We start from the raw sequence: 56,511 nt of genomic DNA on the forward strand, positions 1-56,511 counted from the left end.
CATCACCCTGGGTTTCTTCACCAACGTGACCAACCCCAAGGGCATCGTGTTCATGGTGGCCGTGCTGCCTCAGTTCATCGACCCCACGCGCGCGCTCTGGCTTCAGTTGCTGATTCTGCTGGTGACCGCGGTCGGCATTGATCTGGTGGTCATGCACGGCTACGCCTTCATGGCTTCGCGTGCCCAGCGTTGGCTCGCTTCAGCACGTGCGCGGCGCGCGCAGAACCGTGTGTTTGGTGGCGTGCTGTTGGCCATGGGGGCCAGTTTGTTGATGGTGAAAAGGGCTGCATAGGGACTCCCCCCTGCGCCGCTGCGCGGCTTCCCCCCTCTCTGGCGCGCCTTGGGCGCTTGGAGGGGGGACAGCATCTTGGGCCGGCAGAGCCGTCCCTTGCTGCCCCTGGATGGATGCACCTCGCTCCGGAGGATTCGGCACTCCCCCCTGCGCCGCTGACGCGGCTTCCCCCCTCTCTGGCGCGCCTTCGGCGCTTGGAGGGGAGACGGCATCTCGGGCCGGCAAAGCCGTCCCTTGCTGCCCCCGGATGGGAGTCCCGTCGCGCCGGAGAGGCGACGGCCTTGCACCAGCTGTGCTGCACAGGGCGTGCCATGTGATTAACATCGTGAACCATGTCAGACACAACCGCTCCTGAATCTTCCCCCGTCCTGAACTGGCCAGCGCCCGTGCGACGCGTGATCGACACGTTGGCCCTTCTGGGGCACCCTCACAACCCCGTCATGCTTGACGACGCCGCGCGCACCGCACAGCAGGCGGCCGATGCGCTGGGTGTGGCGCTGGGTCAGATTGCCAAGAGCATCATCTTCCGCCGCAAGGCCGACGACGTGGCCGTGCTCGTGGTCACCTCTGGCGATCTGCGCGTGGATGAAAAAAAGGTGCAGGCCCTGGTGTGCGCCGATGGGGGCAAGCTCAGTCGTGCCGATGCCGAGTTCGTGAAGGCCCGCACGGGCTTTTCCATTGGTGGTGTGTCGCCGGTGGCGCATGCCTTGCCGCCCGTCGCGCTGATTGACAAAGAGCTGTTCCGATTCGACACCGTTTGGGCCGCTGCCGGGCATCCGCATGCGGTGTTCCGCCTGAGTCCGGATGAGCTGGTGGTCTTGACCGGTGCACCGGTGTGCGACGTGACCGTTGTGGCCACCCAGGAGCTTCCGCATGGATGAGCCAGCAGTCAACTTGCGTGCAGCCCGTGCAAGGCATGGCGCCCTGGGTGTGCCTTCACCTTGTCTTTCGGTCTGCCGAATGGACGTTACCCGTGCGGTCTGTGAAGGTTGCTGGCGCAACATTCAAGAAATCGCCGCCTGGAGCCGCATGGCCGATGCTGACAAGCTTGTTGTGTGGGAACGCATCGAAGCGCGCCAACGCGACGCAATGGCCTTGACACCACCTGGGCCGCTCCCATGAACGACCCACAGCCTTCAACCACCAACGCGATGCCTGCAGGGCCACCACGGCTGCACGACATCGCCCTCTATTTCGACCCCATTTCGCCCTACGCCTACCTGGCGTTCGAGCGCCTGCCCGAAGCACTCATGGGCCTGAGCGTGCGCGTGCGCTACAAGCCTGTGTTGTTCGCTGGCCTGCTCAAGGCACACGGCCAACGCGGCCCAGCCGAAATCGCGCCCAAACGAGACTGGACCTACCGCCATGTGGGCTGGCTCGCACAGCATCATGGCGTTCCATTGGACTTGCCGGCCGCTCACCCTTTCAACCCGCTGGCACTGCTGCGCCTGGCCCTGGCTTGCACCACGGACGATGCGCCAGGCGAGTGCAACCGCTATGTGGCCGAACAGGTGTTCCGCCATGTCTGGCACGGCGGCCAGGACCCCAACGAACCTGCACGCCTGGCCGCGCTGGAAGAACTGTTGCAAGACCACATGATGCAGCGTCAGAAGCCCTGGCTCGTACCCGACAGTGAAGCCATCAAACAGCGCCTGCGCACCAACACCGAAGACGCCCTCGCGCTCGGCCTGTTTGGTGTGCCTTCCATGGTGGTCAAGGGTCGCATCTTCTGGGGCTTGGATGGCTTGCCCATGCTGCGTGACTTTCTGGACGGTGGCGCGTGGTTTGAAAGTGGCGCCTGGGAAGCGGCTGCCGCGCTGCCAGTGGGTGTGCAGCGGGTTCAAGGGAATCAGGATCCCACCAAGGGGTAACGCTGGCTTGGTTCATGGCTTGCCGGCATTGATCAGTGCCTTGCACCCTTCAACCCGTTTCAATAGCCTGTCACGGCGTCCGGCTTTCCCAACTTTCAGCGGCGAGCCATGGCTGGCGAATTCACCTCAGGCGATGCGTGTGCCTGCGCTGGAATGGCCTGCTCACGCTCCCGACCTTGCTCATGCGCCAGCGCATGCGCGCGCTCCAGGTGCTGCTGCGGTTTCTCGCGCTGCGCTTCCTGCACGCTGAATTCGCTCATCGGTGCGCTCTCTTGCAGCACCGCCACACTGGCGCCGTCACGGCTCAATAAAAAGGTTTGCACCTGACCCCGGTGTGCGAATTGCTGCGCATGGCTCACCGCTGCCGCATTGACCCGCTCGATCTGCTCCGCGCTGTGACCGTGATCGCGCAACAGCGGGCCGAGCTGGTTCTGTGCCATCTGATGATGGCGTTGCTGCAGCGCGGTGAGCTCCGGTGCCTGTGTGATCGAGGTTTGCTCCTGCGTCTGGATCCGGTGGCGCGACAGGTCCGGAACATCGGTCACTTCCGGCAGCTCCATCCCGCGCTCGCGCATCACCTCGCGTGAACTGAGCAACTCCGCAGTGGCTCTGCGAAACCTTCCCATGCCGGCTTCAATCGCTTGCTCCCGTTGCTGAGGATCGACCTGAGATTCGTGGGTATCTGTCTTGCTGCCCGAGCTGACCGCCTGGCCAGTGGCAAGCGCATAGACGCTGTGCATGCTCTGCGCCAGCTGTTCGGCTTCCTGCCGGTGGCACTGTTGCAACTGGTGGTTGTTCAGCGCGCGGTGGTTCTGCACCGCCGGTGCCATCCGGGCCAGGGCCACAGCCTCTGCATCCAGCGTGAAGGGTTGCATCTGCCCGCTGGCGCGGTCCAGCGTCCAGCCTTTGCCGCTGGTGGTGTCGGTGATGCTCACCAGGCGCTCGACCCCATGGGTGCGTTCGTGGACCTGTTCACCCACCACCTGCCAGCGGGCCTGGTCCACCGACTTCGTGATGCGCGTCTCCGTGTTGTCCCCACTTTGAAGGTGCGTGGTGTGCAGCAGTTGCCCCGGTTGGGGCGACCGAGCCCATTCGGTGGTGGCGTTGGGTGATGTGCGGGTGGGTGTGCCCCAGGGCTGGCCGTCGGGACCGAGGCTGTTGGTGTCCTCGGTTTCGCTGCGACGGAACTGTTCGCGCAGAGCCGTGCGGTGCTGCTCAGCCAGTTCGGCGTTGTGCCGCTCGGCCTGCTCGGGAAAGCCGGCGGCGTCCAGGTAGCTGCGGGTGAGTTCGTTGACCTTGGCGCCACTCACCACTTCGATGTAACGGGCGGGCAGGGTCGGGTTGTCGTGCATGCCGAACCAGCTGTACTTGCCTTCCACGTTCACCAATGCGTAGCGGTCGCCCTCGGCGGTGGTGACGGTCGGCTCCAGCTTGAGGTGGTTGGGCAGTGTCAGGGGCGGGCCGAGTTTGTCGGGGGTGGGGCCGCCGGTGAGTATTTCGGCGAGGGATTCGGCGGCTTCGGCGCCGGCGGTGGCGCCAAGAACGCCACCCGCCACAGCAAACGCCTTTGCACCTGCAACTCCCCCCGCTATTGCTCCGAGTGGCGCAAGTGCCTTTGCACCAGCATATGCGCCCGCGATTCCTCCACCGATAGTGGCGCTTGCCGTGACGGTCTCTGCACCATTGCCTTGAATAAGGTGCTGACCAGCAACATAGGTACCTTCCAGCCTGCCAAGGGCCTTGGCGCCATAGGCGATGTACTTGCCAGAGGGCAGGTTCGATTGGCGACCCGCCTCCACTGCACCGGGCAGCAGCGTAGATACGGTACTGGACACAGGATTGTGCGTAGCCGTCCGAATACGCGGAGCAGCGGTAGTCCAGATGGCAGTGTTGGCCTCGACTGAACCTGCAGCGCCAATTGGCGACAAGGCGTCATTGTGAAAGTCGAAGACCCGATCAATGTGGACCTGGTTGGTCGAATTGGACATTCAACGTTCCCCCGCAGCGTGGAGCTGAATGTGTCGAGGAATCTCTCCACTCAACCATCCGATGATCAAATTCATGATCCCACTAGCAGCCATAACAGGAGCAGCGACGTAGGCGATGTTCCCTAGGTACCCCATGCCAAAGCGATTGCTGAGAATGAAGCGCAACACGCCATTGCCGGTATTGGTCATCCACCCCATATTGGCAGTAGCAAAAAGGATGGCACCTAGCACCAGAGCCAGAAATACCGCCTTGCGGAAGGGGAGGCTCCAGAACGGGTAGGTTCTCTGCCTACCTTCCCATCCCATGAGGCAGCACAACACGAACAGGCCAGGGCTCATCGCCCACAGCACCGAGTAGTAAAAGCGGTTGAGTTCGGGACGAATGCCCAAACTCGTGATCAGTTCGATCTGCGGTACCCGAGCCGCCATGAAGTCGGTGAACGCAACAGCCCATGGGTAGGTCTGGAGAACATCTGCCGGTATGAGAAGCGCGATCACGCCCATGATTGCAACGTAAGCGCCCGCTGCCTTTTCATAGGGGGTCTTGAAGACAGGCTCTTTACCCATTGCCTTGCCCTCGGCTTTGACTGTTTTCTGGATGCTCACCATCCACCTCCTTGAGTACTTTCAAAGTACTTTTGTTTGAAAATCGCGATATTGCCACAAGTCATGCCGGGCTCATGGAACCACGGATCCCAAGGATGGAGGGGCAGAGATGCTAAGTGGCAACCGCTTCAGCGGCGGCAAAAAACTACAGAACAAATACCAACTGCTCGGAGAAATAAGCACTTCATCCGGAGCAAAGTGCCCCATTCCAGAGACACCGAGAAACCGGCTCTGCCGGGCCTCTGGTGTCGCACCCTTCGAGGGGGTGACGCGCCGCAGGCGCGGCGCGGGGGTGGGCCTATTTTTTAGACAGCGTCCATCACAGCCCGCAAGAACTGCTGGGTGCGAGCTTCCTGCGGGTTCTCGAAGAACGCCTTTGCCGGCCCTTGTTCGGCGATACGGCCCTGGTCGAAAAAGCACACGCGGTCGGCGAATTCGCGGGCAAAGCCCATCTGGTGTGTGACCATGAGCATGGTCAGGTTGTGTTCGCTGCCCAGGGCGCGGATCACGCTGAGCACCTCGCCACACAGTTCGGGGTCGAGGGCCGATGTCACTTCGTCAAACAGCATCACCTTGGGGCGCATGGCCAGGGCACGTGCAATCGCCACGCGCTGCTGTTGTCCACCGGAGAGCTGTGCCGGGTAGTGGTCGAGCTTGTCGCCCAGCCCCACCATGTTCAGCAGTTCGCCAGCGCGTTCGCGCGCTTCGTCGGCACTCAGGCCCAGCACGGTGACCGGAGCTTCCATGCAGTTCTTCAGCGCCGTCATGTGCGGGAACAAGTTGAAGTGCTGAAACACCATGCCGATGTGCCCACGCATACGGCGCAAGTGTTGCGCGTTCGCGCGAACCAGCTTGCCGCCCTTCATCATGTGCGTCAGTGGTTCGCCGTCGACGCGGATCACGCCGTCGTCGATACTCTCCAGCGTCATCAACATGCGCAGCACTGTGGTTTTGCCAGAGCCCGATGGACCGATGATGGCGACTTTCTCATTCGCCGCCACCGAGAGCTCGAGCCGGTCCAGCACGGTCAGGTCGCCATAGCGCTTGGTCACGGCATTAAAATGCACCATGGGTGCCGCGTCCGCTGACGCGTCAGGCGAGTACAGCTCGATCGATGTGGTGGCTGTGCTCATGTGCGTCTCCCTGCGCGTTGTGTGAGTCGCTGTTCCACCCGGCGAATCAGCGCCGCCGACACCAGGCTGAAAACCAGAAAGAACAGGCCCACCAAAGTGATGGGCTCGGTGTATTGAAAGCTCTCTGACCCGAGGATCTTGGCGGTCTGCATCAGCTCCAGCACGGCAATGACGGACAGCAGCGGCGTTTCCTTGAACAGCGCCACCAGGTAGTTGCCCAGGGCTGGCACGACCGGCGGAATGGCCTGCGGCAGGATCACGTTCTTGAAGGTGGTCAGGGGCGAGAGGTTGAGCGCCATCGATGCTTCCCACTGCCCCTTGGGCACGTTCTCCAGGCCGGCGCGGTACACCTCCGAACAGTAGGCGCCGTAGTGCAGACCCAGCGCCAGCACACCGGCCGGCATGGCGTCGAGCGTGACCCCGAATTCAGGCATCACGTAGTAGAGAAAAAAGATCTGGATCAGCAGCGGCGTGGAGCGCACAAATTCCACCACCCCCGCCACCGCCAGCCGCAGCCACGCCGGTCCTGCCATGCGACCCACGGCAAACACCAGCCCCAGCACAAGCGCCAACACAAAGCCCATCAGCGTGGCCTGCAGCGTCACCACCGACGCCTCGGCAAGGATCGGCAGCACCTCCCAGGCGTACGCCCAGTCCCAGATTTGTGTGTTCATGTCTTGAGCTTTCGCTCCAGCGCCCGCGTGCCCACCGTGATCAGCACCGACAACGCCAGGTACATCAGAAGCACCAGACTGAACACCTCCACCGTGCGCAAGGTGTTCTGGTTCACTTGCTGCGCCTTGAAAGTGAGGTCGGACAGCGTGATCAGCGACACCAGCGAGGTGGCCTTGAGCAGTTCGATCAGCAGGTTGCCCCAGGGCGGGATCATGGCCACGAAGGCCTGCGGTAACACGATGCGGCGCAGCGCTTGGGTGTGGGTCATGTTCAGCGCCTGTGCCGCCTCCCACTGGCCTTTTGCCACGGACCCGATGGCCCCACGCACCACCTCGGCGCCGTAGGCCCCCACGTTGAGCCCAAGCGCCACGATACCCACCGTCATGGGACTGAGCGTGATGCCGAAATGCGGCAGTACGAAGAACAGCCAGAACAACTGCACCAGCGCCGACGTACCGCGAAAGGTCTCGATGTAGGCCACAGCCAGCCAGCGCAAGGGCCGCGGCGCATACAACTTGGCCAGCCCAGCCAGCAAAGCCATCGCCATCGCCAGCAGCGAGCCACCGAGCGCCACCAGCACGGTGATGCGGACGCCGCGCAGCAACTCAGGCAACAGCTCACCCGCCGCAGTAAAGCTGGCCACGTGCAGCCCCGCCGCAAACGCGACGATGGCGGTGATCAGAAGCAGAGGTGTTGACTTGAGCATTTCAAAGATGAGGCATTTCCGTTGAGGAAGCATGCGAACTGCAAACCAGCACAAAGGAAATCAACACAGCTTCCGGAGCGAGTCACCCCAAGTCCAGGGCTCCCGTGGAACCGGCTTCGCCGGGCCACTGGGTGCGTCCCCCCTCCAAGCGCCGAAGGCGCGCAAGGGAGGGGGGAAGCCGCGTCAGCGGCGCAGGGGGGTGTACCGAACTCAGCGCAGGGGGGAGTCAGAATTACTCACCAGAGCAATGCTGCTCAGCCGTCTTCTCTGGCAGGGTCGATTCGTCAAAACCGAACTGCTTCACCATGGCAAGGTGATCCGGCGTGCCGATGAATTTGGCCAGTTCGGTGTTCACCGCATCGCGCAGGGCGGTGTCCTGCTGGCGGAAGCCGAACGAGCCTTCGCCCTTGTAGATTTTCCCGTTGTGGGTGAAGGTGAACGGCTTGGCGCGCTCAATGCCGTCGTCCTTTCCGGCCAGGTCCAGAGCTGTCAACGAAGTGAAGGCGGCAGCCGAAGCCCGACCGGACTTCACGTTGGCCACCGCCGCAGCGAAGTCGGGCACGATCACTTCCTGGTCGCGCTTCAAGCCGGCCAGCCGGCCGTGCTCGATCTCTGCCGTACCTGCCACGAACGCGACCTTGGCGCCTTTGTCCACCGCGTCCTGGTAGGTGCTGATGCCGTCCGGGTTGCCGGTCCTGACCACCAGGGCCTCACCGATGCCATAGGTGGGGTTGGCAAAGATGATCTGCTGGCAGCGTTGCGGCGTGATGTACATCGACGCCACGATGGCATCAAACCGGCCGGCACGCAGACCCGGGATCAATGCACCCCACTCGGTCAGCACGCCGTCCACCTCGTTTACGCCAAGCTGCTTCATGACGTGGCGAAACACGGTGGGCGACTCGCCGGTGAGCTGGCCAGACGCGGTGGCGTAAGAGTACGGTGCTTCATTGGCAAAGCCGACGCGGATGAAGCCTTGTTCGCGCAACTTTTCCAGCGTGGTCTGCGCGCTGGCCAGACCAGTTGTGAGCAGCGCAGTGGCGCCGAGCAGTGCAAGGAGCGTGCGGCGGATGTGCAAGCGTGTGGACATGGGTTCTCCTTGTGGTCAACGGGCGCCGGGCAGACCGGCGGACGTGAAGTCGAGGCGCTCGGCAATGAAGTTCGGGCGTGGCGCCAGACCACAGAACGGATCCACCGGGGTGTTGTGCACGCTGTTGTAGACCACGAATACATTGCTGCGTGGCAGAGGCGTGATGTTCGAATTCGAACCGTGCATGATGTTGCACTCGAAGAACGTCACAGAGCCGGCCAGGCCGGTGGGCGCAGTGATGCCGAAGTCGTTCACCAGCTGAGTCAGGCTCTCGTCGTCGGGCACGCCCACTTCCTGGCTTTTCAACGATTTCTTGTAGTGGTTGTCGGGCGTTTCGCCCACGCACGACACGAAGCGCTGGTGCGAACCCGGAATGATCATCAGCGGGCCGTTGTGCGGCGTGTTGGGTGTGAGGCTGATGGAGCAACTGACCATACGCATCGCCGGCACGCCGTCTTCCACGTGCCAGGTTTCAAAGTCGGAGTGCCAGTAGAACTCCTTGCCCCGGAAGCCACCCTTGTAGTTGATGCGCGACTGGTGGATGTACACGTCGCTGCCGAGCAACTGGCGCGCAATGGCCACCACCTTGGGGTGGTGGCACAGGCGGCGCATCACCTCGCTGCTCTGGTGCACCGCGAAGATGGACCGCAGCTCGCGGCTGCCCGGCTCGATCACGGCCTCGTCGGTGTCTTTCAGGGCTTCATCGCTGCGCAGGCGCTGCAATTCCGCCAGGCATTCGCTGATGTCTGCATCGCTGAGCAGTTCATCGAACGTGAGGTGGCCGTTGTCTTCGTAGAAGTGCAATTGGTGGTCGCTCAGCGGGCCGTCGTCGGCCTTGCCATGCACCACCGGATCCTTGCGCGGCGTGACCTGCGCCGTCGGGGCGACGCGAGAAGGGTAGCGGTCCTCCCGGACCGGGGTGGCTTGTGAGGCGTTGCTCATAGGGGGTCCTCCATTTTTGTGCGCTTACTCGGCCAGCGCGTAGGCGCCGGTGGCGTCGTGCACTTCGCGGCCGGTCAGCGGCGGGTTGAACACGCAGACCATGCGCATGTGCGTGCCCTTGTTGGCACGCAGGATGTGACGGTCGTGGTTGTTGAGGGCGTAGATGGTGCCCACACGGATGTCGTGCGTCTGGCCGGTGGCCAGGTCGGTGATCTCGCCCGCGCCTTCGATGCAGTAAACCGTTTCCAGGTGGTTGCGGTACTCCATCTCCAGCACGGCGCCGGGCTTGATGACGGTGTCGTTGACCGAATAGCCCATACCGGCGTCCTTGTAAATCAGGCGGCGGCTGGTCCAGCCTTCGGTGTCGACATCGGCCGGTGTGCCCAGAATTTCATCAAGGTGTTTGACGATCATGTGTGTTTCCTTTGTTCTTGTGACTCTGATGAAAGGGGTTCAGGCTGCCTTGCGCAGGTCCTGGCTCATGACCGCGCGAATGCTGGTCTCAATGGTGTCGAGGCCGTGCAGCAACTCGTCTTCCTTGATGGTCAGGCTGGGCAGCAGTTTGAGCACCTGATCGTCGATGCCGGCGGTCTCGATGATCAGGCCGCGTCCGAAGCAGTCCTTCGAGATGCGTGAAGCCAGACCCGCGTCGGCGAATTCCACCCCCTGGATCAGGCCCCTGCCGCGCACGGTGGCTTCAACACCTTGTTTGTGCAGCATCTGGGCCAGGCGCTCCTGCACGATGCCGCTCTTTTTAGCCACGGCTTCCTGCAGCAGGCTGTTGCGCCAATAGCTCAAAGCAGCGGTGCCCGTGACAAACGCCGGGCAGTGGCCGCGGAAAGTGCCGTTGTGCTCTCCGGGCGCCCACTGGTCCATCTCGGGCTTGATCAGCACCAGTGCCAGCGGCAGGCCGTAGCCGGAAAGCGACTTCGACAGCGTGACGATGTCGGGCACGATGCCGGCCTCTTCGAAGCTGAAAAAGTGGCCGGTGCGCCCGCAGCCGACCTGGATGTCGTCAACGATGAGCACGATGCCGTGGCGCTGCGTGATCTCGCGCAGGCGTCGGAGCCAGGCCACGCTGGCCACATTCACGCCGCCTTCGGCCTGCACCGTTTCCAGGATCACGGCGGCAGGAATGTCCATACCGCTGCCGTTGTCAACCAGCATGGATTCGAAATAGTCGAGCGTGTCGGTGTCGGCGCCCATGTAGCCATCGAACGGCATGGAGGCCGCGTTGCCCAGGGGGACGCCGGCACCGGCACGCTTGAAGCCGTTGCCGGTGACCGACAGGGCACCCAGGGTCATGCCGTGAAACGCGTTGGTGAAACCCACCACCTGCTCACGACCGGTGACCTTGCGCGCCAGTTTGAGGGCGGCTTCCACGGCATTGGTGCCGGTGGGGCCCGGGAACTGAAACTTGTAGGAGAGCCCGCGCGGTTGCAGGATCACTTCGTGGAAGTTCTTGATGAACGCTTCCTTGGCTTCGCTGAACATGTCGAGCGTGTGCGTGATGCCGTCGCGCATCAGATAGGCCATCAGGGCCTGTTTGATCTTGTCTGGGTTGTGGCCGTAGTTCAGCACGCCAGCACCACTGAAGAAGTCAAGGTAGCGGCGGCCCTGGTTGTCGGTCATCCAGGCGCCCTTGGCGGACGCAAACATGGCGGGGAAGTTGCGGCAGTAGCCACGTACTTCGGATTCGTGTTCTTCAATGATGTTCATGGGAGTCCTTTCGTCGTTGCAAAACAGAATGTGCCGCGGTGTCGTGCGGCACAAGCCGCCTGTAGGCACACAGAAAAATCAGTCGCTGCGCGCAGGCGCGCCGCGCGCAAGCGGGCCGATGCGATACAGCGGTTCCGCAGGGTGGTCGTGCGCAAAGAGGTCGGCAGTGAAGTGCGGCCGCACTTCGCAACCGGTTTCAAGCTCGCGGGCCAGGCGTTTGAACAAGGCTTGCGAGGCGGTGTTGTCGTCGGCCACCGTGGCGGTGACCCACTGACAGTGGGTGTTGGCTGGCAAGGCCAGCCAGGCCATGAGCAGCCTGAGACCAAGGCCTTTTCCCTGGTGTTCGGGTAAAAGGCCCACCTGCCACACGAAGGCCGTATGGGGTTCGCGCGGCGGCTGATAGCCGATCACCATCCCCACCGCTTCGCCTTCGTGCTCCGCGATCAGGCATGTATCGCCGAAATCCGTGGCAAGCAGCAGGTAGAAATACTGGGAATTCAGCTCCAGCGTGCCGGCGCCTTGAACCAGTCGCCACAGGGTGGCGCCATCGGCCGGGCGCGCAGATCGGAAAACGAGGGGAAAGGAAGGGGTAAGTGTGGTCGAGCCTGAAACGGTCATGCCATGGGTTGTTTGTGGTGAAGACACGTTGTGACGGTGCACACGCGCGGCTTCTGGCGAACCTGATTCGCTTGTCGCCCTGAAGGCAGCAACGCGGACCGGTCGGCCCCGGGTAAGGGACCTACAAAAGAACTCAAGCGACCTTTTGGCCGTTGAACGAAACAGACGTTTGCCGTGCCCGCGAAACGGGCAAAGTGATCTGTGGACCCAGGGCAGTGTTCGCTGCCTGGTCCTTTTTCAGTCTAAACCGATACGTAGCGAGATGCAACCCACGGTGTGCAATTGCGCTCAGTGGTGAGCACCCGAAAGCGGCTCAATGGCTTGTGTTTAAAGGCCTTGCGCGGCATGACCGCCGATCGATTTTTTTTCTTCACGAAGGTTTCTTGCCGCGCATTCCACCCGTGCCATGAAGGACCGAAGCACCCGTGCAGCGTCTTTGTTCAACAGATGGCCATCATGTCTGGAAGGCATTTTCGATATTGAGAAGCTCGCCCGTTCGTGCCGCCTCGTAGCCTTTGAGCGCGGCCACCTTGGCGCGGAAGGCCGGCGACTGCAGCACCGAGAGAACGGGTCGGAATTCCTTGCGTTGCAACGCATCAACGGGCATGGCAAAGAAGTAGCGTTCCTTGAGCAGGGGAATGAAATGCAGGCCAAAGCGGTGGGCAGCCGTCTGCACACCGATGCCCACATCGGCCATGCCGCTGGCCACAAAGGCCGCCACCGCTGCATGGGTGAATTCGGTGTTGTCATAGCCGGCCACACGGTGCGATGCAATGCCCTGTTGTTGAAGCAGCAGATCCGTGAGCATGCGCGTGCCGGAGCCCTCCGGGCGGTTCACGAAGCGCAGACCCGGTCGGGACAGGTCTGCCAGCCCGCGCAGTTTGAGCGGGTTGCCCGTGGCGACGAACAGGCCTTGCGTACGGACTGCGAGGTGGAGCAGGCGGTGCTTGTCGGGCTTCAGCCAGCGCAGGTAGCGCCGAGCAGCCGCCGGTTCAAACGGACCCAGGGGCACGTGAAACCCGGCCAGTTCGCAGTCGCCCTGCGCCAGGGCAGCCACCGCCTCCAGGCTGTTGCGGTAGCGCAGTTCGAACGGCACCTTGCGCTCGGTCAGTTGTTCGCGCAAGGCCGCCACGGCAAACCCATGGCTGGCGTGCAGCCGAGGCACGGACCGCTGCTTGCGTTGCACGCGCCCCAGTTCGCCTTCGATCTCCGATGCCAGTGAATCCAGAAGAGGTTGAAGGCGTGCGCCGATCCGGGCGTCCGCCCAGATGAGCGTCTGCCCCAGGTCCGTCAACGATGAGCCCTGTCCCCGACCGCGCGTGAGCAAGGCTTGGCCGAACAGCCGCTCGGCCTGTCGAACAAGGCCCCAGGAATGGCGATAGGACAGCCCCAGTTCCCTGGCGGCCTGAGCGATGCTGCCCGATTCCTTCACGGCGGCCAGCAGTTGCAGCAGGGTGTTGGCGGAGAGGGCTTCGTGGTCGTCGTGGCCGATCTGCCAGCCAGGTTGCAGGGAGATGCGCAGCATGGTGACAAGACAGGTGTGGGGTGCAGTGTGCGTGTGCGCGCGACGGCAATTTATGAAATGAAGAACATATTAAAGCCCATGACCCGGTGCTACGCTGACTGCCATGAAAACGACCCCTTCTGTGATGAGACCGACCGCCGAGACCCGGGTGATCCCCATTCGCGCAGAAGCCGCACCTTCCAGGCGCCCGCGCTTCACGCCCAAAGGGCGGCAGGTCGATCCAGCGGCCAGTCGGCGAGTGGCCGCGCTCTGTGAGGGATTGGCGCCGCGCGCCGATTTGCTCATCGAACACCTGCACCGCTTGCAGGACGGCGAAGGCTCGCTGCGTCGCGGCCACCTCGCCGCGCTGGCCGACCGCCTGCGCCTGAGCCAGGTCGAGGTGTTCGAAGTGGCCAGCTTTTACCACCACTTCAATGTGGTGGACGATGCCGCCGCCGTGCCCTCCCATATTGTGCGTGTGTGCACCAGCCTGTCATGTGACATGGCGGGATCGCAGTCGCTGCTGACGAATTTGCAACAGCAACTGCACGGTGATGTCAGCGTGCGGGTCGAAGCTGTGCCATGCATCGGCCAGTGCCATCGCGCACCGGCCGCTTGTGTGGGCCAGCGGCAGTTGCCCGAGGCGACGGTGCAGTCGGTGGTTGATCTGCTGAAGGCGGGAGAGACCGGGCCTCGCGAAATTTCGCCAACGCCGACCCGTGCGCCTGCGTTGTTGCAGTTCACCCGTTTGCTCGAAGGTGCTTTGACGCCCGAACAGGTGTTGGTCGAGCTCAAGGCCTCCCAGCTTCGCGGCCTGGGTGGTGCCGGGTTTCCGGCCTGGCGCAAGTGGGAGACTGTGCGCGCACAACCCGGCCCGCGCCACATGGTGGTCAATATCGACGAAGGCGAGGTGGGCACGTTCAAGGACTGGCATTTGCTGACCACGGGTGCTGCACAGGTACTGGAGGGCATGCTGATCGCGGCCCACGTGACGGGGGTCGAGCGCATCTGGATCTATCTGCGCGACGAGTACCACGACGCACGCGTGTTGCTGCAGCGCGAACTCGATGCGTTGGCGCTGGCCCTGAGCAGCCTGGCCACGCAGCGTCCCGGCTTCACGCCACCGCAGATCGAATTGCGGCGCGGCGCCGGGGCTTACATCTGTGGTGAAGAGTCGGCGCTCATCGAATCGGTGGAGGGCAAACGCGGTCTGCCTCGCCTGAAGCCGCCCATCGTGGCCATGCACGGCGTGTTTGGCCGTCCCACACTGGCACACAACCCGGAAACCCTGTGGTGGCTGCCGGAAATTCTGGACAAAGGCGGTGAATGGCTGGCAGGCCAGGGGCGACGTGAGCGCAGTGGCCTGCGGCGATTCTCCGTGTCGGGTCGGGTGAACAAGCCGGGCGTGCATCTGGCGCCCGCAGGCATCACCTTGCGCGAACTGGTGGACGAACACGCCGGCGGCATGCTCGATGGCCATGAGCTGTACGCCTACCTGCCAGGTGGCGCGTCAGGCGGCATTCTGCCCGCCACCTTGGCCGATGTGCCGCTGGACTTCGACACGCTCGTTGACCATGGTTGTTTCATTGGGTCGATGGCGGTGGTGGTGATGAGCCAGCACGACAGCGCACGTGACGCCGCGCTGAACCTGATGCGGTTCTTCGAACACGAATCGTGCGGCCAGTGCACGCCGTGCCGCGCGGGCACCACCAAGGCCGTGCAGCTGATGCAGGCAGCCGTGTGGGACACGGAATGCCTGGGCGAACTGTCTCAGGTGATGCGCGATGCGTCCATCTGTGGACTGGGGCAGGCGGCGCCCAATCCGGTGGATTCGGTGCTGCGCTTCTTTGCGCATGAGGTGAATGGCACAACGATTGGCGAGGTATCTCCATGAACGCAGGTGATTTGCCCCAGGACATGGCGCCGGTGGCTTTCGTGCTCAATGGCTTGACGGTGGAAGCGGCGCCGGGTGAGAGCTTGTTGAAGGTGGCACAGCGCGTGGGGGTGGCGATTCCCCACCTGTGCCAGCTGGACGGCTTGCGCAGCCCCGGCAACTGCCGCGCTTGCGTGGTCGAGATCGAAGGCGAACGCGTGCTGGCACCGTCGTGCTGTCGCACGCCCACGCCCGGCATGGTGGTGCAATCGGAAACGCTGCGCGCCACCCGGGCACGGAAAACGGTGATCGAGTTGTTGATCAGCGATGCACCCGACACGCAGGCACTCAAGCACGACAGCGAGTTGGCCCAATGGGCTCAAACCGTCGAAGCCCGGCCCGACCGCTTCCCGCAGCGCGCCGTGACCACCCAAGACGCCAGCCACCCTGCCATGACCGTGAACCTGTCCGCCTGCATCCAGTGCACACGCTGCATCCGCGCCTGCCGCGAAGCGCAGGGCAACGATGTGCTCGGTCTGGCGTTCAGGGGAGGTCTCGCGCAGATCGTGTTCGACCAGAACGACCCCATGGGCCAGAGCACCTGCGTGGCCTGCGGCGAATGCGTGCAGGCCTGCCCCACGGGCGCCATCGCGCCGGCCAACGGCGCCTACGCGAACGCCTCGCAGCAGCAGGTGGACTCGGTCTGCCCCTTCTGCGGCGTGGGCTGCCAGATGACCTACCACGTGTCGGACGGGCAGATCGCGCATGTGGAGGGCAAGGCCGGGCCGGCCAATGAAGGGCGCTTGTGCGTCAAGGGGCGCTTCGGCTTCGACTACGCCCACAGCCCCGAGCGGCTCACCCATCCACTGATCCGCCGTGCCGGTGTGCCCAAGATGGCGGCGGACGAGAAACAGCGCCTAACGCCGGAACAGATTCGCGAGCAGTTCCGCGAAGCCAGCTGGGACGAGGCTCTGGACGCTGCCGTCGCCGGGTTCCGGCAGGCCATGGACAGCACGCCAGCGCGCGGGCGCCAGGGACCGGTGGCGGGCTTCGGCTCGGCCAAGGGCACCAACGAAGAGGCCTACCTGTTCCAGAAGCTCATCCGCACCGCCTTCGGCACCCACAACGTGGACCACTGCACCCGGCTGTGCCATGCTTCCAGTGTGGCCGCGCTGATGGAGGGCCTGGGTTCGGCCGTGGTCACCAACCCGCTGCGCGACGTTCAGCATGCCGATTTCGTGCTCATCATCGGCGCCAACCCGGCCCAGAACCACCCGGTGGGCGCGACCTGGATCAAGAATGCGGTGAAGCGGGGCACCCGCCTGGTCATGGCCGACCCGCGTCGCACCGAACTGGCCCGCCACGCATGGAAACACCTGGGCTTCAAGTCGGGCACCGACGTGGCCCTGCTCAACGCCTTGCTGCACACCATCGTGTTTGAAGGGCTGGCGGATACGGCCTATATCGAAAAGCACACGCTGGATTACGCCCAGCTCAAGGCCCACGTGGCGGACTTGAGCCCGGAGGTCATGGCGCCGGTGTGCGGCATCGACGCTTCCACCCTGCGCGAAGTGGCCCGCGCCTATGCCACGGCCGGCAACAGCATGATCCTATGGGGTATGGGCATCAGTCAGCACACACACGGCACCGACAACGCCCGCTGCCTGATCGCGCTCTCACTCATCACCGGCCAGATCGGCCGACCGGGCACAGGGCTGCATCCGTTGCGCGGGCAGAACAACGTGCAGGGTGCGAGCGATGCCGGGCTCATTCCCATGGTGCTGCCGGACTACCAGCGCGTGTCCGAACCGGCGGTGCGCGAAAAGGCTGAACAACTATGGGGCGTGCCGCCGGGCACCCTGGGCAGCGAGCCGGGCCTGACCGTGGTGGAAATCATCGACGCGGCCTTTGACGGGCAGATCCGCGCCATGCTGATCCAGGGCGAAAACCCCGCCATGAGCGACCCCGACGCCAACCACGCCCGTGAAGCACTGGCCCGGCTGGATCACCTGGTGGTGCAGGACATCTTCCTTACCGAGACCGCCGGGCTGGCCGATGTGATTCTGCCCGCCACCGCCTGGCCGGAGAAGACCGGCAGTGTGACCAACACAGACCGCTGCGTGCAGCTGGGCCGCAAGGCGGTGCCGGCACCGGGCGATGCGCGGGCCGACGCCTGGATCACCGAGCAACTGGCGCGCCGGCTCGGCCTCGGCTGGTCGTACGACATCGCTGCCGATGGCACGGCGTCGGCGGAAGCGGTCCATGGCATTGGCGCCGTGTTCGAAGAAATGCGCAGCCTCATGCCCAGCATCGCCGGCTTGTCGTGGTCACGCCTGCAGCGCGAAGGCGCGGTGACTTACCCGGTGACCGACGAAAACGAACCCGGCCACCCCGTGGTGTTCACAGATGGCTTTCCAACCACCACAGGACGTGCCCGGCTGGTGGCGGCCACTCTCACGCCACCGAACGAAGTGCCGGACGGCGATTACCCGCTGGTACTGATCACCGGCCGCCAACTGGAGCACTGGCACACCGGCAGCATGACGCGACGCAGCACCGTGCTGGATGCGGTGGAACCCGGGCCGGTGGTCAGCCTGCACCCCAATACTGCAGAACGATTGGGCCTGGGCGCAGGCGATCTGGCCCGGGTGGTATCGCGCAGAGGTGAAGTGAGTCTGGCGGTGCGGATCGACAGCGGCATGCCGCTTGATACCGCCTTCATTCCATTTGCCTACGCAGAAGCGGCGGCCAACCTGCTGACGAATCCGGCGCTGGATCCCGTGGGGAAAATCGCCGAACTCAAATACTGCGCGGTGCGGGTGACACCCGCTGTCGCATTGGCTGCCGGCTGAAGTCGTTGACTGGCTTGACGCTGCGCAAGCTTTTTCGTGAGCATCTGCGCTAGGATGCAAACGTCTTCACCCGGTCCGTGCGCCAGCAGCGCACGGGTGCCGGTTCCATCACCGACCAGAGGAGATCAGCCATGTTCAAGAAAATTCTCGTTCCCACCGACGGCTCCAAGCTGGCAGCCATCGCGGCGCAGACCGCCGTGCAACTGGCGAAGAGCCAGTCGGCCAAAGTGGTCGGCGTCTATGTGATCGATCCGTTTCCCTACATCGGTATCGGTGATGCGTCCGCCATCGGCCTGCAAGCCTACCTGACCGAAGCCAAGACCGCCGCTGGTCAGGCACTGGATGCCTTGAAGCTGGTGTGCGACGGAGAAGGCGTTTCCTTCGCTGGCGACACCATCGAGCGCAATGTGGTGTACGAGGGCATCCTGGAAACCGCCGACGCCGAAGGCTGCGATCTGATCGTGATGGGATCCCATGGGCGCCAGGGCGTCAAAGCCCTGATTCTGGGGAGCGTGGCCCAGAAAGTGCTCACGCATGCCAAGGTGCCGGTGCTCGTCGTCAAGGAAAAGTGAGCCCCCGATCTCATCAGACGCCCATGCTGCCGAGGCCCGAGCCCTCGGTCAGCGCCTGAAGCGACCGTTGGCGTCGATGATCGACAGATCGGAGAAATCCAGCCCGGTGTGGTTGGTGGGGCTGTAGCTGAGCTTCAGCCCTCCCATGTCGAAGTCCTTGATGCCTTCCAACGCATTGCGCAATGCGACGGGCGTCGGATTTGACCCAGCCCTGCGCAAACCTTCCACCAGCACCTTGGCCGCCGCGTAGCCCTCCATCATGGCTGGGGATACGCCCTCCATCCCGGCCGCCTTGGCGAGTTCCTGTGCTTCCTTGATCAGGGCGTACGACACGGAGCGCTCGTTGGGAAACACCTGTGTCACGATGACGCCGCGAGCGTGTTCTCCCAGCAGCTTGATGAAGCCTTCGGAGGCGTTGTTCGACAGTGTCACTGCCTGGGCGCGTGAGCCGGCGGCGCGGATGGACTTCACCGCGTTGGCCGTGTTGCCGGCCGAACCGATCACCATCACCGCCTGTGCATCACTCTGCGCGACTTTCTTGGCGAGTTCCGAGAAGTCGGGCTTGTCGCGGGGAAACTTCTCTAGGAACAGAGGCTTCTGGCCCACGGCCTCAAAACCTTTGAGGGCACCTTCAGCCGAGTCTGCGCCAAACGAATCGTCGGTCTGCAGCACGGCGATGCGGGTGATGCCGGTTGTGGCCAGGTGCTCGATGGCCTTGGCGGCCTCACGCTGGTAGGTGGCCCTCACATTGAACACCCAGGGGTTCACCGGATCGTGAAGGGCCATGGCACCGGTGCTGGGCCCCACCAGGGGCACCTTGTATTCCGCCAGCAGCGGCAACAGCGCTTGCGAGTGGGGGGTGCCGCGGTTCAGGAACAGCGCGAGCACCCTCTGGTCGACGATCAGATTGCGAGAGACTTCCACCGTGACCTTGGGATCGAACTTGTCGTCCACCGATATCAGTTCAACCTTCTGACCATTGACCCCGCCACGTGCATTGATGGCGTCGAAGTAAAGCTGGGCGCCTTCGGTGTTCTCTTTCACGCCAGCCGCCACGGAGCCCGTGAAGCCCGAAGGCTGGCCGATGCGCAGTTGCGCCCACGCAGGCGCCGAGAGGCTGAAAAGCAGGGCCATGCCGAGTGTGGCCACGACCGGGGTCGGGCGCAAAAAGCGCTTGTGCATCTGTGTATCTCCTTGTTGCTGCGAGTCTAGGCAAACCGGCCCGAGGAAATATTGTGGATATGACGTAGGGGCTGACCCGGGGGTGGTGCCGCTCCGTAGAATGTCGGGCTCCTTCTCTGGAGTTCCTGCATGTCCGATGCTTTTCCATCCGTCAGGCCGTCTGCGGCGGTGATTCTTGCTGAGTCCCTTGAGGGTCAGACGCAGCAACCGACGGAGGGTGGCACCGGGCTGATACGCATCAGGGGCGCGCGCCAGCACAACCTCAAGAACATCGATCTCGATATACGCACCGGCGAACTCACCGTGGTGACAGGGCCGAGTGGGTCGGGCAAGTCCAGCCTGGTGTTCGACACTTTGTTTGCCGAAGGCCAGCGCCGCTACGTGGAAACCTTCAGTGCCTATGCACGCCAGTTTCTCGACCGCATGGACAAACCGGCGGTCGACAAGGTCGAAGGCGTGCCGCCCGCGATCGCTATCGACCAGACCAATCCGGTGCGCAGTTCGCGCTCCACGGTCGGCACCATGACCGAGCTCAACGATCACCTCAAGCTGCTGTTTGCGCGCGGGGCAGATCTGTTCGACCGTGAGACCGCTCAGGCCGTGCGCCACGACTCGCCCGAATCGATCTATGCCGAACTGATGCAACGCAGCGCTGCCAAGGTTGCGAAGGCTGGAGGGGACATCGGCACCGATGCGGAGCCTCGCCTGGTCGTGACATTTCCGGTCGAACTGCCGGCCAGCACCACGCCGGAAGAAATCGAGCAGTGGCTCTCTGCCAGCGGGTACACCCGGGTCCAGGCCGAGCGGGTGGTGCAGCGCACAGCCGTGCCGACCGAAGGGAAGGCTTCGGCAAAGAGCAAAGGAAAAGTCAAACCAGTGGCGAGTGAAGCGGTCAGGGTGCTCGACGTGGTGGCCGACCGGTTCCGCATCGCCACCGCAGATCCTGCACGGGTGATGGAAGCGATCGAGGCCGGCCTCAAACGCGGTGCGGGCAAACTGATGGTGTATGCGCTGGGCGACGACGGGACAGAAGAGATTTGGCGTTTTTCGACCGGGTTGCACTGCCCGGAGAGCGACATCCGCTACAGCGACCCCACGCCTTCCATGTTCTCGTTCAATTCGGCGGTGGGAGCGTGTGAAGCCTGCCGCGGATTCGGGCGCGTCATCGGCGTCGACCACGACCTGGTGATTCCCAATGGTCGGCTCACGCTGCGCGGAGGTGCCATCAAGGTGTTCCAGACGCCCGCCTGGAAAGAAGCGCAGGACGATCTGATGCGCCACGCCGAGGCCGCCGGCATTCCCCGCGACACGCCCTGGAACAAGCTCACGCCCGAACAACAGCACTGGGTGAAGAACGGTTCGCCCAACTGGAACGGCAAATGGAACCAGCATTGGTTCGGCATCGGCCGCTTCTTTGAATACCTGGAAAGCAAAGCCTACAAGATGCACATCCGCGTGCTCTTGTCCAAGTACCGCAGCTACACCGAATGCCCAAGCTGCGGCGGCGCGCGCCTGAAGACCGACAGCCTGTTGTGGCGCATCGGCACCCAGGCGCAGGCCGATGCGGTCCTGCCGCCCGAGAAGCGCTACATGCCCAAAGGGGTGAAGTGGACACGCGCGCAACTGGAGGCGCTGCCAGGGTTGTGTTTGCACGATCTGATGCTGCTGCCGTTGGATCGTTTGCGGGTGTTCTTTGCCTCTCTGGCTCCCTCCCCCACTGGGGGAGGGCAAGGGTGGGGGCCTGCGGGCGAACCAGCCCCCATCCCAACCTTCCCCCAGGGGGGGAAGGAGCCAAGTACCGCCCAGGCGCAGGCCCTCAAACTCCTGCTCGACGAAATCAACACCCGCCTGCGCTACCTCTGCGAGGTCGGCATCGGCTACCTCACGCTGGACCGCCAGAGCCGCACCCTCAGCGGTGGCGAGGTACAGCGCATCAACCTCACCACCGCGCTGGGCACTTCGCTGGTCAACACGCTGTTCGTGCTCGATGAGCCCAGCATCGGCCTGCACCCGCGCGACATGGCGCGCATCAACGACGCCATGATTCGGCTGCGCGATGCCGGCAACACGCTGGTGGTCGTCGAGCACGACCCGGCCGTGATGCTCGCGGCCGACCGCCTCATCGACATGGGACCCGGCCCGGGTGAGCGCGGCGGGCAGATCGTGTTCGACGGCACGCCCGAAGCGATTCGAGGTGCCGACACGCTCACGGGGGCCTACCTCGGTGCACGAAAGACCATTGGCATGGGTTTCAAGCGCATGGTCACCGACAGCACGCCGCGCCTGATCCTGGAGGGCGCGAGCGAGCACAACCTGAAAGACGTGTCGGTTGAATTCCCGCTGCAGCGTCTGGTGGTGGTCACTGGCGTGAGCGGCTCGGGCAAGTCCAGCCTGATCCAGGACGTGCTCGCACCCGCGCTGCTGCGCCACTTCGGCAAGTCCACCGACAGCCCCGGTCAGCACGACCGCCTGCTCGGCGCCGATCACCTGAGCGAGGTGGTGTTTGTCGACCAGTCACCCATTGGCAAGACCGCGCGCTCCAACCCGGTGAGCTACGTCGGCGCCTGGGACGCCATTCGCGCCCTGTTCGCAGATGCGCCTCTGTCGCGCCAACGCAGCTACACGCCCACCAAGTTCAGCTTCAACAGCGGCGACGGTCGATGCCCCACCTGCGGTGGCTCGGGCTTCGAGCATGTGGAGATGCAGTTCCTGAGCGATGTGTACCTGCGCTGCCCGGACTGCGATGGCAAGCGCTACCGACCTGAGATTCTGGAAGTGCGTATCGAGCGCAGCGCTCGATTGCTCAATGTGGCGGACGTGCTGGACCTCACGGTGAGTGAGGCTGCAGACCTCTTCAAAACCGACCGCGAAGTCATTCGTGTGCTGCAGCCCATTGTTGACGTGGGCCTGGAATACGTGAAGCTGGGCCAGCCGGTGCCCACGCTCTCGGGGGGCGAGGCGCAGCGCCTGAAGCTGGCGGGCTTCCTCGCCGAGGCATCGAAATCCGCCAGCGCCAGCCGGCAGCCGCTCTCGCGCAAGGGCACGCTGTTTCTGTTCGACGAACCCACCACCGGGCTGCACTTCGACGACATTGCCAAGCTCATGCGCAGCCTGCGACGGCTGCTTGATGCAGGCCATTCACTGGTGGTGATCGAGCACAACCTGGACGTGATCCGATCGGCTGACTGGTTGATCGACCTGGGCCCCGAAGGCGGTGACGGGGGCGGCCTGATCGTGGCCGAAGGACCACCGGAAGCGGTGCGCGAACACGCCAGCAGCCACACGGCCAGGGCCCTGCGGGAGTACGCGCTGGCCATGGGCGAGGTGCATGCGGTGCAGGAAGGCCGGGTGCAGGATTACCTCAGTCAGTCCCGAGGCCGGGTGGCCGCTGCGCGCCGGGACGATGCGCACGGCAACGCCATTCGCATCGTCAACGCCAAAGAACACAACCTCAAGAACCTGAGCGTGAACATCCCGCGCGGCCAGTTCAACGTGATCTCCGGCGTGAGCGGGTCGGGCAAGTCCACGCTGGCCTTTGACATCCTGTTCAATGAAGGTCAGCGGCGCTATCTGGAGAGTCTGAACGCCTATGCACGCAGCATCGTGCAGCCCGCAGGTCGCCCCGAAGTTGACGCGGTCTACGGAATCCCTCCCACCGTGGCGATTGAGCAGCGCCTCTCGCGCGGCGGGCGCAAGTCCACCGTGGGAACAACCACCGAGGTCTGGCACTTCCTGCGTCTCCTTTATGTGAAGTTGGGCACGCAACACTGCGTGCACGACGGCGCAGCGGTGATGCCGCAGAGTGCAGACAGCATTGCCGCGGCCATCCTCAAGCGCCACGCCGGACAACACATCGGCCTGCTCGCACCGCTGGTGGTCAACCGCAAAGGTGTCTACACGGAGCTGGCCGACTGGGCCCGCCCGCGCGGCCACACCCACCTGAGGGTGGATGGCGAGTTCTTGCCCACCACCGGTTTCCCGCGCATAGACCGCTTCAAGGAGCACACGATCGAGCTGCCGCTGGCCGATTTCGTGGTGAGTCCGGCCGACGAGTCTCTGCTGCGCAGTCAGCTGGCCAAAGCGCTGGAAATTGGCAAGGGCGTGGTGAGCGTGCTGCACCCGCTCGATGGCCTGAGCCAGGCCATGGCCGAAGGCAGCAGCACGGTGGGCATCGGCAAGGTGGAGTCGTTTTCCACCAGCCGCGCCTGCCCCGTCTGTGCCACAAGCTACCCCGAACTCGATCCTCGCCTGTTCTCGTACAACAGCAAACACGGCTGGTGCCCGGACTGTGTGGGCACCGGTCTCAAGCTGTCGCGCGACCAGCGCAAGGTGCTCGACGATTCGGTGCGCGACGACAACGAACGCGGGCGCGAACAGAGTTTTGCCGAGCCCGAAGTGGAAGACCTGGTCGACGAAGTCTGTCCCGCTTGTGAAGGCACGAGGTTGAATGCGCAGGCACGCGCCGTGAAGTTCGGTGGGGTGGGCATCACCGACGTGGCGCGGCTGTCGGTGCGCGAAGTGCGATCGTGGGTGCGTGAACTGATGCAACTTCCCGGTCTGGCTGAGACCGCCACCCCCGTGTGTCCTGAGCCGGTCGAGGGGCATCCAGATGCATCGGGGCTTCGACAGACCCGGCCTGAGCAGGGTTTTGTCATGAGCGTGCGTGAAACCGGCATCGCCCGCGACCTCCTGCCCGAAATCGAAAGCCGTCTGGCTTTCCTGGAAGAGGTGGGGCTGAACTACCTCACCCTGGACCGGGGTGCACCCACCCTCAGCGGTGGCGAGGCGCAGCGCATCCGGCTGGCCGCGCAACTGGGCAGCAACCTGCAGGGGGTGTGTTACGTGCTCGATGAGCCGACCATCGGCCTGCATGCGCGCGACAACGCCATCTTGCTCAATGCCCTGCACAAGCTCGGCGACATGGGCAACACGCTGGTGGTGGTGGAGCACGACGAAGACACCATCCGCCGCGCCGACCACATCATCGACATTGGCCCCAGCGCCGGCAAGCGAGGCGGGCGGGTCGTGGCGCAGGGCACGGTGGACGATCTGTCGGCGAACGCCGAGTCCGTCACAGGGCGCTACCTGCTGCACGCGATGAAGCACCCGCTGCAGCCTAGGCGAGCCGTGCCCCCGAATGGCTCCTTCCCTCCCCCTGAGGGAGGCAGCAAACCCCCACTCCCGCTTGCGGGAGAGGGCGGTGGTGAGGGTCTCCCCTGGCTCGAAGTCCGCGGTGCCCGCCTGCACAACCTGCAAAACCTCAACGTCGCGGTGCCCCTGCAGCGCCTGGTTGTGGTCACCGGCGTCAGCGGCTCAGGCAAGTCCACGTTCGCTCGCGACGTGCTGCTCACCAACGCGGCGGCCGCCGTGTCCCAGCGCAGCACCTTCGCCGGACGCACCGCGTGGGACGCTGGCGAACGCCCCAAGTGGGCCGGCTGCGACAAGCTGCTGGGTGCCGAAGTGGTCGACCGTGTGCTCGAAGTCGACCAGACGCCCATCGGCAAGACCCCGCGCAGTTGTCCCGCCACCTACATCGGTTTCTGGGACACGGTGCGCAAGCTGTTCGCCGACACGCTGGAGGCCAAGGCGCGCGGCTACGGGCCGGGCCGCTTCAGTTTCAACACCGGCGAAGGCCGCTGCCCGGCCTGTGAAGGCCAGGGCATGCGCACCATCGAAATGAGCTTCCTGCCGGATGTGAAGGTGCCTTGCGAGGTCTGCCACGGCGCCCGCTTCAACCCCGAGACGCTGGCCGTGTCCTGGAAGGGCAGGAGCATCGGCGACGTGCTGCAGATGGAAGTGGACGAGGCGGTCGAGTTCTTCGCCTCCATGCCCAGCATCGCCCACCCGTTGCAATTGCTGAAGGATGTGGGGCTGGGCTATCTCACGCTGGGCCAACCCAGCCCCACCCTCAGTGGTGGCGAGGCGCAGCGCATCAAGCTGGTCACTGAGCTGTCCAAGGTGCGTGACGACATCGGCCGGCGCGGGCAGAAGGCCCCTCACACCCTGTATGTGCTCGACGAGCCCACGGTGGGTCTGCACATGGCCGATGTGGAAAAACTCATCCGCGTGCTGCACCGCCTGGTCGACGGCGGCCACAGCGTGATCGTGATCGAGCACGATCTGGACGTGATGGCCGAAGCCGACTGGATCATCGACCTGGGCCCCGAAGGCGGTGGTGGCGGTGGTCGCATCGTCGCGGCTGCGCCACCGGAAGAAGTGGTGCGGCTGGACACACACACCGGGCGGGTGCTGGGGCCTGTCCTGGCCCGGACCTGATGCCGCGCGACCAGATCATTCACATCCACTCGGGCGCGCCTGCCAAGCCAGCATTCGGCGCGCCATGCAATGGCTGCGGTGTGTGCTGCCTGGCTGAACCCTGCCCATTGGGACAGGTGATTTCGCGCAAACGGCACGGCGCGTGCAAAGCACTGCGCTGGGACGAACCGCTGATGGTCTACCGTTGCGGCGCCATCACCGACGCCGCCGGCGTGCTGGGCCAGCGCTGGCGCTGGGCAGCCCCTGTGCTGCAGAAACTGGCGGGTCGCTGGATCGCCGCGGGTGCGGGTTGCGACGCCAACCTGCAGAGTGAATCTGGAAACGGCAGTTGACCGCGCTGTTTCCGCTGGAAATGCCCGTGAACACGGAGCATCTTGGTCACGAAGAAGCTCACCTCATGGGTGAAGGCGCTACAGACCCGATTGAGCCGCCAGGGAGCGCGCCGGCTGCAGCCGACCTTGCGCAAGGCCGCCCCAAGCAAGCTCGGCCCCCTCGGGGGGCAGCGACCCGCGAAAGCGGTGGAGCGTGGGGGCAGCTACTTCTCCTTGCGGGCAGGAGCCCGCTGCGTCGTCGCGCCTTGCCAGCGCATCCCTGACAGCCCACTGGGGCCAGTCCAAATGCCGTTTCCAGGTTGAGCGGGGCTGATCAGCGCACGAACAGCACGATCACGCCAATGGCCAGCGCGGCGATGGCAAACATGAACAGCCTCGTGCGCACGCGCAGCAGCTCCACCGCTGCCACCAGCCGTGCGTTCTGTTCGGCCAGCTCGGCCAGGGTCTGCGCCATCTGGTCCTGTATCTGGGCCTGCTGATCGATCAGCTGGCGCGCCTCGATCAGGCGGTTGCGCAACTCGCCCAGGCTGGGCGGCGTGTCCGACACGAGGTCCATGGGCTTGGCTGTGACGGGCGTACTTTCAGGCGTTTTCTGCCGATCCATCAGCTTGCGGGCGGCGTTCAACACCTTGGGTGCGTGTTCGATCACGTCACCCCATGGAATCACTTTCAGGGCGAGCAGCCAGGGAATGGCCATGCGGGGCTCCTTTCATGGGTGGGGCGGTGGTATTGCCTGAGCTTAGCGGTCTCCTGCGGCTGGGGCGAGGTTGCGCCAGATCAACCTGCCGGAACGGTGTTGTTATTAATATATAAGCAATCACTAATTAAATTACCTGGGGATGTCCATGGACTGGACGGTTTGGGTGGAGCGATGGGGCGAGGCGCGGCTGTTGGCGACCTGTGGCCTGCTGCTGGGCCTGGGTTTCGGCTTCTTCGCGCAGCGCTCGCGCTTCTGCCTGAGGGGTGCGGTCATCGAGTTCTGGCATGGCCGCTTCGGCGACAAGCTGGCGGTGTGGTTGCTGGCCTTCTCCAGCGCGGTGGTGGGCGTGCAACTGCTGGTGGTGGCGGGTGCCCTGGACGTGAGCACCGCACGCCAATTGGCCGCGCGCGGCAGCCTTTCAGGCGCGCTGGTGGGCGGGTTGATTTTCGGTGTGGGCATGGTCATGACGCGGGGCTGTGCCAGTCGGTTGCTGGTGCTCTCGGCCAACGGCAACCTGCGCGCTTTGCTGTCGGGTCTGGTTTTTGCGGTGGCGGCGCAAGCCTCGCTGGCCGGTGTGCTCACGCCCTGGCGCGAGGCCATCTCAGGCTGGTGGACCGTGGAAGGGGGGGCCTCGCGCAGTCTTCTGGCCGTGCTGGGCGCAGGCCCTTGGGACGGGCTGGCGTTTGGCGGCGTTTGGCTGGTTGCTGCTTTGTTCTTCGCGTTTCGCAGCGGCTGGGGCTTCTGGAAATGGGCTGGCGGCCTGGGCACCGGCCTGATGGTGGCGCTGGCCTGGGCAGCCACCTACCAGGTGATGTCGCATTCTTTTGAAGTGGTGCAGATCCAGGGGCTGACCTTCAGCGGGCCATCGGCCGAATGGCTGATGCGCGTGCTCAGCCTGCCCGACGGACCCTGGACCTTTGGTCTGGGTCTGATGCCCGGCGTGTTCCTGGGTTCGCTGCTCGGCGCCCTGGTGGGGCGCGACTGGAAGCTCGAAGGTTTCGGCCCCGGCTACAGCATGCCGCGTTACATCGCCGGCGCTGCGCTCATGGGTTTTGGTTCGATGCTGGCTGGCGGCTGCGCTGTGGGTGCGGGCATGACAGGGGGTGCCATATTCGCCGTCACTGCCTGGTTGTCGCTGGCAGGCATGTGGATCGGCGGTGGCGTGGCCGACCGGGTGTTCGACCGAACTTAGAGCTTGCCCGTCAATAGGCGGGTGGAGGATGGCGATGCGATTGGGGTGCAGGGCAAGGCGCAAACCACAGCGATACCCGCAGGTATCGAGAGGATTTGCAACGCTGCCATGCGCTCCAGGCGTCCGCCATGCCGACCTCGACTATTGACGGGCAAGTTCTTCGGGCGATCGCTGCAGGAGCCACACACCCACACCGGCCACCAGCAGCAGCACGGCCGGAAAGCCCAAGGTGGGATACCACTGCAATGCGGCAGCGCCCAGCGCGGGCGCCAACACACCGCCCAACGTATACGACAACACCAGCACGGCTGTGCTATTGACCAGGGTGACACCCTCTTCGCGCGAACCGATGTCGATCATGGCCAGCGTGTACAGACAACCGCCCGCACCGCCCCAGAGGAAGGCCACCGGAGCCGCCAGCCAGGGCGTGGCCGACACCAAGGGAATCACCAGCGTCGCCCCGAATGTGATGTAGGCGCAGACCCGCATGAGCCTTATCCGCGTTTCGCCCTCGTTGCCCCAGCGCTGGTTGGGGTGGTGGGCCATGCGGTCGGCCAGCATGCCGGCCGGCAGCATCATGAGCGCACTGCCCAGTCCGCTGGCGGAAACCAGCAAGGCCGCCGCCGTGGCACCCAGCCCCAGCGCCAGGCCGTAGAGCGGCAGGATCGACGTCAGGCCACTTTCGAAAAATCCGCCCACGAAACCCACAGCCATGATCAGCGGGTGCAAGCGCAGTGCATGCCAGACGCCCGAGAGGCCCACCTTGGCGCTGTGCGAATCGGTGGCGTCGGGCATGCGCGGAATCATCAGACTCCACAGCAGGCCCGCCAACGTCAGCGCCAGCGCCAGCCAGAGCGCGTGGTCGCTTTGCGCACCCATCCAGGCCAGCAGCGCCGGACCGATCACAAAGGTGGTGCCCACCATGGTCTCAAAAATGCCCACGTTGCGCCCGCGCCGGTGGGGCGGTGAAAACTCGGCCACCACCGCTTCGGCCAGCACCCATCGCAACCCGGCGGCCATGCCTTCGATGAGCACACACAGAAACCACAGCCACAGCAAGTCCGAGAATAAAAAACCGCAGATCGCCAGTACCGGGACAAAAGCCGCCAACCACAATGTGGGACGCCGGCCCAGGCGCTGCGTGATGGCCGATGCAAACGGGGTCATCACGAAAACTCCCAGCCAGCCCGTGGCCACGAACACGCCGGCCAGCGCGGTGGACACCCCGTCACCCTTGAGCCGCAGCAGCAGGAAGGGCATCAGCATGAAATAGCCCACGAGCTGGAAGAAGGTGGAGCCGAAGATGGCGACCAGACCCAGAGGCGCTCTCGGGGGCAGGGACGAGGCGGGGCGAACGCCGGTGATCGCCTGCCCTTGCGACGGTGGCAGTGGGTGCTCGGTCACGGTGCCGGTCTACCGGTCATTGTTCTGGGAGCGTGGGTCGGGTTCGTGCGTCGAGCACGGCATTGACCAGCTCGGCAAACCCGGTGCCACGCTCGCTGGGCGTCACGTATTTCGGGTGGTGGTTCAGCAGGTGCCAGAAACGGGCCACGTTGGCCACACCCACGCTGTGTTCAAAGTGGCCGAACATGCGCGCATCGTTGGTGGAGTCGCCCACATAAACCCATTGGCCAAGTTCGGCATCGAGGTCGCGCCCCAGGCGGCTGCGCACGATCCACCGGGCACCGGCCAGCTTGTCGTGGTTGCCGATCCAGCCGTTGATGTGGATGGAGCTGACGGTGGCATTCAGCCCTTCGGCCCGCATGAGGTCCACGACCTGCGTGATCTCGGTTTCGTCCAGGTGCGCGAACTCGCTGTGGTCGATGGCGATATCGGTCTCGCGACCCGGGCTGTCGGTGGCCAGGCGGGACTGTGGGAGGTCGGTAAGGATGCGCTGCGCCACCGACTGGAGTTTTTCGAAATTGGCATGGCGGGTGGCCGCGTCCTGAAGATGGTCGCGGCAAAGCTGTCCCTGTTCACCGCGCCACAGCGCCACAGCGCCGTTCTCGGCCACGATCGCGTCCACAGGCCAGGCCAGCGCAAAGGCCTCGCTCCACCCGGCCGGCCGGCCCGTGATGGCCAAGACAGGCAGGCCGGCGTCGCGCAGGCGGTGCAGCGCCTCCAAGGCTTCCGGCGTGATGTCGCCATTGCTGGTCAGGGTGTCGTCGATGTCGGTCAGCACCCCGTGGATGCGGGCACGGGCGGCGATTGGCCAAGCAGAAAGAGGTGTCATAGGTGCTGGAAAAATGACCCGCGGAGTGTCGCACAGGTGTGTGAAACTGCGCACCTGCTGGCGGCAGGGGCATGACATGGCGCCGGTTGCCGGGTTAGAATCACCGCATCCGAGGAGCGTTGCAGCGCCCCTGACTGTTGTCACACAGGGCGTGAGGCTCGGACCATCCATGCAACGACGCTCATCCACATCCCGTGTGATGAGCTTTTAACTCATGCCGGGCTGTGGTTTCTTCTTTTTTGGAGCGAACCATGAATGCACGTCTGAATACCCCCGTCAACGCCGATTGCGTCATTGCCGATATCGGTCTGGCCGACTGGGGCCGCAAAGAGATCAAGATCGCCGAGACCGAAATGCCCGGTCTGATGGCCATCCGCGAAGAATTCGCGGCCAAGCAGCCGCTCAAAGGCGCGCGCATCACCGGCAGCCTGCACATGACCATTCAAACGGCGGTGTTGATCGAAACCCTGCAAGCCCTGGGCGCCCAGGTGCGTTGGGCTTCCTGCAACATCTTCTCCACGCAGGACCACGCCGCCGCCGCCATCGCGGCCGCCGGCACGCCAGTGTTCGCCATCAAGGGCGAAACTTTGGCCGACTACTGGGACTACACCCACCGCATCTTTGAGTTTGGTGCCGCCGGTACCGAAGGCGAAGGCCCGAATATGATTTTGGACGATGGCGGAGACGCCACGCTGCTCATGCATCTGGGCAAACGCGCCGAGAAAGACGCATCGCTGCTGGCCAACCCCACCAGCGAAGAGGAAACCTGCCTCTACAACGCGATCAAGGCCAAGCTGGCCGAAGACCCGACCTGGTACAGCCGCAAGAGCGCCCAGATCATCGGCGTGACCGAAGAGACCACCACCGGCGTGCTCCGACTGAACGAGATGTCGGTCAAGGGCACGTTGATGTTCCGGGCCATCAACGTCAACGACAGCGTCACCAAGAGCAAATTCGATAACCTGTACGGCTGCCGCGAATCCCTGGTCGATTCCATCAAGCGCGCCACCGACGTGATGATCGCCGGCAAGGTGGCCGTGGTCGCCGGCTACGGTGATGTGGGCAAGGGCTCGGCCCAGGCCCTGCGCGCCCTGAGCGCCCAGGTGTGGGTGACCGAGATCGACCCCATCAACGCCCTGCAGGCTGCGATGGAAGGATACAAGGTCGTAACCATGGAGTACGCCGCCGACAAGGCCGACATCTTCGTTTCCGCCACTGGCAACAAGAATGTGATCCGCTACGAGCACATGGCCGCCATGAAGGACGAAGCCATTGTGTGCAACATCGGCCATTTCGACAATGAAATCGATGTCGCCTCGCTGGAGAAGCTGGAGTGGGACGAAATCAAGCCCCAGGTCGACCATGTGAAGTTCCCTGACGGCAAGAAGATCATCCTGCTGGCCAAGGGCCGCCTGGTCAACCTGGGCTGTGCCACCGGCCACCCCAGCTTTGTCATGAGCTCCAGTTTTGCCAACCAGACGATCGCGCAGATCGAACTGTTCTGTCACGCCGACGGCTACGACGTGGGCAAGGTCTACACCCTGCCCAAGCACCTGGACGAAAAGGTCGCGCGCCTGCACCTGAAGAAGGTCGGCGTGATGCTCACCGAGCTGACCGATGAGCAGGCCGCGTACATCGGTGTGCCCAAGCAGGGCCCTTACAAGGCGAACACCTACCGCTACTGATGGTCCCTTCCAGCGTTGTTTCCATGGGGGCGACGCTGGTGGACCTTCAGAGCCGGTTTCGTAAGTCCTGGATTCGAGCGGCCTTCGGACCGCTCTTGTCTTTTCGCTGATGGCCTTCTTTCTTGTCGTCCTTCATGCGCGCTGACCAACTTCTTGTCGAACGCGGGCTGGCCGTTTCGCGCTCCCAGGCCCAGCGGCTCATTTCTGCAGGCGTGCACTGGCGTGTGCCTTCGGGGGAATGGAAACCTGTTTCCAAGAATGGCGAGGTGTTGCGCGAGGGGGTGGAACTGCAGCTCGCTGATGTTGCTGAAATACGCTTTGTATCCCGGGGCGGTCTCAAGCTGGCAGGTGCGCTGGATCATGTGTCGCTGGACGTTTTCGGTCTGCGCTGCATGGATGTGGGGCAGAGCACCGGTGGCTTCACCGACTGTCTGCTGCAGCGCGGCGCAGCCGCTGTCGTGGGTGTTGATGTGGGGCAGGGTCAATTGCATCCACGCCTGCGCGGCGATGCGCGCGTGGTTTGTGTGGAGAAATGCAACGCCCGTGATTTGAGCGCCGACCTGCTGCTGCAAATGGGTGGCCCGTCCGCAGGTGCGCCCTTTGATCTGGTCGTGGGCGACCTGTCTTTCATCTCTCAGACGCTGGTATGGCCGGCACTGGTGCCGTTGCTGGGTGAAAAGGGGCGACTGCTGATGCTGGTCAAGCCACAGTTCGAGTTGCAGCCGGAACACATTGGCAAGGGCGGGTTGGTGCGCGATTTCGCCAGTTACGGTGTTGTAGAGACTCGCATCAAGCAGGCGTGTGCCGACAACCGGCTGTCATGGATCGACTATTTCGAAAGCCCGATCACCGGGGGTGACGGAAACCGTGAATTTTTTGTCTATGCCCACACATGAATCGAGGAGGGGAGCATGAGTCTTCCGATCAGTCTTGAATTTTTCCCCACCAAAACCCCGGAGGGTGCGGAGAAACTGCGTGCGGTGCGTCAGCAGCTGTACGCCCTGAAGCCGGAATTCTGCTCCGTCACTTTTGGCGCCGGCGGCTCCACCCAGGACGGCACCCTGCAAGCCGTCACCGAAATCATGGGTGAAGGCTTCTCGGCCGCGCCGCACCTGAGCTGCATTGGTCAGTCACACGAGAGCATCCGTGAGCGTCTGGCCGCCTACCAGACCGCCGGCATTCGCCGCATCGTCGCCCTGCGGGGCGATCTGCCCAGCGGCTATGGCCTGGGAGGCGAGTTCCGCTACGCGAGCGATCTGGTGGCTTTTGTGCGTGCTGAAACCGGCGACCATTTCCACATCGAGGTGGCGGCCTATCCGGAAACCCACCCACAGGCCAGGTCGCCCATGAGCGACCTGGACGCCTTTGTGGCCAAGGTCAAAGCGGGCGCCAACGCCGGCATCACGCAGTACTTCTTCAACAGCGACGCCTACTTCCGCTACGTCGACGACCTGCACAAGCTGGGCGTGGACGTGCCGGTGGTGCCTGGCATCATGCCCATCGCCAGCTCCACCCAGCTCATGCGCTTTTCCGACGCCTGTGGCGCCGAGATCCCTCGCTGGATCCGCATGCGCCTGCAGGCCTTCGGCGACGACACGGCCTCCATCAAGGCCTTCGGCCTGGACGTGGTCACCGACCTGTGCGACCAGTTGCGCAACGCGGGCGTGCCGGGGCTGCACTTCTACACCATGAACCAGAGCGCGGCGACGATGGAGATCGTGCGCAGGCTGGCACTGTTCTGAGTGCTTGTGTGCGTGTTCATGTTGTCATCCCCTGCGTGCATTCCGGCAGGCGTTCTGTTAAAAATGGATTCGTTGCATGTGAGAAGCCTGCAGCCTGGCGTGACACACGCCTGAGCTCCGCTGAAACGCCCACGCCATGATCAGACCCATTCGTAACCGCCTGTACGCTCCTGCATTGGGTGGTGGTTCCGCTCCGGGCCCTGCTCCTGCCCGGCTGCGCGCTGGGAGCACGCTGGCTTTGTCCCTGGTCTTGTGGCTTGGTGGTTGTGCGGCACCTTCGCACATCGACTCTGCTCCATCAGGAGCATCGCAGATCGGAAGCGAAACGGGACTCGAAATCGGCATTGAGGTGGGCGCAGGCATTGCCTCCTGGTATGGCGAACGGTTCCATGGTCGGCGCACGGCCAGTGGCGAGGCCTTCAACATGCACGAATTCACTGCGGCCCACCGAACGCTGCCGTTCGGTACATGGGTTCGCGTGCGCAATCTGGACAATGGCCGCGAGGTGGTGGTGCGCATCAACGACCGGGGCCCTTTCACGCGAGGGCGTGTGATCGATCTCAGCCGGGCGGCCGCCGACACGATCGGCATCGTTCAGGCGGGGACGTCCAGGGTTGCCTTGTTTCAGGACGGGGTCGTGCCCGTCGCATCGTCCGCGCAGTGAGCACGCACAGGCGGCGCGGGATTTTCCTAGCGAGCAGACGCCAGCAGGGACAGAGGTCCATACCAGCTTTCCGTGGCTTGTTCCGTGTTGTTGGCGTCGGTCATCAGGCCCAAGCCGACCAGTCCTTGTGGCGGTGTTCCAAATGCGAGCACATGGTCCGCGTGCACGTCGCGTTCGATGTCCACCCATTGGCCCAGACGGTCGGGGCCCGATGCCACCACCAGCACCTTGATGCGATCCGTGCGCGGGTGCAGCAGCACCGTGCCCACCGGGTGTCGAGCATCCCAGACGTACATCAGCGTGGCATGGGGCAAGGGTTCACCGGTGGCGAGCTGGATCCATTCGGACAGGCGCTGGTCGCGCTCAGTGAACCCCGACCGATCACCCTCAAACTGCAAAATCACGCGCACCACGGCGTCGTCGAGGGTGCGGTCTTCGAGGTTGGCGACCTCGTTGAGTCTTTCCACAAACCAGGAAAAACGCAATATCCAGTGCGCGTCGCCTGCTGTGCGCAAAGGCAGGCGCAGCATGCTGTCGCCTTTCTCGCTCTGCGCCCTCATCGCAGCCCTTCCGTTGTGAACCACTGGCGTGTAGCTTGAAGCGGGTCGGTTGCCCAGCCGCTGGTGTGTCCAGTCGGGCACTTGCCCGGTCACGGGTAGCACGTTGGCTCGTGCCCAGGCTGAATCATTGATTCGTTCGGACTCCGGTGGCGGTTGGCCTTCCATCACAGCGCAGCCCGACAGCAGTGCCAACGCGAGTCCCTGTACCCAGCGTCGGGGTCGATCAATCCATGGAGCGCTTCGATCCGGACCGGAGGGAAAAAGCGTGGGCGCAGCGTACATGGAGCTGCATGATAGGGCCTCCCTGTGACACTTTCTGCGGCAGGCTCCAGACTTTCGAACGCGGCGCGAACGGTGTCGACGCGCTCAGCGTTCGTCGAAGCTCACCACCAGTTGGTCGCTGGTCGGACGGGCCTGGCACGACAGCACGAAGCCCTTTTCGGTTTCCCAAGGCTCCAGGGTGAAGTTCTTTTCCATCTGCACCGAACCCTCCATGACTTTGGCGCGACAGGTGCAGCACACGCCGCCCCGGCACGACCAGGGCAGGTCAAGACCGGCGTTCAGGGCAACATCCAGCACACGCTCGTTCCTGTTCATGCGCATGGCGTGCTGTTTTCCGTCGAGCAGCACGGTGAGCGCCACTTCGCCATCGGTGGAGATCGCGGGGTGGCCCAGCACCACGGCCTTGCGCACGCCAGCAGGCAGCGCCTCCAGCGTGGGGGAGGTGAAGCGCTCGGTGTGCACGCGGTCCTTGCGCACGCCGGCGTCCAGCAGGGCGGCTTCGGTGGCTTCGATCATCGCTTCTGGGCCGCAGATGAACACTTCGTCCATGCTGGCCACCGGGAGCAGGGAGGCGATGATCGCGCGCACCTTGTCGCCGTCGATGCGGCCCTCGAGCAGCGGCACCTCCTGCGCCTGGCGCGACAAGATGTGGATCAGCGTGAGGCGGCCTGCGTACCTGTCTTTCAGATCCTGCAGCGCTTCATTGAACATCACACTGTCCATGCGGCGGTTGCCGTAGACCAGCGTGAATTTGGCGTCGGGCGATTCTTCGAGTGTGCTGGCCATGAGCGAGAGGATGGGCGTGATGCCCGAACCCGCAGCAAAACCCACGCGATGAAGGGCGCGTGGCTTGTGGATCGTGAAGCGCCCGTCGGGCGGCATCACTTTCAGCGTGTCGCCAGCCTTCAGCTCGCTTGCAGCCCAGTTGGAAAACACACCACCTTCCACCGGCCGGATGCCGAGCGTGAGTTCGCCGCGCTGAGTGAGCAGGCTGCGTGGGCTGCTGATGGAGTAGCTGCGCCGCACGTCTTGTCCGCCAATGGAGGCGCTCACGGTGAGGAACTGCCCGGGCTCGAAAGCGAACGCCGTGCGCTGCTCGGGCGGGATGGACAGGGTGATGGCCACTGCACCCGCAGCCTCAGGGGCGATGCGGGCGATCGGCAACTCGTGAAAGCGGGTGGCGGCGTTCATGGCATCAATAGGGTTTGAAGTAATCAAAGGGCTCGAGACAGTCGAGACAGCGGTACATCGACTTGCACGCCGTCGAACCGAAGGGCGAAGTTTCGGTGGTGTGTGTCGAGCCGCATTGCGGGCAGGGCACGGCTTCGCGTTGCATTGTCTGCCGCGAAAATTTCAGTACGTTGGTGCCTTCGTTGGATTTGCTCCCGCATTGCGGTGGCGCTATGCCGTAGGCGCGCAGCTTTTCGCGCGCGGCCTCACTCATCCAGTCGGTCGTCCAGGCCGGCGCAAGCTGTGTGACCACGCGCGCAGTGAAGCCGGCATTGACCACTGCAGCGCGCACGTCGTCCTCGATCTGTCCCATGGCCGGGCAGCCGCTGTAAGTCGGCGTGATCACCACCTCGGGTATGCCGTCGGTACCCAGGCGCACATCACGCAGGATGCCAAGTTCGCTCAGGCTGATCACCGGAATTTCGGGATCGGCCAGATCGGCCAATGCAGCCCGGATGGCGGCGAGGTCGTGAACTGCGATCTCCGGCATGGCGATGCTCACCACAGCGCTTGCGGGTGTGCACGTGCCAGGCTCTGCATTTCAGCCAGCAGAAAGCCCATGTGCTCTGAATGCACGCCCAGCTTGCCCTGCGGCACGTAGCCCTGCACCGCCGGGCGCTTGAGTTTGGCCTCTTGCAACGTGTCGTCCACGAGAGCATCCCAGTCGGATTGAAGGGCGACCATTTCGACGCCGGTACCCGTCTGTACTGCCTGCGTTTCGGCCTCGCTCCCAATCCAGAATTCCTGGCAGTAGGGCAGCAGGTGGTTGAGTGCGGCTTGCGCTCTCTCGTGCGATTCGTCGGTGCCATCGCCGAATCGCACCAGCCAGTCGCTGGCATGGCGCAGGTGGTAGCGCACTTCCTTCAGCGATTTGGCCGCGATGGCAGCCAGGTGCGCGTCCGCCGAGACTTGCAGTCGGTCCCAGATCAGCACCATGAGCGCGCTGTAGAGGAAGTTGCGGGTGATGGTGGTGGCGTAATCGCGGTCGCCAGCCGCGGTGCTGGCCAGTGGCCCGCTGTGCGGCAGTTCCAGCAGCGTGAGGTTGCGGAAGTCGGCGCTGTCACGGAAGTACGCCAGCGTGTCTTCGGTCACGCGACCATCGGTGCGCGCACCTTGCAGATGCTGGAAGCGCTGGGTCAGGTCGGCGTCTTCGTTGATGAGGGTGGCGGCATGCTGGTAGAGCATGCGGGCCTGGCCCAGCAGATCCAGGCTGTTGTTGGCCAGGGCCAGATCTTCTTCAAGCACTGGCCCGTGGCCACACCATTCGGCGTTGCGTTGTCCCAGTACCAGAGCGTTGTCCGCCAGGTGCAGCAGGTAGTCCACCGGTGCATGTGTCTGCGCCGAAACCATCACATGTGCCCCACTTTGTCGGGAATTTCGTAGAACGTCGGGTGGCGGTACACCTTGTCTGCTGCCGGGTCGAAGAAGCTGTCTTTGCTGTCGGGCTCACTCGCCGCGATGCTGTTGGATGGGACGACCCAGATACTCACGCCTTCCTGGCGGCGGGTGTACACGTCGCGTGCCATCTGTAACGCGTGGGGCGCGTCGCTGGCGTGCAGGCTGCCACAGTGCTTGTGCTCCAGTCCCTGCTTGCTGCGCACAAACACTTCCCACAGTGGCCATTCCTTGAGTGCGGTGTTCATTCAGATACCTCCGTGCGGTTCACTGCGATGCTCGCTTGTCCGGGTGGTCTTGCGCGGCGCTAACTGGACTACCCTCCGTGCTACGCACTGCGGGGCTGAGCGCCTTCGGAGCGGCCGTGCGGCGCTCATGCGGCCTCCTTCATGGCGCGGGCCTGTTGTCTGGCCGCATGGGTAAGTGCAGCTTCACGGACCCAGGCCCCGTCGTTCCATGCCTTCACGCGTGTCGCCAGGCGCTCCTTGTTGCAGGGGCCGTCGCCGTTGACCACGGCCCAGAACTCGTCCCAGTCGATCTGGCCGTAGTCGTGGTGGCCGCGTGTCTCGTTCCATTTCAGGTCGGGGTCGGGCAGGGTGACGCCAAGGACCTCGGCTTGCGGTACCGTCGCATCAACGAACTTTTGCCGCAGGTCGTCGTTGCTGATGCGCTTGATGCCCCAGCGCATGCCTTGCACACTGTTGGGGCTGTCGGCATCGGGTGGCCCGAACATGGCCAGACATTTCCACCACCAGCGGTTCACGGCGTCCTGGACCATGGCTTTCTGTTCCGCAGTGCCCTGCATCATGGTCAGCAACGCCTCGTAGCCTTGGCGCTGGTGGAAGCTCTCCTCCTTGCACACGCGGATCATGGCGCGAGCGTACGGACCGTAGCTGCAACGGCACAGTGGAATCTGGTTCATGATCGCAGCACCGTCAACCAGCCAGCCGATCACACCCACATCAGCCCAGGTGAGGGTGGGGTAGTTGAAGATCGAGCTGTATTTCGCCTTGCCGCTGTGCAGCGCATCCAACATCTGGTCGCGGCTGGTGCCCAGGGTTTCTGCGGCGCTGTAGAGGTACAGACCGTGTCCACCTTCGTCTTGCACCTTGGCCACCAATATGGCCTTGCGTTTGAGGCTGGGCGCGCGGCTGATCCAGTTGCCCTCGGGCAGCATTCCCACGATTTCGCTGTGGGCATGCTGACTGATCTGCCTCACCAGCGTCTTGCGGTAGGCGTCGGGCATCCAGTCGCGTGGCTCGATCTTGCCGTCGGCGTCGATCACGGCGTCGAATCCGTCTTGGAGCGCGGGATCCACTTTGTCCCTGGCGCCTGGCACGGCTTTCAAGATGCCGGGCTCACCGTCGGACTGGTCGGGTACGTTGAAAGATTGGGTGTACATCGGCAACTCCTTCGCCGGCGCAAATCGACCGACCACGAAAGTATAGCCAATTAACCGACCGATCGGTCGGTTAATTGGCTATACCACATCAGGGTTTTCCTGAATGACGGGTTTGGTCTAACTTCTCACATTCACTTACGCTTCTTTGTGTTGGCTGGCGGTATATTTTGCGCCTATGACGGAACTTTCAGGATTCTCTGCAAACGCCAGCCAAATTGCACGTACCCGCCGTTTTGTGCGAGCAACCAGCTGTATCGTTTTTCTGGCGGCCGTCGCTGCGGGCTGTGGTGGTGGCGGTGGCGGTGTTGTGGCGACTGAGGCCAGCGGAGCTTCGGGCGACAACAGCCAGAACACCGAGTCACCAGCCGCAAGCACGGGGCAAGCTCCCGCTCCATCATCAGCAATTTCTCCTGCTCCGGCTCCAGCTCAAGGGACTGGCGGAATCGGTGTCCCGCTGACCTCAGGCTTTGCGGTTGGCAGCGCCACACCGCGAGTTCGGACGACTTCCGAGACAGCGCAACGATCGGGTGACGGGACCGGTGCTTTCCGTACGGTGTGTGAGCCCACCCACATGAACTATGACGACCCCATCATCTTTCCTGGCCAACCTGGGCGATCGCACCTGCACACCTTCTTTGGCAATGCGGGTGTGACGGGCAACTCCACGGCCAACAGCATTCGCAACTCTGGCAACTCATCCTGCCGCGGTGGCACGATCAACCGGTCGGCCTACTGGGTGCCGGCCATGGTGGACACAAGAACCAATGTGGCGGTCATGCCCACAGGCTCAAACTTCTACTACAAGACCGGCTACAACGGCGTGCGCCCTGCAGACATTCGTCCGTTCCCTGCTGGCCTGCGCATGATCGCTGGCGACGCCAAAAACACCAGACCCACATCACCCTTTGCGCAATCCGCTTGGCGCTACCACTGCCACAATGCTGGCAACGGTGTCGGGTCCAGCATCCCGAACTGCGGCGTGGGCGATGAAATGGTGCAGGAAATTTTCTTTCCACAATGCTGGGACGGTGTGAATCTTGACAGTCCGGATCACAAGAGTCACATGGCCTACGCCAACCCGAGCCGGCCGGGTTGTCCCTCTTCACACCCGGTGCCACTGCCGGAGATCACCTACAACATCCACTACCGCATCACGTCCGCCAATCAGGCCACCTTCTGGAGGCTCTCTTCGGACACGTACTCGGGGCCTGCGGGTTATTCGGCACACGGCGACTGGTGGAACGGCTGGGATCAAAACGCCATGGAAGCCTTCGTGCGCACCTGCAACAACCAGGCGTTGGACTGCAAATCGCATTTGCTGGGTGACGGACGGAGCATCTATTGAACGTTCGAGGGGTGCACTTCCTGATAAAAGGGATTTTGTGAGCCCATTTGAACCCTTTGTTTCGAGAGCGACGCATTCCGCGTTTCGCATGTGAACGCAGCATTGCCTTGCGGCTCCGTTTCGCTGGCTTCTGGAGGCGTCCTGCTCTTGATTGCAGCGTTGATGGCTTGTGGAGGCGGTGGGGGCGATGGCACACCCGCATCTGGCGATGCTTCCGGCGCAGGCATGGGCACAGCGCCATCCCGCGACAGCGCTGGCACAGTTCCCGGTGCCCAGACCGCTGCCCCGTCGCCGCCATCCGGAGAAGCGCCGCATGCTACAGCACCAGCACCAGCACCAGCACCAGCACCAGTTGCCTCAGCGGGGTTGGTTGTGCTGGATGCCAGTACAAGTTGTGGCATTCCCGGCTTTCAGACGGAGCTGCTTCGACAGATCAACAGCGCTCGGTCTACCGCGCGCCAGTGCGGCGCTGACAGCATGCCCGTTGTCTCTCCGTTGACCTGGAACGACCGCTTGTTTTCGGCCGCTGCCCGACACTCAAAGGACATGGCTCAGAACAGCTATTTCTCCCACACCAGTCTGGACGGTCGCAGCCTGGGTCAACGGGTCCGCAACGAGGGTTACGTCTGGACGGCCGTAGGAGAAAACATTGCAGCCGGACAGAGCTCGGTGAACGCGGTCGTGTCAGGCTGGTTGTCCAGTCCCGGGCATTGCGCCAACATCATGCGGACCAACTACAACCACGTTGCCGTGGCTTGCGTACGGCAGGCGGGCAGCAGCTATGGAAGCTACTGGACCATGGTGCTGGCAAGGCCATGATGGGCGATCCAGCAGGTCAGATCAGCCGCCGCCCGTGTCGAGTGACTGGGCTTTCCCCTTGCCGCGACCCAGCACGTCGAGCAACACGGGAAGTGTGGCCTGCAGGGACGCCTTGAGTGTGTGAGGCGGGTTGATCACGAACATGCCGCTGGCAGTGAGGCCGGGGCGATCGTCCGGTCCGTGGGAGGGATCCTGTCCAATGGCCAGCGTGGCATGCAGCCATGGCCGCTTGGCCTGGTTGGACAAAGTTTTCAAGCGCCTGGGAAGGTCGTGAGCCTCCGGCCTGGGAATGACCGGGTACCAGACGAGGTAGGTACCGGTAGGGAAGCGTTTGATCTGCTCTTGAATGCAGGCGATCACCTTGCCGTAGTCGGATTTCAACTCGTAGCTGGGGTCCATCAATACCAGGGCACGGCGCGAACCGGTGGCCGAGGGCGGTGGCGGCAGCAATGGCTTCAAACCTTCGAAACCGTCTTCCTGTGCCACCGCTACTTGCCGCCCCGCCTCCAATTGGGCAATGTTGGCAGACAAGGTCCTGCTGTCGGTGGGATGAAGTTCAAAAAGCTTGAGTTTGTCTCTCGATTCGGTGCGCAGCAGGTGGTGCATCACGAAAGGTGAGCCCGGGTACACCCGGAGCGATCCCGAGGGGTTGAAGCTTTCAATGAGATCGAGGTATTCATCAATCGCAGGCGTTGAGGGCGCCGCCTTCCCAAGTGCTGGCCTGAGCGTACCCATCAGCTTGATCACGCCGTCCTTGGCCTCGCCACCTGTTTCGGTGTAGTCGCCATCGAGGCGGTAAAGTCCCGCCCCTGCGTGGGTGTCCACCATGGTCAGGCCCGCCTCCTTTTGCATCAAGTGGCGCAAAGTGGCGATCAGCACGGTGTGCTTGAGCACATCGGCATGGTTGCCTGCATGAAAGGCGTGTCGGTAACTGAACATCCGCGCATGTTAGCGTTTGGAACCCCTAACCAGCACAAAAATTTGCGCCAGGCACCGAATCTTTCGTACAATGGAAAGCTTCGCAGCGATTTGCTGGCTCCGCGGCGAAGTAGCCAAACCCCACCTAAGAGCGTTCCATCAGAGAACGACCGACCGTGGAAAAGAGCCGCCAAACCACCTCAGCCAAGAGAAACTCATGACCAAAACGTTCAGCGCGAAAGCAGCTGACGTGACGCACGAGTGGTTTGTGATTGACGCGACCGATAAGGTCCTCGGACGAGTAGCCAGTGAAGTTGCTCTCCGTTTGCGCGGCAAACACAAGGCCATTTACACGCCTCACGTCGATACCGGTGACTACATCGTCATCATCAACGCAGCCAAAATCCGCGTCACGGGCAACAAGGCCCTCGACAAGGTGTACTACCGTCACTCGGGGTACCCCGGCGGTATCTCTGCCACCAACTTCCGCGACATGCAGGCCAAGCACCCCGGCCGCGCGCTCGAGAAGGCCGTCAAGGGCATGCTGCCCAAGGGTCCTCTTGGCTACGCCATGATCAAGAAGCTCAAGGTGTACGGCGGTGCAGAGCACCCCCACACCGCCCAACAGCCGCAAGTGCTGGAACTCTAAAGGAGCCTTGAGATGATTGGTGAATGGAACAATGGCACCGGCCGTCGCAAATCGAGCGTCGCCCGTGTGTTTCTGAAAAAAGGCTCCGGCAAGATCACGGTCAATGGCAAGGACATTCAGGCTTATTTTGGCCGTGAAACCTCCATCATGATTGCGAAGCAGCCACTGATGCTGACCAACCACGCCGAAACCTTCGACGTGCAGGTCAACGTGCACGGTGGTGGCGAGTCCGGCCAGGCAGGTGCCGTGCGTCATGGCATCACCCGCGCCCTGATCGACTATGACGCGAGCCTGAAGCCCGGTCTGTCACAGGCCGGCTACGTGACCCGCGATGCACGTGAGGTCGAGCGCAAGAAAGTCGGTTTGCGTTCTGCACGCCGTCGCAAGCAGTTCAGCAAGCGCTAAAGCCTCTGGTGCCTCTACAAAAACCGCCTTCAAGATGCTCTTGGGGCGGTTTTTGCGTTTGGGGGACTTGCAGGGCTGGCATTGGCCACTCGATCGAGCCTGACTTGCCCCCTGGATGACAGGGCAACAAGGGTCCAGTGGTTCGCAAAAGCCCATTGAAAAGGTGAATGAATGCGGTTTCGCCTCCTTCGCAGAAGGCTGACAGTCAGCGCCCCCCGCGTGGCGATACGCAGCGCGCTACCGTGGCCTTTCCGCTGGTTACTGGGCGCTGTGGTTCTGGGGTTTTCGGGCGCTCTGGCTTTGTGGGCGTTTGAGTTCGGGCAGGACATTGCTGGCCTGGATCGCAATTCCAAGAAGGAATTGATGGCGCTGCGCAACGAGGTAGTGAGCTTGCGCAGCGATCTGCAACGGGTGCAGTCCGTCGCGGACGTTTCCGAAAGCCTGCTGACCACCGAGAAAGCGGCCCAGGAAAGACTGACTCAGATGATCCGCCAGCTGGAGGCCGACAACCGCGCGCTGCGCAGCGATCTGGGATTCTTTGAACGCCTGATTCCTTCAAATGGCAGTGAAGTGCTCAGCATACGCAGCCTGCAGGTTGATCGGTTGTCAGAGGGGCAGCTGAAATGGCAGGCACTGTTGATCCAGGCCTCGAAAACGGCCCCCGAATTCAAGGGCGTGATCGAAATCGAACTCAGCGGCTTGCTCGAAGGCCAGCCCTGGAGCATGGGCCACTCCGATACCCCGCAGCGGGTGTCGATCCAGCGCTATTTGCGAATGGAAGGCGTGGTGGACGTGCCGCCATACGTCGTGGTACAAACCGTGACTGCGCGCATTCTGCAGGGCAGTGCGGTTAAAGCGGTGCACACCATAAAACTGTGATTCCAACCACGTCGTCAGGAGGCCTATCGGCATGTTCAACAAGAAGAAGCAACCCCCTATCAAGAGCTTGATCGCACAAGGCACCCGCGTGGATGGCAATGTCACTTTCCACGACGGATTGCGTGTCGATGGCGAGGTGGTGGGCGACATTCTGGCCAGCAATGAACAACCGAGCATCCTGGTGATCAGCGAACTGGCCAGTGTGAACGGTCGCATCACGGCCGATCACGTGATCATCAACGGATCGGTGAAGGGTCCGGTGCACGCCCTGGACTTGCTGGAGTTGCAACCCAAGGCACGGATCGAGGGCGATGTGTCGTACAAGGCGCTGGAGATGCATCAAGGCGCCACCATCGCAGGTCAGCTCAAACCCATGGCCCATGACGTTTCCGCATCTGAAGAAGACAAACCCACACTGAAACTGGCGGCAAACAACGGGTAGAGGCAATTCCGAGCGAATTGCTTTACCATTCACGCCTTGGATGGGTGAATGGCACCTGTTCTCGATCTTGTGACCCGTCTTTCATGGGTCCGGATCTCGTCAAGAGGTATCTCATGAGCGCTGTGGCCGACAACATCCAGACCGAAATGCCAGCCCCGCTGGTCTTCACCGACAGCGCCGCTGCCAAGGTGGCCGAACTCGTGGCCGAAGAAGGCAATCCAGAACTCAAACTGCGTGTGTTCGTTCAGGGCGGCGGCTGCTCGGGCTTTCAGTATGGCTTCACCTTCGATGAGGTGGTCAATGAAGACGACACCCAGATGAGCAAGAACGGCGTTTCACTCCTGATTGATGCCATGAGCTACCAGTATCTGGTCGGAGCTGAGATCGACTACAAGGAAGACCTGGAAGGCGCACAGTTCGTGATCAAGAACCCCAACGCGTCGACCACCTGCGGTTGCGGCTCCAGCTTCAGCGTCTGAGACTGGCCGCCAAGGTGAGGGTTGTTGGTCAAGCCTGACCACACCGGCGCCTAACCGACCAGAAAAAAAGAGGAGCCGACTGGCTCCTCTTTTGCGTCCCAAACCGGAAAACACCTCGAAGCGAAATGCCCACTTTCAGAGATAGCGTGGAACCGGTTTAGCCGGGACACTTGTATCGTCCCCTTGAGGGAGTGGCTCGATAGCGCGCTGCGGCGGGGGTGCCTGTCAATTACTCGGCACTGGCCTGCACGATGGTGATGGCTGCGTCCAGCTTTTGCCGCTGCGCAGTGGCCACGGCGGTGAAACGTGCTTTCAAGGCCGGATCGAGGGGCACGCTTTCGCTGTTGCGCAACGCCACCAGAGGGTCCAGGTGTGCGCCCTTGTCGCGGAATTCGAAGTGCAGGTGAGGCCCGGTGCAGGTGCCCGTGCAACCCACGGCGCCGATGTCATCGCCCTGGGACACCCGCTGCCCTGTGCGCACGCCGATGCGGCTCAAGTGCGCATAGACGGTGGTGTGCTGCTTGCGATGGGTGATGAACACCACATTGCCATAGCCGCGCTGCTCGCCGGCGAAAGCCACCACGCCATCGCCAATGGTTCTGACCGGGGTGCCGGTGGGTGCGGCGTAATCAACCCCCAGGTGTGCGCGCTGGCCACCATGCACCGGGTGGAAGCGCATGCCATAGCCGCTGCTCACACGGGTGAACTGCAGGGGGGAAGCAAGGTATTCCTTGCGCGCGCTTTGGCCGTCAAAGCTGTAGTACGAACCCTTGTCCGCGGATTCGCCGAACCAGACGGCGGAATGCGCGCGCCGGTTGTTGATGAATTCTGCGCTGAGTACCCGGCCGGTGGTCATGACCTCTCCATCGGCTTCCAGCACTTCGTAAGCGAGGCTGAACCGGTCGCCTTGACGAAGGTCGCGTCGGAAATCGATGTCACCCGAAAAAAGCTCGGCAAGCTGGACCGCCACCGCATCGGGCAGGTTCGCGGCATCGGTGGCCGCAAACAAGGAGCTGCGGATTTCACCACTGCCCAGGCGTGTGGAAGCCTGCAGTGTGCCTTTTTCGAGGCGGGCGCTGAAGCCCTGCTCGGTTTTCTCAATGATCAGGCGATCAAACTCGCGACTGGTCGATGAAGAAGTCCAGCGAGCGGTGAGCCTTTGCAGCGCATGTTGATCGCTGGCCTCCGCTGAGATTTGCTTTGTACCCCGACCATCAAAGAGCTGCCGGGCCAAAGGATCGCTGCGCAGGAAGGCTTGGGCCGCAGAATCTGAAACCCCCAGTCGCTGCAGCAGACTTTGAGATGTGTCGTCCCGGCGAACGACTTCATTTCTGAACAGCGAGAAGCCGGCGACCTCGGGAAGCAAGTTCAGCTCGGGCTGCGTGATCCCGAGGTCGAGCATTTCTGTGACGAGGCTGACAGGAAGATCGGATGCGTCAGGCGCCAGCGGTGCGATGCCGAATGCGGTGACTCCAGTGCCTAGAAGAATGGCACCAACGCCCCCCATGATGCGTTTGGGGTGGCGAGACATGCTTTGAGATGCAGTTTCTACGGCGCGCGCCAGCGTTTGGAGTAGTGGTCTTGTCAAAACGGATGCTTTCAAGAAACTTGGGGTGGCTTGACCATGGCTCAAACCCCGCATGGGAGGGTTCACAAGCCATCAAGTTCCCTGAGCCTTCCAGCCGCGAAAGGAACCTGTGAGCCATATGCAAAAATCGCGCCCAACTAAAATCGGACCACAACCATTGAGTATAGCCAGCCATGGCGTTTTTACATCTGAGTTTTTACGTATGAACACCCTTCAAAACGTTTCCAAAAGTTCTCACAACATGGGTATTGACGGGGGCACACTGACAGACGGTGTTCGTGCGGCACTGGAAGTCAGCTTGCGTGGGTGCGAAGAATTGTTGCCTCAGGCCGACTGGGTACAAAAATTGTCACGTGCCGAAGCCAGTGGCCAGCCGCTTCGAATCAAGCTCGGGCTGGACCCGACGGCGCCCGACATCCACATTGGGCACACCGTGGTGCTCAACAAGATGCGACAGTTGCAAGACTTGGGCCACCAGGTGATCTTCCTTATCGGGGACTTCACCAGCCTGATCGGTGACCCGTCCGGGCGCAACAACACCCGCCCGCCACTGACCTCCGAACAGATCAAGGCCAACGCCGAAACCTACTACAAGCAGGCCAGCCTGGTGCTGGATCCTTCCCGCACCGAGATTCGCTACAACAGCGAATGGAGCCTGCCGCTGGGCTCGATGGGCATGATCCAGCTGGCGGCCAAGTACACGGTGGCCCGAATGATGGAGCGCAACGACTTCCATGACCGTTTCAAGGCCGGCACGCCCATCAGCGTGCACGAGTTCCTGTATCCCTTGATGCAGGGTTACGACTCCGTGGCGTTGAAGAGCGACCTCGAACTGGGCGGCACCGACCAGAAGTTCAACCTGCTGATGGGGCGCCACCTGCAGGTGGAATACGGCCAGGAGCCGCAGTGCATCCTGACCATGCCGCTGCTCGAAGGGCTTGATGGCGTCGAGAAGATGTCGAAGTCCAAGAACAACTACATCGGCATCACCGAAGAGGCCAACACGATGTTCGCCAAGGTGCTGAGCATCAGCGACACGCTGATGTGGCGCTGGTACACGCTGCTGTCCTTCAAATCGATCGCCGAGATCGAAGTCTTGAAGAAAGAGGTGGATGGCGGTCGCAACCCGAAGGACGCCAAGGTGATGCTCGCCAAGGAAATCACCACGCGCTTTCACAGCGCTGCTGCGGCCGATGCCGCCGAGCAGGACTTCATCAACCGCAGCAAGGGGGGCGTGCCCGATCTGATTCCTGAAGCCCGGGTGAGCGGCGCGCCGATGGGTGTGGCCGCCCTGCTGAAAGCCGCCGGGCTGGCGGCGTCGACCGGCGAGGGCAACCGGCTGATCGACGGTGGCGGTGTGCGCGTTGACTCCAGCGTGGTCGGTGACAAGGGCCTGAAGCTGGAAGCCGGCACCTATGTGCTGCAGGTGGGCAAGCGCAAGTTTGCGAAGGTCACGCTGACCTGATCGCCTGTCCGGTTGCCACCCGACATGGTGGTCCCCGAAGAGCGTCGAGCCCGTTCAGGGGAACAGCGGTTTGACGTTCCAGATCTCGCTGGCGTACTCGCGAATGGTTCGGTCCGACGAGAAGGCGCCCATGCCGGCCACGTTCATGATGGCGTGGCGCGTCCATTCGTCGGGGGTGCGGTAGAGCGCGTCGACCTTGTGTTGCGTGGCGAGGTAGTCGGTGTAGTCAGCCAGCAGCAGGTAGTAGTCGGACTCCAGCAGCGTGCGCGTGATGTCGTGGAAACGCCCAGGCTCCTCGGGGCTGAAGGCGCCCTCGGCGATGCGGTCGATGGCTGTCTTGAGGTCGTAGTTGTGGTCGTAGTAGCGGCGCGGGTTGTAGCCGCTGGCGCGCAGTGCGGCCACCTGTTCGGTGCGGTGGCCGAAGATGAAGATGTGTTCCAGCCCCACGTGTTCGGCGATCTCGATGTTGGCGCCGTCCCAGGTGCCGATGGTGAGCGCGCCGTTGAGCGCGAACTTCATGTTGCCGGTGCCGGAGGCTTCGGTGCCGGCGGTGGAAATCTGCTCGGAAAGATCGGCCGCCGGAATGATGACCTCGGCCAGCGAAACGCGGTAGTTCGGCATGAACACCACCTTGAGTTTGTCACCAATGCGCTTGTCGCTGTTGACCGTGCGTGCCACGTCGTTGATCAGCTTGATGACGAGCTTGGCCATGTAGTAAGCCGACGCAGCCTTACCACCGAAGACCACCGTTCGCGGCACCCAGTCGGCGTGCGGGTGCGCCAGGATCTGCTGGTAGCGCGTGACCACGTGCAACACATTGAGCAACTGCCGCTTGTACTCGTGCATGCGTTTGATCTGCACGTCGAACAGGCTGGCCGGGTTCACGACCACGCCGGTCTCGGCAGCGATGCGATCGGTCAGCCTGCGCTTGTTCTGTGCCTTCGCGTCCTGGAAGGCGCTGACGAATTCGGGATCGGTGGAGAACGCGCGCAACTGCTCCAGCTCGTCGAGGTTGCGCCGCCAGGTCGTGCCGATGCGCGCGTCGATCATGCTGGCCAGCGGGCGGTTGGCCTGCGAGAGCCAGCGCCTTGGCGTGATGCCGTTGGTCTTGTTGCAGAAACGGTCGGGGTAGAGTCGCGCGAAGTCGGCAAAGATGGTCTGCACCATCAGTTGGCTGTGCAGCGCCGACACGCCGTTGATCTTGTGGCTGGCCAGCACCGAGAGGTAGGCCATGCGCACGCGGCGCTGACCGCGTTCGTCGATCAGCGAGACGCGACGCAGCAGGTCGTTCTCACCGGGGAAACGCTCGTGCACCTCGGCCAGAAAAATCGCGTTGAGGTCGTAAATGATGCGCAGGTGGCGCGGCAGCAGGCGACCCAGCAGCTCCACTGGCCAGGTCTCCAGCGCCTCGTGCATGAGGGTGTGGTTGGTGTAGCTGAACACCTTCCTGCAGATGTTCCAGGCGGTGTCCCACTCCAGTCCTTGTTCATCCACCAGCAGGCGCATGAGCTCGGGCACGGCCAGCGCGGGGTGGGTGTCGTTGAGGTGGATCGCCACGCGCTCAGTGAACAGCGCGAAATCCCCCTGGTGCTTGAGGAAGCGGCGCACGATGTCTTGCAGTGAGGCGCTGACGAAGAAGTACTCCTGGCGCAAGCGCAGCTCTTTGCCATGTTCGGTGCTGTCGTCGGGGTAGAGCACGCGTGAGACGTTTTCCGACTCGTTCTTGGCCTCCACTGCGCGCATGTAGTCGCCCTTGTTGAAGGCGTCGAGGTTGATGCCGCTGGTGGCGCGGGCGGTCCACAGCCGCATGGTGGCCACGCTGCTGAGCTCGTGACCGGGCACGCCGGTGTCGTAGGCGGTGGCGATCACGTCGTCGGTCTCGACCCAGCGCACCTGGCCGTCGGTCTGTAGCAGGCGCCCGCCGAACTGCACCGTGTAGCTGAACTCCGGACGCATGAATTCCCAGGGGTTGCCGTTGACCAGCCAGTAGTCGGGCTCTTCCACCTGGCGGCCGTCAACGATGCGCTGCGCGAACATGCCGTAGTCGTAGCGGATGCCGTAGCCCATGCCGGGAATGCCTACCGTGGCCATGGAGTCGAGGAAACACGCGGCGAGGCGCCCCAGGCCGCCGTTGCCCAGGCCGGCGTCGGCCTCCAGGTCGATCAGCGAATCGAAGTCCACCCCGAGCTGGGCGCAGGCGGTGCGGGCCTCGTCGAGGATGCCGACCGAGAGCAGCGCGTTGGTGAGCGCGCGCCCGGTGAGAAACTCCAATGACAGGTAGTACACGCGTTTGGCGTCGTCGTCCTGCGCGGTGGCGAGGGTCTCGCGCCAGCGGTGCATCATGCGGTCGCGCACGGCGTGGAACAGGGCAAACAGCCAGTCGCGCCGGGTGGCTGAGCGTGGGTCGCGACCCACCGAGTAGATCAGCCGATTGGCGATCGACCTGCGCAGGGCATCCACGCTGTTGTCGAGGTGGTCGTATTCGAAAGGCACGGGTTCAATCGCGGGCTGGATGGTGCGTGGTGCGTCGGACATGGCGTTGGGCTTGCGGAGTGCTTGCTTGGAGGTGCTGATGGTGTGAACAGGCCCTAAAGCAATAAACGTGCTGGCGTTCAGACGAGGGGCGTGGCGGGCATGACCGAGGCGTACACCCGCAGGTATTCTGCGGCTGCACGCGCCCAGCTGAAGCGCAGTGACATGGCGTGGCGCTGCACGGCGCGCCAGTCGGCCGGGCGGCGCTGCAGGGCGAAAGCCCGGCGCATGGCCACCTTCAGGTTGTTCACATCGAGTTCGTCGAAAACAAAGCCGCTGGCACTGCCATCGTCAAGGTTCTCGAGGCTGCAGTCGACCACGGTGTCGGCGAGGCCGCCCACCGCGCGCACCAAAGGGAGCGTGCCGTAGCGAAGCCCGTAGAGCTGGGTCAGTCCGCAGGGCTCGAATCGCGAGGGCAGCAGGATCACGTCGGCCCCGGCGATGATGCCGTGCGCCAGCGCTTCGTCGTAGCCGACGGTCAGCGCCACCTGGCCGGGGTGGCGCAACGCGCAGTCGCGCAGGGCCTGTTCGATGGCGGCGTCGCCCGAACCCAGCACCGCCAGCTGCCCGCCGCGCCGCACCAGTTCGTCCACCGCGGCCGGCAGCAGGTGCAGGCCCTTCTGTTCGGTGAGGCGGCTCACCACCGAGAACAGCAGCGCTTCGTGGCGTGGTTCCAGCCCCATGCGCTGCTGCAACCGGGCTTTGGCCTGCGCCTTGCCCTTCAGGTTCCTGGCGGTGAAGCCAGGTTGCACCAGTGGATCGGTCTGCGGGTTCCACACCGTGTCGTCCACCCCGTTCAAGATGCCGTGCAGCTGTGCCTGGCGCTGGAGCAGCACCCCTTCGAGTCCGCAGCCCTGCTCAGCTCCAGTGATTTCGCGCGCGTAGGTCGGGCTGACGGTGGTGATGGCGTCGCTGTACGTCAGCGCCGCCTTCATGAAACTGATCTGGCCGTGGAACTCCAGCCCCTGCCAGTGGAACAGGCCGTCGGGCAGGCCCAGCCTTGGGCGCAGTTCTGCGTTGAACACGCCCTGATAGGCCAGGTTGTGCACGGTGAATACCCTGGCAGGCCGGTGAACGGCCGTGCGCGAGAGTTCGTGCAGGTAGGCGAAGGCCAGGCCGGTGTGCCAGTCGTGGCCATGCACCACGTCGGGCACCCATGCGGCGTGAAGACCAGTGCCCAGCAGGGCGGCCGCCCAGCCCAGCCAGGCAAACTGTTCGGCGCTGTCGGGCCAGGGTTGGCCGTGCTCGTCGAGGTAGGGATTGCCCCCGTGCTCGTACAGCCCCGGTGCATGGAGCAGCCACACGGGCACGCCACTGGCGGTGATGCGCCCGGCTTGCAACCAGGGTGCGGGGCCTTGTGCGGATGCGGTCTGCGGTCCCACGCCTGAGGGCAGACCCGGGCCGCCCCCTGCCGGCAACGGCAGGGGTGGCCCCTCCGGCGTGACGCCAGCGACCACACCGGGAAAAGCAGGCAGCAACAGGCGCACATCTGAGCCCATGGCAGTCAATGCCGGGGGCAGCCCTGCGCTGACGTCGGCCAGCCCCCCTGTCTTGAGCAGCGGGAACACTTCGGTGCAGACGTAGAGGACCCTGAGCGTCATGGCAAGGTGACAGGGAGAGAGGGTGTTGATGCAGCACGCACCGGGGAACCGGCGCTGCCGGGCCGCTGGTGTGGCCTCCCTTTCAGGGGGGTGACGCCGAGGGCGTCGCGGGCGGTCATCCCAATACCTCCAGCATTTCCCGGGTGACCAGAACCACGCCGCTCGGCGTGCGGAAAAAGCGCCGCGCGTCCTCGACCGCATCCACGCCGATCTTCATGCCCTCCGGGATCACGCAACCGTTGTCGATCACCACCTTGCGCAGCACGCAGTGCCGGCCGATGTCAACCTCTGGCAGGATGACCGACTCTTCGACCGATGCGAAGGAGTGAACACGCACCTTGGAAAACAGCACCGAGCGGCGCACCAGCGCGCCAGAGATGATGCAGCCGCCCGAGACCAGCGAGTCCACCGCCGAACCGCGGCGACCGTCGTCGTCGAACACGAACTTGGCCGGTGCGAGCTGCTCCTGGTAGGTCCAGATGGGCCACTCGCGGTCGTACATGTCGAGCTCGGGCAGGGTGTTGGTGAGATCCAGGTTGGCGGCCCAGTAGGCGTCGACCGTGCCCACGTCGCGCCAGTAGGCCGGTGCTTCGGGTGAGCTCTTCACGCACGACATGCCGAACGGGTGCGCAACCGCGTCGCCGGCGGCCACCATGGCCGGGATGATGTCCCGGCCGAAATCGCGGCTGGAGCCAGCGGTGGAGGAGTCGTTCTTCAGCGCCTCGAACAGGTGCTCGGTGTTGAACACGTACACGCCCATGCTGGCCAGCGCCATGTCGGGATTGCCCGGCATGTGGGGGGGCTGAGCCGGTTTTTCCAGGAAATGCACGATGTTGCGGTCGGCGTCGATGTCCATCACGCCGAACGCCGTGGCCTCGGCCAGCGGCACCTCGATGCAGGCCACGGTGCACTTCTTGCCCAGTGCCACGTGGTCGGCGATCAGGCTCGCATAGTCCATCTTGTAGATGTGGTCGCCCGCGAGCACGAGGATGTACTCGGGCTTGTGGGCACGCAAGATGTCGAGGTTCTGGTAGACCGCATCGGCCGTGCCCAGGTACCAGCTTTCGTCGTCCATCCGCTGCTGGGCCGGCAGCAGGTCGATGAACTCGTTGAACTCGTTGCGCAGGAAGCTCCAGCCCCGCTGCAGGTGGCGCAGCAGCGAGTGGCTCTTGTATTGGGTGAGCACGCCGATGCGGCGCACACCCGAGTTCAGGCAGTTGGAGAGCGCAAAGTCGACGATGCGGAACTTGCCGCCGAAGTAGACGGCGGGCTTGGCGCGCCGGTTGGTGAGGGCGTGCAGGCGGGAGCCCCGCCCGCCGGCGAGCACCAGCGCAATCGTGCGCCTTGCGAGTTGTTGGGGCGAAGTCTTTTCCATGTTTGTCTCCGGTGGTGTGGCGGTCGGGTGCGTCTTGCTGCGCACGGTCTCATTGAAGCGGTTATTGACGACGCTGATGCGTTTCAGGGTATTCGGCCGTGCGCGCGCGTCAGGGACAGCAGGCGTTCGGCGGGACGGTGGTCGATCTGGCGCCAGTCGAAGCGCCACTCCCAGCAGCCTGTGGCCTGCCCGGGCGTGTTCATGCGGTGTTTGCTGTCCAGGCCCACCACGTCCTGGAACGGCAGCACCAGCGTGTTCGCCACCGACTGGGAGAGCGCGGTGATCAGGGTCCAGTGCGGCTCGGTGTCCACCGCAGGGCCGAGGTAGTCGCGCGCGGCGGCCCTGTCGTGGCTGGACGCGGCGCGCCACCAGCCCAGGGTGGTGTCGTTGTCGTGGGTGCCGGTGTAGGCCACGCAGTCCCTTTCCATGTTGTGCGGCAGATAAGGGTTGCCCGGCCCACCACCAAAGGCGAACTGCAGGATGCGCATGCCGGGAAACCCGCAGGCCTGGCGCAACGCCGTCACCTCGGGCGTGATCAGGCCGAGGTCCTCCGCGATGATGGCCAACGGGCCCAGTTCCTCCTGCAATGCGACAAAGAAGGGCAGGCCAGGACCGCTTTGCCAGCGGCCCGCCACCGCCGTGGGCTCGCTGGCCGGGATTTCCCAGTGCGCTTCAAATCCGCGAAAGTGGTCCAGGCGCACCACGTCGACCTGCCGGAACAGGTGGGATACGCGGTCTTTCCACCAGCGGTAGCCGTTCTGCGCCATCACAGGCCAGTTGTAGAGCGGATTGCCCCAGCGCTGACCGGTGGCGCTGAAGTAGTCGGGCGGTACGCCAGCCACCACCTGCGGCTCGAAGTTGTCGTCGAGCAGGTACTGGTTGGCATGCGCCCACACATCGGCGCTGTGGTGCGCCACGAAGATCGGCGCGTCGCCGACCATCTGCACGCCTCGACCTCGGGCGTAGTCTCGCAGCGATTGCCACTGCACCCAGAACCGCCACTGCACGAACTGCCAGAAACCCAGCGCCTTGGGCGAGTGCTGGCGCACTTCCTCGAGCGCCGCAGGGTCGCGTTGCGCCAGGGGTGCCGGCCACTCGGGCCAGCTGCCGATGTGGCGCTCGTGCAGCACCATGAAGAGGGCGTAGTCGTCGAGCCAGTGCGCGTGCCCGGTGCAGAAATCGGCCAGTGCCTCGCGGCATTCTTCGCTGGCGCGCTGGCTGAAGCCGTCCCAGGCCTTGCGCAGGCAGGCCATGCGCCAGGGCGCCACGCGAGCGAAATCGCAGCGGTGGTGGTCGAATCCCTGGGTGGGCATCCAGGGCAGCCAGCCCATCTGCACCAGGTCGTCCAGGTCGACCATGAGCGGACTGCCGGCAAAGGCCGAGACGCTCTGGTACGGCGAGTTGCCCGGTCCGGCCGGCGACAGCGGCAAGATCTGCCACATCGACTGACCGGCCGAGGCCAGCCAGTCAACGAAATGGCGCGCGCCGATACCGAGGTCGCCCGAGCCGTTGGGGCCGGGCAGGCTGGTGATGTGCAGCAGCACACCGCTGGTGCGGCGCGACAGCAGGGGGTGGATGGCGGTGTTCATGGCGGACCGGGTGGGGTGACACCGGGTGCATGCAAGCCCTGGACCAGCACCCACACGCTGGCCTCGTGCAGCGGCAACTCGCCGTTGACGGTGTCCGTGATTTCACCCGGCATCGCCACCAGCGCGCGCGCGCTGTCCAGCAGCACGCCCCATTCGCCGGGCGGCAGCTGGAGCCGGCAGCGGCCATGGTCGGCGTGCCAGATCAGCAGCAGGCGCTCTGTGGGCGGTGCCCCACCCTCACCCACGGTGACCAGGGCCGTGAGCGTGTGGCGATCGCGGGCTTGCCACACCTCGGACCGCATGGGCTGCCCGTCGGTGTCGAGCCAGGCAATGTCTGGCGGTGTGCCACCTCCACCGAACCAGCGCGCGTGACGCAGACCGGGGTGGCGTCGTCGGAGCGCCGAGAGCCTGGTCACGAAGTCGGCCAGTCCAGTGTCGGCGTTCGCCCAGTCGATCCAGGTGGTTGTGTTGTCCTGGCAGTAGCAGTTGTTGTTGCCTTGCTGGCTGTGACCGAGCTCGTCGCCCGCGAGCAGTTGCGGCGTGCCCTGTGCGCAGAACAGCGTGGCCAGCAGCGCCCGGCGCCATTGGCCGCGGCGGTGGAGCACAGCGGGGTCGTCGGTGGCGCCTTCCATGCCGCCGTTGGCGCTCAGGTTGTGGCCGTGACCGTCGCGGTTGTTTTCCCCGTTGGCTGTGTTGTGTTTGTGCTGGTAGGCGGTGAGATCGGCGAGGTTGAAGCCGTCGTGCGCGGTGACCATGTTCACGCTCGCGGTGGGCAGACGGCCGCGCTGGTTGAACAGGTTGGCACTGGCACATACCCGCGTGGCAAGTTCACCGCGCGTGCCGTGGTGGCCGAGCCAGAAAGCGCGCACGCTGTCGCGAAAGCGGTCGTTCCATTCCAGCCAGCCGGCTTCAAAGCCACCCAGGTGGTAGCCATCCGGTCCCACGTCCCAAGGCTCGGCGATCAGCCGCACGTTGCGCAACACCGGGTCGTGCGACATGGCGCTGAGCAGCGCGCTGCGCGGGTTGAACGCATGGCCCAGTGCCGCGTCGCGACCCAGTGAGACCGCCAGATCGAAACGGAAACCGTCCACGCCAAACGCCAGCACCCA

At 63.7% G+C, this 56,511-nt stretch carries 50 protein-coding genes and 1 riboswitch (1 of these 51 only partly in view); of the genes, 22 read left to right on the forward strand and 28 right to left on the reverse strand.

All coding sequences use genetic code 11. The features are described 5' to 3' along the window. From Q7V46_RS07145 to Q7V46_RS07160, 4 genes are all read left to right on the forward strand, one after another. Positions 1–292: LysE family transporter (locus Q7V46_RS07145; protein ID WP_304912838.1), on the forward strand; the 292-nt coding region annotated here is incomplete at its 5' end. Positions 293–624: 332 nt separating this feature from the next. Further along, positions 625–1,173, forward strand: coding sequence for a YbaK/EbsC family protein (locus Q7V46_RS07150; protein ID WP_304912839.1), 549 nt, complete (start codon positions 625–627; stop codon positions 1,171–1,173). A 79-nt stretch (positions 1,174–1,252) separates the two neighbouring features. Beyond that, positions 1,253–1,414, forward strand: coding sequence for a DUF1289 domain-containing protein (locus tag Q7V46_RS07155; RefSeq protein WP_370690304.1), 162 nt, complete (start codon positions 1,253–1,255; stop codon positions 1,412–1,414). Then, entirely contained in the window at positions 1,411–2,163 is a 753-nt protein-coding gene (locus tag Q7V46_RS07160; RefSeq protein ID WP_370690297.1) for a 2-hydroxychromene-2-carboxylate isomerase, read from the forward strand. Before Q7V46_RS07155 ends, Q7V46_RS07160 begins: the two co-directional genes overlap by 4 nt. 95 nt (positions 2,164–2,258) lie before the next feature. Here Q7V46_RS07160 and Q7V46_RS07165 read toward each other — a convergent pair whose 3' ends face one another. From Q7V46_RS07165 to Q7V46_RS07215, 11 genes are all read right to left on the reverse strand, one after another. After that, positions 2,259–3,998 carry a hypothetical protein gene (locus Q7V46_RS07165; RefSeq protein WP_304912841.1) on the reverse strand — a complete coding sequence of 580 codons (1,740 nt, stop codon included), beginning with the start codon at positions 3,996–3,998 and terminating at the stop codon, positions 2,259–2,261. Between the two features lie 153 nt (positions 3,999–4,151). After that, positions 4,152–4,757, reverse strand: a complete 606-nt coding sequence (locus tag Q7V46_RS07170; RefSeq protein ID WP_304912842.1) for a hypothetical protein — start codon at positions 4,755–4,757, stop codon at positions 4,152–4,154. Positions 4,758–5,062: 305 nt separating this feature from the next. Further along, positions 5,063–5,890 carry an ectoine/hydroxyectoine ABC transporter ATP-binding protein EhuA gene (ehuA, locus tag Q7V46_RS07175; protein ID WP_304912843.1) on the reverse strand — a complete coding sequence of 276 codons (828 nt, stop codon included), beginning with the start codon at positions 5,888–5,890 and terminating at the stop codon, positions 5,063–5,065. Continuing rightward, positions 5,887–6,564: an ectoine/hydroxyectoine ABC transporter permease subunit EhuD gene (ehuD, locus tag Q7V46_RS07180; protein ID WP_304912844.1), complete on the reverse strand. Its 678-nt coding sequence runs from the start codon at positions 6,562–6,564 to the stop codon at positions 5,887–5,889. Before ehuD ends, ehuA begins: the two co-directional genes overlap by 4 nt. Then, positions 6,561–7,304, reverse strand: a complete 744-nt coding sequence (gene ehuC, locus Q7V46_RS07185) for an ectoine/hydroxyectoine ABC transporter permease subunit EhuC (protein WP_370690298.1) — start codon at positions 7,302–7,304, stop codon at positions 6,561–6,563. The genes ehuD and ehuC overlap by 4 nt, the downstream gene beginning before the upstream one ends. A gap of 199 nt (positions 7,305–7,503) precedes the next feature. Continuing rightward, a complete protein-coding gene (gene ehuB, locus Q7V46_RS07190) occupies positions 7,504–8,361 on the reverse strand; it encodes an ectoine/hydroxyectoine ABC transporter substrate-binding protein EhuB (RefSeq protein ID WP_304912845.1) in 858 nt (285 codons plus the stop codon). 15 nt (positions 8,362–8,376) lie between these two features. After that, a complete protein-coding gene (gene thpD / locus Q7V46_RS07195; RefSeq protein ID WP_304912846.1) occupies positions 8,377–9,303 on the reverse strand; it encodes an ectoine hydroxylase in 927 nt (308 codons plus the stop codon). A 24-nt stretch (positions 9,304–9,327) separates the two neighbouring features. Then, positions 9,328–9,717 (reverse strand): ectoine synthase, encoded by a 390-nt coding sequence (locus tag Q7V46_RS07200; protein WP_304912847.1) that lies wholly within the window; start codon positions 9,715–9,717, stop codon positions 9,328–9,330. 39 nt (positions 9,718–9,756) lie between these two features. Next, the gene (gene ectB / locus Q7V46_RS07205; RefSeq protein ID WP_304912848.1) at positions 9,757–11,022 is read right to left on the reverse strand and encodes a diaminobutyrate--2-oxoglutarate transaminase; all 1,266 of its coding nucleotides are present in this window, start codon (positions 11,020–11,022) and stop codon (positions 9,757–9,759) included. Between the two features lie 78 nt (positions 11,023–11,100). Further along, positions 11,101–11,640: a diaminobutyrate acetyltransferase gene (gene ectA / locus Q7V46_RS07210; RefSeq protein ID WP_304912849.1), complete on the reverse strand. Its 540-nt coding sequence runs from the start codon at positions 11,638–11,640 to the stop codon at positions 11,101–11,103. Positions 11,641–12,094: 454 nt separating this feature from the next. Then, positions 12,095–13,165, reverse strand: coding sequence for a substrate-binding domain-containing protein (locus tag Q7V46_RS07215; RefSeq protein WP_304912850.1), 1,071 nt, complete (start codon positions 13,163–13,165; stop codon positions 12,095–12,097). 103 nt (positions 13,166–13,268) lie between these two features. On the opposite strand from Q7V46_RS07215, the gene Q7V46_RS07220 reads away from it, so the two are divergent. The 3 genes from Q7V46_RS07220 to Q7V46_RS07230 all read left to right on the forward strand — a co-directional run bounded on the left by Q7V46_RS07220 (position 13,269) and on the right by Q7V46_RS07230 (position 18,441). Continuing rightward, positions 13,269–15,038 (forward strand): NAD(P)H-dependent oxidoreductase subunit E, encoded by a 1,770-nt coding sequence (locus Q7V46_RS07220; protein WP_304912851.1) that lies wholly within the window; start codon positions 13,269–13,271, stop codon positions 15,036–15,038. Beyond that, on the forward strand, positions 15,035–17,869 hold the full coding sequence (gene fdhF, locus Q7V46_RS07225) for a formate dehydrogenase subunit alpha (RefSeq protein WP_304912852.1): 2,835 nt from the start codon (positions 15,035–15,037) through the stop codon (positions 17,867–17,869). Before Q7V46_RS07220 ends, fdhF begins: the two co-directional genes overlap by 4 nt. A gap of 131 nt (positions 17,870–18,000) precedes the next feature. After that, on the forward strand, positions 18,001–18,441 hold the full coding sequence (locus Q7V46_RS07230) for a universal stress protein (RefSeq protein WP_304912853.1): 441 nt from the start codon (positions 18,001–18,003) through the stop codon (positions 18,439–18,441). Positions 18,442–18,489: 48 nt separating this feature from the next. Here Q7V46_RS07230 and Q7V46_RS07235 read toward each other — a convergent pair whose 3' ends face one another. Then, entirely contained in the window at positions 18,490–19,623 is a 1,134-nt protein-coding gene (locus tag Q7V46_RS07235; RefSeq protein ID WP_370690299.1) for an ABC transporter substrate-binding protein, read from the reverse strand. 129 nt (positions 19,624–19,752) lie between these two features. Between Q7V46_RS07235 and uvrA the strand changes: the two genes are divergently transcribed. Both uvrA and Q7V46_RS07245 read left to right on the forward strand, forming a co-directional pair. Continuing rightward, complete coding sequence (gene uvrA, locus Q7V46_RS07240) at positions 19,753–25,899, forward strand: excinuclease ABC subunit UvrA (RefSeq protein WP_304912854.1); 6,147 nt, start codon at positions 19,753–19,755, stop codon at positions 25,897–25,899. Then, positions 25,899–26,231, forward strand: coding sequence for a hypothetical protein (locus Q7V46_RS07245; protein WP_304912855.1), 333 nt, complete (start codon positions 25,899–25,901; stop codon positions 26,229–26,231). The genes uvrA and Q7V46_RS07245 overlap by 1 nt, the downstream gene beginning before the upstream one ends. 313 nt (positions 26,232–26,544) lie before the next feature. Here the strand turns inward: Q7V46_RS07245 and Q7V46_RS07250 are convergent, their stop codons facing one another. Beyond that, positions 26,545–26,928, reverse strand: coding sequence for a hypothetical protein (locus Q7V46_RS07250; protein ID WP_304912856.1), 384 nt, complete (start codon positions 26,926–26,928; stop codon positions 26,545–26,547). A 148-nt stretch (positions 26,929–27,076) separates the two neighbouring features. Between Q7V46_RS07250 and Q7V46_RS07255 the strand changes: the two genes are divergently transcribed. Further along, positions 27,077–28,123, forward strand: a complete 1,047-nt coding sequence (locus Q7V46_RS07255) for a YeeE/YedE family protein (RefSeq protein ID WP_304912857.1) — start codon at positions 27,077–27,079, stop codon at positions 28,121–28,123. Between the two features lie 141 nt (positions 28,124–28,264). Here Q7V46_RS07255 and Q7V46_RS07260 read toward each other — a convergent pair whose 3' ends face one another. Together Q7V46_RS07260 and Q7V46_RS07265 are read right to left on the reverse strand one after the other, a co-directional pair. Further along, on the reverse strand, positions 28,265–29,527 hold the full coding sequence (locus Q7V46_RS07260; protein ID WP_304912858.1) for an MFS transporter: 1,263 nt from the start codon (positions 29,525–29,527) through the stop codon (positions 28,265–28,267). Positions 29,528–29,543: 16 nt separating this feature from the next. Beyond that, positions 29,544–30,356 (reverse strand): HAD family hydrolase, encoded by an 813-nt coding sequence (locus tag Q7V46_RS07265; protein WP_304912859.1) that lies wholly within the window; start codon positions 30,354–30,356, stop codon positions 29,544–29,546. Positions 30,357–30,462: 106 nt separating this feature from the next. Then, positions 30,463–30,546, forward strand: a riboswitch (S-adenosyl-L-homocysteine riboswitch). Positions 30,547–30,607: 61 nt separating this feature from the next. On the opposite strand from Q7V46_RS07265, the gene ahcY reads away from it, so the two are divergent. From ahcY to Q7V46_RS07285, 4 genes are all read left to right on the forward strand, one after another. Beyond that, complete coding sequence (gene ahcY / locus Q7V46_RS07270; RefSeq protein ID WP_304912860.1) at positions 30,608–32,041, forward strand: adenosylhomocysteinase; 1,434 nt, start codon at positions 30,608–30,610, stop codon at positions 32,039–32,041. Between the two features lie 134 nt (positions 32,042–32,175). Continuing rightward, positions 32,176–32,937 carry a TlyA family RNA methyltransferase gene (locus tag Q7V46_RS07275; RefSeq protein WP_304912861.1) on the forward strand — a complete coding sequence of 254 codons (762 nt, stop codon included), beginning with the start codon at positions 32,176–32,178 and terminating at the stop codon, positions 32,935–32,937. Between the two features lie 15 nt (positions 32,938–32,952). After that, positions 32,953–33,783: a methylenetetrahydrofolate reductase [NAD(P)H] gene (gene metF, locus Q7V46_RS07280; RefSeq protein ID WP_304912862.1), complete on the forward strand. Its 831-nt coding sequence runs from the start codon at positions 32,953–32,955 to the stop codon at positions 33,781–33,783. Between the two features lie 136 nt (positions 33,784–33,919). Then, complete coding sequence (locus Q7V46_RS07285; protein ID WP_304912863.1) at positions 33,920–34,447, forward strand: septal ring lytic transglycosylase RlpA family protein; 528 nt, start codon at positions 33,920–33,922, stop codon at positions 34,445–34,447. A gap of 26 nt (positions 34,448–34,473) precedes the next feature. On the opposite strand, the gene Q7V46_RS07290 is transcribed toward Q7V46_RS07285, so the two are convergent. The 6 genes from Q7V46_RS07290 to paaA all read right to left on the reverse strand — a co-directional run bounded on the left by Q7V46_RS07290 (position 34,474) and on the right by paaA (position 39,316). Then, positions 34,474–35,289, reverse strand: a complete 816-nt coding sequence (locus Q7V46_RS07290; RefSeq protein WP_304912864.1) for a DUF3047 domain-containing protein — start codon at positions 35,287–35,289, stop codon at positions 34,474–34,476. Between the two features lie 84 nt (positions 35,290–35,373). Further along, positions 35,374–36,480, reverse strand: coding sequence for a 2Fe-2S iron-sulfur cluster-binding protein (locus tag Q7V46_RS07295; protein ID WP_304912865.1), 1,107 nt, complete (start codon positions 36,478–36,480; stop codon positions 35,374–35,376). Positions 36,481–36,484: 4 nt separating this feature from the next. Continuing rightward, a complete protein-coding gene (paaD, locus tag Q7V46_RS07300; RefSeq protein WP_304912866.1) occupies positions 36,485–37,009 on the reverse strand; it encodes a 1,2-phenylacetyl-CoA epoxidase subunit PaaD in 525 nt (174 codons plus the stop codon). 8 nt (positions 37,010–37,017) lie between these two features. After that, positions 37,018–37,869 carry a 1,2-phenylacetyl-CoA epoxidase subunit PaaC gene (gene paaC, locus Q7V46_RS07305; protein WP_304912867.1) on the reverse strand — a complete coding sequence of 284 codons (852 nt, stop codon included), beginning with the start codon at positions 37,867–37,869 and terminating at the stop codon, positions 37,018–37,020. Beyond that, positions 37,869–38,162: a 1,2-phenylacetyl-CoA epoxidase subunit PaaB gene (paaB, locus tag Q7V46_RS07310; RefSeq protein WP_300873882.1), complete on the reverse strand. Its 294-nt coding sequence runs from the start codon at positions 38,160–38,162 to the stop codon at positions 37,869–37,871. Before paaB ends, paaC begins: the two co-directional genes overlap by 1 nt. A gap of 125 nt (positions 38,163–38,287) precedes the next feature. Then, positions 38,288–39,316 carry a 1,2-phenylacetyl-CoA epoxidase subunit PaaA gene (gene paaA / locus Q7V46_RS07315; protein ID WP_304912868.1) on the reverse strand — a complete coding sequence of 343 codons (1,029 nt, stop codon included), beginning with the start codon at positions 39,314–39,316 and terminating at the stop codon, positions 38,288–38,290. Between the two features lie 571 nt (positions 39,317–39,887). Here paaA and Q7V46_RS07320 point away from each other — a divergent pair. Together Q7V46_RS07320 and Q7V46_RS07325 are read left to right on the forward strand one after the other, a co-directional pair. Beyond that, a complete protein-coding gene (locus tag Q7V46_RS07320; protein ID WP_304912869.1) occupies positions 39,888–40,661 on the forward strand; it encodes a DUF1996 domain-containing protein in 774 nt (257 codons plus the stop codon). A gap of 225 nt (positions 40,662–40,886) precedes the next feature. After that, a complete protein-coding gene (locus Q7V46_RS07325; RefSeq protein WP_304912975.1) occupies positions 40,887–41,480 on the forward strand; it encodes a CAP domain-containing protein in 594 nt (197 codons plus the stop codon). 21 nt (positions 41,481–41,501) lie between these two features. On the opposite strand, the gene Q7V46_RS07330 is transcribed toward Q7V46_RS07325, so the two are convergent. Next, positions 41,502–42,419 (reverse strand): 23S rRNA (adenine(2030)-N(6))-methyltransferase RlmJ, encoded by a 918-nt coding sequence (locus Q7V46_RS07330; protein ID WP_304912870.1) that lies wholly within the window; start codon positions 42,417–42,419, stop codon positions 41,502–41,504. Positions 42,420–42,615: 196 nt separating this feature from the next. On the opposite strand from Q7V46_RS07330, the gene rplM reads away from it, so the two are divergent. The 5 genes from rplM to erpA all read left to right on the forward strand — a co-directional run bounded on the left by rplM (position 42,616) and on the right by erpA (position 45,252). Beyond that, positions 42,616–43,047 (forward strand): 50S ribosomal protein L13, encoded by a 432-nt coding sequence (rplM, locus tag Q7V46_RS07335; RefSeq protein WP_304912871.1) that lies wholly within the window; start codon positions 42,616–42,618, stop codon positions 43,045–43,047. A gap of 12 nt (positions 43,048–43,059) precedes the next feature. Beyond that, entirely contained in the window at positions 43,060–43,452 is a 393-nt protein-coding gene (gene rpsI / locus Q7V46_RS07340) for a 30S ribosomal protein S9 (protein WP_304912872.1), read from the forward strand. A 363-nt stretch (positions 43,453–43,815) separates the two neighbouring features. Further along, positions 43,816–44,331, forward strand: a complete 516-nt coding sequence (locus Q7V46_RS07345; protein WP_370690300.1) for a DUF6776 family protein — start codon at positions 43,816–43,818, stop codon at positions 44,329–44,331. 31 nt (positions 44,332–44,362) lie between these two features. Next, positions 44,363–44,773, forward strand: a complete 411-nt coding sequence (locus tag Q7V46_RS07350; protein WP_304912874.1) for a polymer-forming cytoskeletal protein — start codon at positions 44,363–44,365, stop codon at positions 44,771–44,773. A 113-nt stretch (positions 44,774–44,886) separates the two neighbouring features. Further along, a complete protein-coding gene (erpA, locus tag Q7V46_RS07355; protein ID WP_304912875.1) occupies positions 44,887–45,252 on the forward strand; it encodes an iron-sulfur cluster insertion protein ErpA in 366 nt (121 codons plus the stop codon). Positions 45,253–45,481: 229 nt separating this feature from the next. On the opposite strand, the gene Q7V46_RS07360 is transcribed toward erpA, so the two are convergent. Continuing rightward, positions 45,482–46,783, reverse strand: coding sequence for a peptidoglycan DD-metalloendopeptidase family protein (locus Q7V46_RS07360; protein ID WP_304912876.1), 1,302 nt, complete (start codon positions 46,781–46,783; stop codon positions 45,482–45,484). A gap of 298 nt (positions 46,784–47,081) precedes the next feature. On the opposite strand from Q7V46_RS07360, the gene tyrS reads away from it, so the two are divergent. Beyond that, on the forward strand, positions 47,082–48,305 hold the full coding sequence (gene tyrS / locus Q7V46_RS07365) for a tyrosine--tRNA ligase (RefSeq protein WP_304912976.1): 1,224 nt from the start codon (positions 47,082–47,084) through the stop codon (positions 48,303–48,305). Between the two features lie 54 nt (positions 48,306–48,359). On the opposite strand, the gene Q7V46_RS07370 is transcribed toward tyrS, so the two are convergent. The 5 genes from Q7V46_RS07370 to glgX all read right to left on the reverse strand — a co-directional run. Further along, on the reverse strand, positions 48,360–50,840 hold the full coding sequence (locus Q7V46_RS07370; RefSeq protein ID WP_304912877.1) for a glycogen/starch/alpha-glucan phosphorylase: 2,481 nt from the start codon (positions 50,838–50,840) through the stop codon (positions 48,360–48,362). A 77-nt stretch (positions 50,841–50,917) separates the two neighbouring features. Then, positions 50,918–52,438, reverse strand: coding sequence for a glycogen synthase GlgA (gene glgA / locus Q7V46_RS07375; protein ID WP_304912878.1), 1,521 nt, complete (start codon positions 52,436–52,438; stop codon positions 50,918–50,920). 115 nt (positions 52,439–52,553) lie between these two features. Further along, positions 52,554–53,813 carry a glucose-1-phosphate adenylyltransferase gene (glgC, locus tag Q7V46_RS07380; RefSeq protein ID WP_304912879.1) on the reverse strand — a complete coding sequence of 420 codons (1,260 nt, stop codon included), beginning with the start codon at positions 53,811–53,813 and terminating at the stop codon, positions 52,554–52,556. Positions 53,814–53,896: 83 nt separating this feature from the next. Continuing rightward, positions 53,897–55,402, reverse strand: coding sequence for a 4-alpha-glucanotransferase (malQ, locus tag Q7V46_RS07385; protein WP_304912880.1), 1,506 nt, complete (start codon positions 55,400–55,402; stop codon positions 53,897–53,899). After that, positions 55,399–56,511 carry the 3' portion of a glycogen debranching protein GlgX gene (glgX, locus tag Q7V46_RS07390; protein WP_304912881.1) on the reverse strand. It continues 1,146 nt past the right edge of the window, so the window shows 1,113 of its 2,259 coding nt (coding positions 1,147–2,259); the start codon falls outside the window, past its right edge; the stop codon is at positions 55,399–55,401. The genes malQ and glgX overlap by 4 nt, the downstream gene beginning before the upstream one ends.

This window comes from Hydrogenophaga sp., from assembly GCF_030651625.1.
In the GTDB taxonomy this organism is placed as follows: Bacteria; Pseudomonadota; Gammaproteobacteria; order Burkholderiales; family Burkholderiaceae_C; genus Hydrogenophaga.

Bases quoted from the DNA above. Each gene is read 5' to 3' on its own strand.
- Q7V46_RS07290 (WP_304912864.1), bottom strand. From the start codon at position 35,289: ATGTACGCTGCGCCCACGCTTTTTCCCTCCGGTCCGGATCGAAGCGCT.
- Q7V46_RS07330 (WP_304912870.1), bottom strand. From the start codon at position 42,419: ATGTTCAGTTACCGACACGCCTTTCATGCAGGCAACCATGCCGATGTG.
- paaC (WP_304912867.1), bottom strand. From the start codon at position 37,869: ATGGTTTCGGCGCAGACACATGCACCGGTGGACTACCTGCTGCACCTG.
- glgA (WP_304912878.1), bottom strand. From the start codon at position 52,438: ATGACGCTCAGGGTCCTCTACGTCTGCACCGAAGTGTTCCCGCTGCTC.
- Q7V46_RS07370 (WP_304912877.1), bottom strand. From the start codon at position 50,840: ATGTCCGACGCACCACGCACCATCCAGCCCGCGATTGAACCCGTGCCT.
- ehuD (WP_304912844.1), bottom strand. From the start codon at position 6,564: ATGAACACACAAATCTGGGACTGGGCGTACGCCTGGGAGGTGCTGCCG.
- Q7V46_RS07345 (WP_370690300.1), top strand. From the start codon at position 43,816: ATGGCGCTGCGCAACGAGGTAGTGAGCTTGCGCAGCGATCTGCAACGG.
- paaA (WP_304912868.1), bottom strand. From the start codon at position 39,316: ATGTACACCCAATCTTTCAACGTACCCGACCAGTCCGACGGTGAGCCC.
- rpsI (WP_304912872.1), top strand. From the start codon at position 43,060: ATGATTGGTGAATGGAACAATGGCACCGGCCGTCGCAAATCGAGCGTC.
- paaB (WP_300873882.1), bottom strand. From the start codon at position 38,162: ATGAACACCGCACTCAAGGAATGGCCACTGTGGGAAGTGTTTGTGCGC.
- ehuA (WP_304912843.1), bottom strand. From the start codon at position 5,890: ATGAGCACAGCCACCACATCGATCGAGCTGTACTCGCCTGACGCGTCA.
- Q7V46_RS07255 (WP_304912857.1), top strand. From the start codon at position 27,077: ATGGACTGGACGGTTTGGGTGGAGCGATGGGGCGAGGCGCGGCTGTTG.
- uvrA (WP_304912854.1), top strand. From the start codon at position 19,753: ATGTCCGATGCTTTTCCATCCGTCAGGCCGTCTGCGGCGGTGATTCTT.
- ehuC (WP_370690298.1), bottom strand. From the start codon at position 7,304: ATGCTTCCTCAACGGAAATGCCTCATCTTTGAAATGCTCAAGTCAACA.
- paaD (WP_304912866.1), bottom strand. From the start codon at position 37,009: ATGCCGGAGATCGCAGTTCACGACCTCGCCGCCATCCGGGCTGCATTG.
- Q7V46_RS07215 (WP_304912850.1), bottom strand. From the start codon at position 13,165: ATGCTGCGCATCTCCCTGCAACCTGGCTGGCAGATCGGCCACGACGAC.
- Q7V46_RS07160 (WP_370690297.1), top strand. From the start codon at position 1,411: ATGAACGACCCACAGCCTTCAACCACCAACGCGATGCCTGCAGGGCCA.
- ectA (WP_304912849.1), bottom strand. From the start codon at position 11,640: ATGACCGTTTCAGGCTCGACCACACTTACCCCTTCCTTTCCCCTCGTT.
- Q7V46_RS07275 (WP_304912861.1), top strand. From the start codon at position 32,176: ATGCGCGCTGACCAACTTCTTGTCGAACGCGGGCTGGCCGTTTCGCGC.
- fdhF (WP_304912852.1), top strand. From the start codon at position 15,035: ATGAACGCAGGTGATTTGCCCCAGGACATGGCGCCGGTGGCTTTCGTG.
- glgC (WP_304912879.1), bottom strand. From the start codon at position 53,813: ATGGAAAAGACTTCGCCCCAACAACTCGCAAGGCGCACGATTGCGCTG.
- Q7V46_RS07295 (WP_304912865.1), bottom strand. From the start codon at position 36,480: ATGAACGCCGCCACCCGCTTTCACGAGTTGCCGATCGCCCGCATCGCC.
- Q7V46_RS07220 (WP_304912851.1), top strand. From the start codon at position 13,269: ATGAAAACGACCCCTTCTGTGATGAGACCGACCGCCGAGACCCGGGTG.
- Q7V46_RS07250 (WP_304912856.1), bottom strand. From the start codon at position 26,928: ATGGCCATTCCCTGGCTGCTCGCCCTGAAAGTGATTCCATGGGGTGAC.
- malQ (WP_304912880.1), bottom strand. From the start codon at position 55,402: ATGAACACCGCCATCCACCCCCTGCTGTCGCGCCGCACCAGCGGTGTG.
- Q7V46_RS07320 (WP_304912869.1), top strand. From the start codon at position 39,888: ATGAACTATGACGACCCCATCATCTTTCCTGGCCAACCTGGGCGATCG.
- Q7V46_RS07245 (WP_304912855.1), top strand. From the start codon at position 25,899: ATGCCGCGCGACCAGATCATTCACATCCACTCGGGCGCGCCTGCCAAG.
- tyrS (WP_304912976.1), top strand. From the start codon at position 47,082: ATGGGTATTGACGGGGGCACACTGACAGACGGTGTTCGTGCGGCACTG.
- Q7V46_RS07230 (WP_304912853.1), top strand. From the start codon at position 18,001: ATGTTCAAGAAAATTCTCGTTCCCACCGACGGCTCCAAGCTGGCAGCC.
- Q7V46_RS07155 (WP_370690304.1), top strand. From the start codon at position 1,253: ATGGACGTTACCCGTGCGGTCTGTGAAGGTTGCTGGCGCAACATTCAA.
- erpA (WP_304912875.1), top strand. From the start codon at position 44,887: ATGAGCGCTGTGGCCGACAACATCCAGACCGAAATGCCAGCCCCGCTG.
- thpD (WP_304912846.1), bottom strand. From the start codon at position 9,303: ATGAGCAACGCCTCACAAGCCACCCCGGTCCGGGAGGACCGCTACCCT.
- Q7V46_RS07200 (WP_304912847.1), bottom strand. From the start codon at position 9,717: ATGATCGTCAAACACCTTGATGAAATTCTGGGCACACCGGCCGATGTC.
- metF (WP_304912862.1), top strand. From the start codon at position 32,953: ATGAGTCTTCCGATCAGTCTTGAATTTTTCCCCACCAAAACCCCGGAG.
- Q7V46_RS07235 (WP_370690299.1), bottom strand. From the start codon at position 19,623: ATGCACAAGCGCTTTTTGCGCCCGACCCCGGTCGTGGCCACACTCGGC.
- rplM (WP_304912871.1), top strand. From the start codon at position 42,616: ATGACCAAAACGTTCAGCGCGAAAGCAGCTGACGTGACGCACGAGTGG.
- Q7V46_RS07325 (WP_304912975.1), top strand. From the start codon at position 40,887: ATGGGCACAGCGCCATCCCGCGACAGCGCTGGCACAGTTCCCGGTGCC.
- ehuB (WP_304912845.1), bottom strand. From the start codon at position 8,361: ATGTCCACACGCTTGCACATCCGCCGCACGCTCCTTGCACTGCTCGGC.
- Q7V46_RS07265 (WP_304912859.1), bottom strand. From the start codon at position 30,356: ATGACACCTCTTTCTGCTTGGCCAATCGCCGCCCGTGCCCGCATCCAC.
- ahcY (WP_304912860.1), top strand. From the start codon at position 30,608: ATGAATGCACGTCTGAATACCCCCGTCAACGCCGATTGCGTCATTGCC.
- ectB (WP_304912848.1), bottom strand. From the start codon at position 11,022: ATGAACATCATTGAAGAACACGAATCCGAAGTACGTGGCTACTGCCGC.
- Q7V46_RS07285 (WP_304912863.1), top strand. From the start codon at position 33,920: ATGATCAGACCCATTCGTAACCGCCTGTACGCTCCTGCATTGGGTGGT.
- Q7V46_RS07350 (WP_304912874.1), top strand. From the start codon at position 44,363: ATGTTCAACAAGAAGAAGCAACCCCCTATCAAGAGCTTGATCGCACAA.
- Q7V46_RS07150 (WP_304912839.1), top strand. From the start codon at position 625: ATGTCAGACACAACCGCTCCTGAATCTTCCCCCGTCCTGAACTGGCCA.
- Q7V46_RS07360 (WP_304912876.1), bottom strand. From the start codon at position 46,783: ATGTCTCGCCACCCCAAACGCATCATGGGGGGCGTTGGTGCCATTCTT.